The organism is Chthonomonas sp. (assembly GCA_016788425.1).
Taxonomy (GTDB): Bacteria; Armatimonadota; Fimbriimonadia; order Fimbriimonadales; family Fimbriimonadaceae; genus JAEURQ01.
Window position 1 is genome coordinate 173015 of record JAEURQ010000003.1, and the last position, 55658, is coordinate 228672.

At 60.9% G+C, this 55658-nt stretch carries 60 protein-coding genes (2 of these 60 running past the window's edge); 32 read left to right on the plus strand and 28 right to left on the minus strand.

Translation table 11 applies throughout. The features are described from left to right. Both JNJ45_08080 and JNJ45_08085 read left to right on the plus strand, forming a co-directional pair. Positions 1-263: the 3' portion of a DUF58 domain-containing protein gene (locus tag JNJ45_08080; protein ID MBL8048624.1), read on the plus strand. The gene continues 1051 nt to the left of window position 1, outside the view; 263 of the gene's 1314 nt are visible here — the last part of the coding sequence; its start codon lies off the left edge, out of view; its stop codon occupies positions 261-263. Between the two features lie 50 nt (positions 264-313). Further along, a complete protein-coding gene (locus JNJ45_08085) occupies positions 314-3364 on the plus strand; it encodes a PD40 domain-containing protein (GenBank protein MBL8048625.1) in 3051 nt (1016 codons plus the stop codon). A 9-nt stretch (positions 3365-3373) separates the two neighbouring features. Here the strand turns inward: JNJ45_08085 and JNJ45_08090 are convergent, their stop codons facing one another. Continuing rightward, the gene (locus JNJ45_08090; GenBank protein MBL8048626.1) at positions 3374-3790 is read right to left on the minus strand and encodes a DUF1801 domain-containing protein; all 417 of its coding nucleotides are present in this window, start codon (positions 3788-3790) and stop codon (positions 3374-3376) included. A gap of 225 nt (positions 3791-4015) precedes the next feature. Here JNJ45_08090 and JNJ45_08095 point away from each other — a divergent pair, with 225 nt between their 5' ends. Next, complete coding sequence (locus JNJ45_08095) at positions 4016-4168, plus strand: hypothetical protein (protein MBL8048627.1); 153 nt, start codon at positions 4016-4018, stop codon at positions 4166-4168. Then, positions 4158-4481 carry a type II toxin-antitoxin system RelE/ParE family toxin gene (locus tag JNJ45_08100; GenBank protein ID MBL8048628.1) on the plus strand — a complete coding sequence of 108 codons (324 nt, stop codon included), beginning with the start codon at positions 4158-4160 and terminating at the stop codon, positions 4479-4481. Before JNJ45_08095 ends, JNJ45_08100 begins: the two co-directional genes overlap by 11 nt. Before the next feature lie 33 nt (positions 4482-4514). Here the strand turns inward: JNJ45_08100 and JNJ45_08105 are convergent, their stop codons facing one another. From JNJ45_08105 to JNJ45_08115, 3 genes are read right to left on the minus strand one after another with little or no spacing between them, the layout of a single operon-like run. Continuing rightward, entirely contained in the window at positions 4515-5285 is a 771-nt protein-coding gene (locus JNJ45_08105) for a GNAT family N-acetyltransferase (GenBank protein MBL8048629.1), read from the minus strand. Beyond that, positions 5285-6199 carry a hypothetical protein gene (locus JNJ45_08110; protein ID MBL8048630.1) on the minus strand — a complete coding sequence of 305 codons (915 nt, stop codon included), beginning with the start codon at positions 6197-6199 and terminating at the stop codon, positions 5285-5287. The genes JNJ45_08105 and JNJ45_08110 overlap by 1 nt, the downstream gene beginning before the upstream one ends. After that, a complete protein-coding gene (locus JNJ45_08115) occupies positions 6196-7044 on the minus strand; it encodes a TIGR00159 family protein (GenBank protein ID MBL8048631.1) in 849 nt (282 codons plus the stop codon). The genes JNJ45_08110 and JNJ45_08115 overlap by 4 nt, the downstream gene beginning before the upstream one ends. 50 nt (positions 7045-7094) lie before the next feature. Between JNJ45_08115 and JNJ45_08120 the strand changes: the two genes are divergently transcribed. Continuing rightward, entirely contained in the window at positions 7095-7508 is a 414-nt protein-coding gene (locus JNJ45_08120) for a hypothetical protein (protein MBL8048632.1), read from the plus strand. A gap of 45 nt (positions 7509-7553) precedes the next feature. On the opposite strand, the gene pheA is transcribed toward JNJ45_08120, so the two are convergent. Beyond that, positions 7554-8627 (minus strand): prephenate dehydratase, encoded by a 1074-nt coding sequence (pheA, locus tag JNJ45_08125; protein ID MBL8048633.1) that lies wholly within the window; start codon positions 8625-8627, stop codon positions 7554-7556. A 234-nt stretch (positions 8628-8861) separates the two neighbouring features. Here pheA and JNJ45_08130 point away from each other — a divergent pair, with 234 nt between their 5' ends. The 7 genes from JNJ45_08130 (at position 8862) to JNJ45_08160 (ending at position 16819) form a co-directional block, all read left to right on the plus strand. After that, positions 8862-10274 carry a hypothetical protein gene (locus JNJ45_08130; GenBank protein MBL8048634.1) on the plus strand — a complete coding sequence of 471 codons (1413 nt, stop codon included), beginning with the start codon at positions 8862-8864 and terminating at the stop codon, positions 10272-10274. 75 nt (positions 10275-10349) lie between these two features. Next, a complete protein-coding gene (locus tag JNJ45_08135) occupies positions 10350-11603 on the plus strand; it encodes a lipopolysaccharide biosynthesis protein (GenBank protein ID MBL8048635.1) in 1254 nt (417 codons plus the stop codon). 9 nt (positions 11604-11612) lie between these two features. Continuing rightward, positions 11613-12947 carry a hypothetical protein gene (locus tag JNJ45_08140; protein MBL8048636.1) on the plus strand — a complete coding sequence of 445 codons (1335 nt, stop codon included), beginning with the start codon at positions 11613-11615 and terminating at the stop codon, positions 12945-12947. Continuing rightward, positions 12940-14070, plus strand: a complete 1131-nt coding sequence (locus JNJ45_08145) for a glycosyltransferase (GenBank protein ID MBL8048637.1) — start codon at positions 12940-12942, stop codon at positions 14068-14070. The genes JNJ45_08140 and JNJ45_08145 overlap by 8 nt, the downstream gene beginning before the upstream one ends. Continuing rightward, positions 14067-15311, plus strand: a complete 1245-nt coding sequence (locus JNJ45_08150; GenBank protein MBL8048638.1) for a glycosyltransferase — start codon at positions 14067-14069, stop codon at positions 15309-15311. The genes JNJ45_08145 and JNJ45_08150 overlap by 4 nt, the downstream gene beginning before the upstream one ends. A gap of 24 nt (positions 15312-15335) precedes the next feature. Next, positions 15336-16025, plus strand: a complete 690-nt coding sequence (locus JNJ45_08155) for a sugar transferase (protein ID MBL8048639.1) — start codon at positions 15336-15338, stop codon at positions 16023-16025. Continuing rightward, positions 16022-16819: a class I SAM-dependent methyltransferase gene (locus tag JNJ45_08160; protein ID MBL8048640.1), complete on the plus strand. Its 798-nt coding sequence runs from the start codon at positions 16022-16024 to the stop codon at positions 16817-16819. The genes JNJ45_08155 and JNJ45_08160 overlap by 4 nt, the downstream gene beginning before the upstream one ends. Here JNJ45_08160 and JNJ45_08165 read toward each other — a convergent pair. Genes JNJ45_08165 through JNJ45_08180 form a run of 4 tightly spaced genes read right to left on the minus strand, consistent with a single transcriptional unit; the run spans position 16811 to position 22559 of the window. Then, a complete protein-coding gene (locus JNJ45_08165; protein ID MBL8048641.1) occupies positions 16811-17749 on the minus strand; it encodes a phytase in 939 nt (312 codons plus the stop codon). The two genes, JNJ45_08160 and JNJ45_08165, sit on opposite strands and share 9 nt — an antisense overlap. Before the next feature lie 35 nt (positions 17750-17784). Continuing rightward, positions 17785-18639 (minus strand): hypothetical protein, encoded by an 855-nt coding sequence (locus JNJ45_08170; protein MBL8048642.1) that lies wholly within the window; start codon positions 18637-18639, stop codon positions 17785-17787. A 2-nt stretch (positions 18640-18641) separates the two neighbouring features. After that, positions 18642-20552 (minus strand): hypothetical protein, encoded by a 1911-nt coding sequence (locus tag JNJ45_08175; GenBank protein ID MBL8048643.1) that lies wholly within the window; start codon positions 20550-20552, stop codon positions 18642-18644. A gap of 3 nt (positions 20553-20555) precedes the next feature. Next, positions 20556-22559 carry a S9 family peptidase gene (locus tag JNJ45_08180; protein MBL8048644.1) on the minus strand — a complete coding sequence of 668 codons (2004 nt, stop codon included), beginning with the start codon at positions 22557-22559 and terminating at the stop codon, positions 20556-20558. Positions 22560-22650: 91 nt separating this feature from the next. Here JNJ45_08180 and mscL point away from each other — a divergent pair, with 91 nt between their 5' ends. Continuing rightward, the gene (gene mscL, locus JNJ45_08185; GenBank protein MBL8048645.1) at positions 22651-23007 is read left to right on the plus strand and encodes a large conductance mechanosensitive channel protein MscL; all 357 of its coding nucleotides are present in this window, start codon (positions 22651-22653) and stop codon (positions 23005-23007) included. On the opposite strand, the gene JNJ45_08190 is transcribed toward mscL, so the two are convergent. The 4 genes from JNJ45_08190 to JNJ45_08205 form a co-directional block, all read right to left on the minus strand. Continuing rightward, positions 23004-24200 (minus strand): HAD-IIIA family hydrolase, encoded by a 1197-nt coding sequence (locus tag JNJ45_08190; protein ID MBL8048646.1) that lies wholly within the window; start codon positions 24198-24200, stop codon positions 23004-23006. The genes mscL and JNJ45_08190 overlap by 4 nt on opposite strands. Positions 24201-24203: 3 nt before the next feature. Beyond that, positions 24204-24944, minus strand: coding sequence for a methyltransferase domain-containing protein (locus JNJ45_08195; protein MBL8048647.1), 741 nt, complete (start codon positions 24942-24944; stop codon positions 24204-24206). 189 nt (positions 24945-25133) lie between these two features. Further along, positions 25134-25754: a hypothetical protein gene (locus JNJ45_08200; protein ID MBL8048648.1), complete on the minus strand. Its 621-nt coding sequence runs from the start codon at positions 25752-25754 to the stop codon at positions 25134-25136. A 6-nt stretch (positions 25755-25760) separates the two neighbouring features. Next, entirely contained in the window at positions 25761-26114 is a 354-nt protein-coding gene (locus tag JNJ45_08205; GenBank protein MBL8048649.1) for a hypothetical protein, read from the minus strand. Here JNJ45_08205 and mtnA point away from each other — a divergent pair. The 6 genes from mtnA to JNJ45_08235 are packed head-to-tail and all read left to right on the plus strand — an operon-like array spanning position 26040 to position 30545. Further along, positions 26040-27131, plus strand: a complete 1092-nt coding sequence (gene mtnA, locus JNJ45_08210) for an S-methyl-5-thioribose-1-phosphate isomerase (protein MBL8048650.1) — start codon at positions 26040-26042, stop codon at positions 27129-27131. The genes JNJ45_08205 and mtnA overlap by 75 nt on opposite strands. Beyond that, entirely contained in the window at positions 27118-27912 is a 795-nt protein-coding gene (gene prmC / locus JNJ45_08215; GenBank protein ID MBL8048651.1) for a peptide chain release factor N(5)-glutamine methyltransferase, read from the plus strand. The genes mtnA and prmC overlap by 14 nt, the downstream gene beginning before the upstream one ends. Positions 27913-27921: 9 nt before the next feature. Next, complete coding sequence (gene def / locus JNJ45_08220) at positions 27922-28452, plus strand: peptide deformylase (GenBank protein ID MBL8048652.1); 531 nt, start codon at positions 27922-27924, stop codon at positions 28450-28452. After that, positions 28449-29363: a methionyl-tRNA formyltransferase gene (locus JNJ45_08225; protein ID MBL8048653.1), complete on the plus strand. Its 915-nt coding sequence runs from the start codon at positions 28449-28451 to the stop codon at positions 29361-29363. Before def ends, JNJ45_08225 begins: the two co-directional genes overlap by 4 nt. 36 nt (positions 29364-29399) lie before the next feature. Then, complete coding sequence (locus JNJ45_08230; GenBank protein ID MBL8048654.1) at positions 29400-30311, plus strand: prepilin-type N-terminal cleavage/methylation domain-containing protein; 912 nt, start codon at positions 29400-29402, stop codon at positions 30309-30311. Next, positions 30312-30545, plus strand: coding sequence for a hypothetical protein (locus JNJ45_08235; protein ID MBL8048655.1), 234 nt, complete (start codon positions 30312-30314; stop codon positions 30543-30545). A 63-nt stretch (positions 30546-30608) separates the two neighbouring features. Here JNJ45_08235 and lpdA read toward each other — a convergent pair whose 3' ends face one another. Beyond that, positions 30609-32141 (minus strand): dihydrolipoyl dehydrogenase, encoded by a 1533-nt coding sequence (gene lpdA, locus JNJ45_08240; GenBank protein MBL8048656.1) that lies wholly within the window; start codon positions 32139-32141, stop codon positions 30609-30611. Positions 32142-32240: 99 nt separating this feature from the next. Next, complete coding sequence (locus JNJ45_08245; GenBank protein MBL8048657.1) at positions 32241-32834, minus strand: nitroreductase family protein; 594 nt, start codon at positions 32832-32834, stop codon at positions 32241-32243. Between the two features lie 94 nt (positions 32835-32928). Between JNJ45_08245 and JNJ45_08250 the strand changes: the two genes are divergently transcribed. Continuing rightward, entirely contained in the window at positions 32929-33390 is a 462-nt protein-coding gene (locus JNJ45_08250) for an SRPBCC family protein (protein ID MBL8048658.1), read from the plus strand. Here JNJ45_08250 and JNJ45_08255 read toward each other — a convergent pair. After that, a complete protein-coding gene (locus JNJ45_08255) occupies positions 33387-33983 on the minus strand; it encodes a hypothetical protein (protein MBL8048659.1) in 597 nt (198 codons plus the stop codon). The two genes, JNJ45_08250 and JNJ45_08255, sit on opposite strands and share 4 nt — an antisense overlap. A 164-nt stretch (positions 33984-34147) precedes the next feature. On the opposite strand from JNJ45_08255, the gene JNJ45_08260 reads away from it, so the two are divergent. Next, on the plus strand, positions 34148-34513 hold the full coding sequence (locus tag JNJ45_08260; GenBank protein ID MBL8048660.1) for a helix-turn-helix domain-containing protein: 366 nt from the start codon (positions 34148-34150) through the stop codon (positions 34511-34513). A 73-nt stretch (positions 34514-34586) separates the two neighbouring features. On the opposite strand, the gene JNJ45_08265 is transcribed toward JNJ45_08260, so the two are convergent. The 8 genes from JNJ45_08265 to cdd all read right to left on the minus strand — a co-directional run bounded on the left by JNJ45_08265 (position 34587) and on the right by cdd (position 40782). Next, entirely contained in the window at positions 34587-35510 is a 924-nt protein-coding gene (locus JNJ45_08265; protein MBL8048661.1) for an OmpA family protein, read from the minus strand. 4 nt (positions 35511-35514) lie between these two features. Beyond that, positions 35515-36366, minus strand: a complete 852-nt coding sequence (gene motA, locus JNJ45_08270) for a flagellar motor stator protein MotA (protein ID MBL8048662.1) — start codon at positions 36364-36366, stop codon at positions 35515-35517. A gap of 71 nt (positions 36367-36437) precedes the next feature. Then, the gene (gene msrA / locus JNJ45_08275) at positions 36438-37127 is read right to left on the minus strand and encodes a peptide-methionine (S)-S-oxide reductase MsrA (protein ID MBL8048663.1); all 690 of its coding nucleotides are present in this window, start codon (positions 37125-37127) and stop codon (positions 36438-36440) included. A gap of 35 nt (positions 37128-37162) precedes the next feature. Then, the gene (gene pfkA / locus JNJ45_08280) at positions 37163-38125 is read right to left on the minus strand and encodes a 6-phosphofructokinase (GenBank protein ID MBL8048664.1); all 963 of its coding nucleotides are present in this window, start codon (positions 38123-38125) and stop codon (positions 37163-37165) included. Positions 38126-38198: 73 nt separating this feature from the next. Further along, on the minus strand, positions 38199-38495 hold the full coding sequence (locus tag JNJ45_08285) for a TfoX/Sxy family protein (GenBank protein MBL8048665.1): 297 nt from the start codon (positions 38493-38495) through the stop codon (positions 38199-38201). A 130-nt stretch (positions 38496-38625) separates the two neighbouring features. Continuing rightward, complete coding sequence (locus tag JNJ45_08290) at positions 38626-39858, minus strand: hypothetical protein (protein ID MBL8048666.1); 1233 nt, start codon at positions 39856-39858, stop codon at positions 38626-38628. Between the two features lie 55 nt (positions 39859-39913). Further along, a complete protein-coding gene (locus JNJ45_08295; GenBank protein ID MBL8048667.1) occupies positions 39914-40384 on the minus strand; it encodes a hypothetical protein in 471 nt (156 codons plus the stop codon). Between the two features lie 5 nt (positions 40385-40389). Next, positions 40390-40782 carry a cytidine deaminase gene (cdd, locus tag JNJ45_08300; protein ID MBL8048668.1) on the minus strand — a complete coding sequence of 131 codons (393 nt, stop codon included), beginning with the start codon at positions 40780-40782 and terminating at the stop codon, positions 40390-40392. A gap of 62 nt (positions 40783-40844) precedes the next feature. Here cdd and JNJ45_08305 point away from each other — a divergent pair, with 62 nt between their 5' ends. Next, positions 40845-41753: a hypothetical protein gene (locus JNJ45_08305; GenBank protein MBL8048669.1), complete on the plus strand. Its 909-nt coding sequence runs from the start codon at positions 40845-40847 to the stop codon at positions 41751-41753. Here JNJ45_08305 and JNJ45_08310 read toward each other — a convergent pair. Beyond that, entirely contained in the window at positions 41742-42374 is a 633-nt protein-coding gene (locus JNJ45_08310) for a phosphatidate cytidylyltransferase (GenBank protein ID MBL8048670.1), read from the minus strand. The genes JNJ45_08305 and JNJ45_08310 overlap by 12 nt on opposite strands. A gap of 9 nt (positions 42375-42383) precedes the next feature. Here JNJ45_08310 and JNJ45_08315 point away from each other — a divergent pair, with 9 nt between their 5' ends. After that, complete coding sequence (locus tag JNJ45_08315) at positions 42384-42866, plus strand: SRPBCC family protein (GenBank protein ID MBL8048671.1); 483 nt, start codon at positions 42384-42386, stop codon at positions 42864-42866. Here the strand turns inward: JNJ45_08315 and JNJ45_08320 are convergent. Continuing rightward, entirely contained in the window at positions 42863-43528 is a 666-nt protein-coding gene (locus JNJ45_08320) for a VTT domain-containing protein (protein MBL8048672.1), read from the minus strand. The genes JNJ45_08315 and JNJ45_08320 overlap by 4 nt on opposite strands. Beyond that, positions 43525-44130 (minus strand): dTMP kinase, encoded by a 606-nt coding sequence (locus JNJ45_08325; GenBank protein MBL8048673.1) that lies wholly within the window; start codon positions 44128-44130, stop codon positions 43525-43527. The genes JNJ45_08320 and JNJ45_08325 overlap by 4 nt, the downstream gene beginning before the upstream one ends. A 28-nt stretch (positions 44131-44158) precedes the next feature. Between JNJ45_08325 and JNJ45_08330 the strand changes: the two genes are divergently transcribed. The 9 genes from JNJ45_08330 (at position 44159) to JNJ45_08370 (ending at position 55007) form a co-directional block, all read left to right on the plus strand. Next, positions 44159-45577: an FAD-binding protein gene (locus JNJ45_08330; protein ID MBL8048674.1), complete on the plus strand. Its 1419-nt coding sequence runs from the start codon at positions 44159-44161 to the stop codon at positions 45575-45577. Beyond that, positions 45535-46362: an FAD-binding oxidoreductase gene (locus tag JNJ45_08335; GenBank protein ID MBL8048675.1), complete on the plus strand. Its 828-nt coding sequence runs from the start codon at positions 45535-45537 to the stop codon at positions 46360-46362. The genes JNJ45_08330 and JNJ45_08335 overlap by 43 nt, the downstream gene beginning before the upstream one ends. Further along, positions 46359-47495 (plus strand): (Fe-S)-binding protein, encoded by a 1137-nt coding sequence (locus JNJ45_08340; protein MBL8048676.1) that lies wholly within the window; start codon positions 46359-46361, stop codon positions 47493-47495. Before JNJ45_08335 ends, JNJ45_08340 begins: the two co-directional genes overlap by 4 nt. Before the next feature lie 367 nt (positions 47496-47862). Further along, positions 47863-48429 carry an adenosylmethionine decarboxylase gene (gene speD, locus JNJ45_08345; GenBank protein ID MBL8048677.1) on the plus strand — a complete coding sequence of 189 codons (567 nt, stop codon included), beginning with the start codon at positions 47863-47865 and terminating at the stop codon, positions 48427-48429. Between the two features lie 93 nt (positions 48430-48522). Further along, a complete protein-coding gene (locus JNJ45_08350) occupies positions 48523-49587 on the plus strand; it encodes a hypothetical protein (GenBank protein MBL8048678.1) in 1065 nt (354 codons plus the stop codon). Positions 49588-49593: 6 nt separating this feature from the next. Then, positions 49594-50655, plus strand: coding sequence for a hypothetical protein (locus JNJ45_08355; protein ID MBL8048679.1), 1062 nt, complete (start codon positions 49594-49596; stop codon positions 50653-50655). A 9-nt stretch (positions 50656-50664) separates the two neighbouring features. Beyond that, entirely contained in the window at positions 50665-53109 is a 2445-nt protein-coding gene (locus tag JNJ45_08360) for a prolyl oligopeptidase family serine peptidase (GenBank protein MBL8048680.1), read from the plus strand. Positions 53110-53113: 4 nt separating this feature from the next. Beyond that, positions 53114-54055 (plus strand): 1-phosphofructokinase, encoded by a 942-nt coding sequence (gene pfkB / locus JNJ45_08365; protein ID MBL8048681.1) that lies wholly within the window; start codon positions 53114-53116, stop codon positions 54053-54055. 10 nt (positions 54056-54065) lie between these two features. Beyond that, entirely contained in the window at positions 54066-55007 is a 942-nt protein-coding gene (locus tag JNJ45_08370) for a Gfo/Idh/MocA family oxidoreductase (protein MBL8048682.1), read from the plus strand. Here JNJ45_08370 and JNJ45_08375 read toward each other — a convergent pair. Beyond that, positions 55004-55658 carry the 3' portion of a GAF domain-containing protein gene (locus JNJ45_08375; GenBank protein MBL8048683.1) on the minus strand. The gene runs 1265 nt beyond the window's last position, so 655 of the gene's 1920 nt are visible here — the last part of the coding sequence; the start codon falls outside the window, past its right edge; its stop codon occupies positions 55004-55006. The two genes, JNJ45_08370 and JNJ45_08375, sit on opposite strands and share 4 nt — an antisense overlap.

Consider the following 55658-nt stretch of genomic DNA (forward strand, 5'->3'; position numbering starts at 1 on the left):
CGATTGCCCCGCTGAGCAAGCGGCACTTGGTATTTGTGGCGCGGGTGATTGACCCGGGAATCGCCGCCTTGCAAGCGAAACCCTTGGAGCGACGCCAAGACGTGTACGATCGCGCCGCCGCTCTTTGGTACGACTCCGAGCGACGATCGGCCTCAGCTGGATTGAACGCCGCGAACGTGCAGAGCATTGAAGCCGAACCCCAAGACCTGGCACAGGCGTTAGTGAGTGCATATTTGCACGCAAAAGAGCGAGTAGCAATTTAGGCTGCGGGCACCTCCCCACGATCTTTGCGGGTAAATAGCCTCAGTAACCTATGAAGCTCTCAAACTTAGCTCTCGTCAGCCTCTCGCTCGCTTTGGCGGGCACCAGTAGCGCCGCTCTGCGTCGGGTCTCCGGCCCGGCCCCCTCGCCCGATGGATCGCAGATTGTCTTTTCGTGGCAAGGCGACATCTGGATCGGTAGCGCGAAAGGCGGCGACGCCAAGCGTCTGACCGTCCACCCGGGCAACGAAATCACGCCCAAGTTCACGCCCGACGGCAAGCGAATCGTGTTTGTTTCGGACCGTACGGGTGGCGCGGATTTCTACTCGATGAGCGTGGATGGCGGCGACCTAACACGACTGAGTTTCGACGGCGCGGCCAAGGCGTTCACAGCGATCTCGGCCGACGGCAAGAAGATTTTGGGCAGCACGAGCATGTGGGGCCGCGGGTCGGCATTCATGCTCCCGATGACCGGCGGCGACATTGTGCAGATGACGCGCCACCCGCTGGAAGTGCAGCACGCGCCGAGCCTTTCTCCGGATGGCAGCAAGATGGTGTTTGTCAACGGCGCGAGCCTGGGCGCGTGGCGCAAAACCGAGCTCAAGGGTGCGAACACGGGCGAAATCTACGTAGCCTCGTCCACTCCGCTTGCTTCGGACGCCAAGCGACTCACGACCAACGAGTTCCACGACTCTTTCCCCCTCTTTGCGCCGGACGGCGACATCGTGTTCATCAGCAATCGCAGCGGCTGGCCGAACGTATGGCGCATGAACGGCGACGGCTCGGGTGCCAAAAAGTTGACCAACCATAGCCGGGGTGCGGTGCGATATCCCTCGCTCTCGGCCAATGGCGCGCTGTTGACTTACGAGTTTGACGGCGACATTTACGCGCTCAACATGACGAGCGGCGATTCGCGCAAGGTCGAGTTCGAAGCGCCCGCGGACTCGCGCACCAGCCCGATGATCGAAGAGGTCGCGACCTCCGCCAACGAAATCGCGACGAGCCCCGACGGCAAGCGCGCGGCAATTTTGGTGCGCGGCGACATCTATGTGATGCCGGCCCGCGGCGGCACTACGCGCAAGCTCACCAAGAGCCTTGCGATGGACGAAAACATCGTTTGGCTCGATAACAAGACCCTGCTGTTTGTGAGTGGCCGTAACGGCAAACGCGAGCTGTGGACGGTGGATACCGATGGCAACGAGAAGCTGTTCTACGCCGACAAGACCGACGTGATGGGCGTGACCATTAGCCCCGACCGCACCATGCTCGCGGCGAGTCTCGGCGACAAGGCGATTGTAACGATGCCGGCCAAGGGCGGCGCGCCCAAGACCCTGCTCAGCGGCCAGTTTATTGACGCCTACGACGAGGTGCCGCAAGTGGATTGGAGCCCGGACAGCAAATGGGTGGCGGTGCAGATGCTCAACGTACGCGGCGCGACAATCGAAGCGGTCGAAGTTGCCTCAGGCAAGCGAATCGTGGTCGGCACCACCGCGCGGGGCGGTTCGCTTCCGCGTTGGATGCCGAATGGCAAGGGCATTTTCTACACCGCAAGTGGCGCGGAGGGCGACGACCTCTACTACGTGGAGCTCTCGCCACCCGAGACCCGCTTTACGGAAGATGATCTCGACAAGATTGATGACACTCCGGCCAAGCCCGACGCGAAGGTCGACGTGAAAATCGACGAGCGAGGCTTGGTGGAGCGCACCAGGATCCTGGCGCGCGACGTCACCGGCGCTTCGGTGTTCGGCAACTCCATTTACGCGAACGTGGCGGGCGTCTTCAGTGCCATCAGCACGACCGGCGCGGTAACCGCCGTCCCGGGTGTGACCGGCCCCGGCTTTGTCCTCCCGGGCGATCCGCGGCAAATCATCTCGAATGGTGGCCGTTTCTCGTTGCTCAGTCCGGCGGGTTTGGTGCCGATCACGTTCTCGGTTCAGCTGAGCATCAACAGCCGCGATGAGGAAAAGGCGCTCTTCCAAGAGATCTGCTGGTCGCTGGAAAAGAAGTTCTACGACCCGAACATGCACGGCAAGGATTGGACGGGAATCAAGGCCAAGTTCGCGGCGATGATGCCGCACACGGTGGATCGAGCCGACTTCTACGCGATGATCGGCGAGATGCTCGAAGAACTCGAATCGAGTCACCAGGGCGCAACCGCGCCGCGATCGGCGACCGCCGCCCGCGGCGAATCGTCGGGTTGGCTCGGCTTCGATTGGGACTCGAAACTGCTGGCCAACGGCAAGTACGTGGTGGGCCAAGTGCTCCCCGGCACTCCCGCCGACAACGCCGATTCGCGCTTGATGACCGGCGATGAGATCCTCAGCATCAACGGAACGAGCCTCGCTACGACGCCCGCGGCCAAGCTGATGATTGGCACCGCGGGCACCAAGATGCGGCTGGAAGTGCGGCGCGGCGGCAAGAACATGATCGTGCTGATCAAGCCGACCTCGACCGCCCTGGCAACATCGGTCCGTTACAACGACTGGGTGAAATGGAATCGCGAGCAGGTGGAGCGCATCAGCGGCGGACAGCTCACGTATCACCACATTCAGGGCATGGATGAGCCGAGCTACCAAAAGTTCCTTTGGGAAATGCGGACGCTCACGACCGGCAAAAAGGGCGTGGTGTTGGACGTTCGCTACAACGGAGGCGGAAGCACGAGCCACAAAATTCTCGGCATTTTGGTGAAGCGGCCCTGGCTGTACCGCACCTTCCGCGCAGCTCCCGAGACCATGATCAGCGAGGACATTTATCGCGGCGACGCGTTGCAAATGCCGAGCGCCCTGATGACGAATCAGTACTCGTTCAGCAACGCGGAGATCATGTCGGAGGGCTTCCAGCGCCTCAAGGTCGGGCCGGTCATCGGCGAACGCACGGCCGGCGGCGTGATTGGCACGAGCGCGGTCGGCTTCTGGGACGGCGGCTCGATACGCATGCCAGCGATTGGCTGCTACACGCTCGACGGCGAAAACCTGGAGCGCAATGGCCGCAAGCCAAACTTCAGCGTGCCGTTCGATCTGAACCGCTGGCACGCGGGCCAAGACACGCAGCTCGAAATGGCGATCAAGCAGCTGCTTAAGGTGGTCGAAACCAAGAAGATGTAGCCTCGCGGGCTACTTGGATTCGACGTGGCGGCGCATCACTTCGGTGTTGCGCCGCACCATTTGTCGGAGCACGTCGAGGTCGATATCGGCCAGCTTGTTCACGTAGAGACACGCCACCGAGACCTTGAACTTCCCGAGCTTGGCCATGAGGTCTTTCTGCTCGTCATAGCCTCCGGAAAGGTAGATGGTGAAGCTGCCCTTGCGTGGCGAAAACCCGGCCACAAACCATGTGACTTCTTCGCGGCGGCCCTTCTTGTATTTGTATTCGCCGCACCCCACGATGCTATCGCCAAACATGGCGGCCACGCCCACCTCCTCTTGCAAGATGGCAAGCATCTGCTCGCAGTCGGCTCGTCGCGTGGGGTCGGCGTTGGCGATAAAGTCGGCGACGCTGGCGTCGTTGCGTTGAGTCTTCATTTCGGCCATGTGTGGATTTTAGCCGTATGGGTCGGAACTCGAGTAGCGTTTCAAGCGTCTGCAAGAAAAAGCAGATTATTCTATGCTTTTACGCTGCGTGATGCCATGATACGAACAAGCCAGATCCACCCACTCACTGACTTCCTACGCAATTCAAAGTCGTTTACAGATCGCATTGATGAGGAGAAGGAGCCGGTTGGTCTGACCGTCAACGGTAAGGTCAAACTCGTCTTAATGGACACTGACACCTTCGAAGAACTCTCGGCGATTCAAGAGCAGCAACGATTTCTTGCGGCGATCGAAGAAGGCGAGAAGGCGTTTGAGGAAGGCAAGGTGTACCCAGTAAAGGAGGTGATCGCGGAGCTGAAGGCAAAGTATGGGATATAGCGTTGTCATCACAGAGCGTGCGAAACACGATATTGACGAGGCGATCCGGCATATTGCCACTGATTCACTACCCGCGGCCACTCGGTGGAACGACAAGTTCATCGCGACCACCGAAATCTTGGCGGACACTCCATTTCAGTTCTCCCTGATCTCGGAGGTGCACAAGCTCAAACGAGAGTATCGATCGGCGAATCTGCACTCGCATCGAGTTATTTTTCGCGTGCTTGAGGAGAATCAAACTGTTCTGATCTTGCGCGTCTATCACGGGTCGCGAAGGCCTCTTACGTCAATCGATTTGGAGCCTGAATATTAGCCACAAGCTTGTGTCGAAGTGAGCTTCGCTCCCTCAAAACTGATCCGTCATGAACATCTGCGGCTGATCCGGGAGGTCCAGTGCCATGACGTACATCTCCGGAACCGGGTCGAGGACCGGAATGCGAAGGTTGTCCGTGAGGCTCGCCAACCCGTACCACGTCGACTCCGCCGGGACGGGCAAAAACGAGCACGGCTCCCGCAAAATCGCTTCCCGAAACATCCCCGACTCGTTGCAAATGTAGCCGCCACCAAAGGCTTCCGTGGTGCGCAGAGACCAGCGCCAAAACTCCCAGCGCGCTTCTTCGCGCCGAAGCCGAGCCGGGTGCTCATCCGCCCACGCCGAATACAGCGCTACGACTTCTTCGTTGCTCACCGGCACAATCGGGTCGAGAGTCTCGCCGGCTACCAAGGGCGCGCGCCACACGCGATCCACAGGCCGAAACCCATGGTTGGCGTACAGCTCCAACTGATGCGCAAATAGCATGAACCCGAGGGCGCCTTCGGCGCGCGCGCTTTCCATGGCCCGCGAGAGCAGTTCACCCGCCAGCCCGGTGCGTCGGGCATCGGGCAAGGTCGCCACGCCCGAGATGCCGTAGCTCAGCCCCCACCCAAAATGAAGCGGGGTCAGGGTCAAAATCGAAGAGATGATGCCGTCCTGAAACACGGCCCAATTCTGCCGCGCATCGTGGAGGGGCTCCTTAAAGAATATGCCTCGCGCCCGCGAATGGTCGAGGTCGAACACGGTGCAAAGCACGCGCAGAAACTCCGGCTCCTCGCGCTCCAAAACACGCCGAATCTCCATTAACGACCCGCCGCCTTGGGGTCGGGCAAAACGATGACGGTCACGGTGATGGTCGTTGGCGAAGTCAAGCGGCTCCCTTCCGGTAGCTCCAACTCTACTTGCTCGGTAAAGGTTTGCGTTCGGCCTTTCAAGCTGATCGGCTTCGTAAAAATCGTGGCGGGCTCAATGTTTCCGGCCAGGCGAACCTGCTGTGGCGAAACCGTCACGTCGCCCACGACAAATCCGAACGGCAGCGCGCCCTGCCACTGCGGATTCACGAAAACCGTTCGTGCCTCGCCCTCCTTGCCCAGCAAGGGCCGAATGCGCACGCGCGCCGGCTCCACGCTGGCCGCCGGAATCGGCTCGTTCTTGCTGTTCACCACCACCAGTTCCGCCTCGATGTAGCCGAGTCCCGAGGAGAGACGATTCAGGTCGAGCACGGCGCGCACGTCCTTGACGTTGCCTCGCTCCGTGCTCGGAATCGTCAGCGTCACGCTGCTCGGCTCGGCCTCCGCGCCGCTGTATTCCATGCCCTCGGGCGGCGTGCCCAAGGTCTCGATGACGACCGGCCGCGTGAGAACCACGGTTTGCGCGAGGTTCAAACGAAGCGTCGGCCACCGCGTGTCCAGCTTAATGCGCAGTCCGCCGGGCGTCGCCACGGTCAAGGGGAATGTGCCGCCGCCGGTTCGGGCCCGCGACAGGTCCACCGTGGCCAGCACGGCATCGGTCGCCAGCCGGTCCAGCTGATTGCGCGGACCTTCGGCAATCACGCTCACCCTTCCGGGTAGGTCAATGGGCACCAAGCCCGGCGGCAGGTTCCGCGTCTCTAGCGGCACCCGCAACTCGCGCTGAATCGTCGGCTCCTTCTGGCCGAAGTCTAACCACAGCAGCAGCGAAAGGCAAAGCGATGCAAAGCCCAGCCAAAAGCGATTCACGCGCTGTTCCTCCCGGCGGGTTCCGACTTCCGGCGTCGCGGCGAGGGGCTCTCGGGGAACAGCGTCTTTTTCAGGCGATCGCGCAGGCTGTTGGAGTCGGCAAACGTCTCCATCACGCCGCTCTGCGCCAGGCCGATCGTGCCGCGCTCTTCGCTCACGACGATGACAAACGCGTCAATCTGCTCGCTCAAGCCAATGCCCGCGCGGTGACGCATATGCAGGTGCGAGGCGATGTGCGGGCTTTCGCTGAGCGGTAATCGGCAAGCCGCGGCCGCGATCTCGTTACGGCGAATCACCGCCGCGCCATCATGCAGCGGGCCCTGGTCAAAGAAAATCGAGCCCAACAGCGAAGCCGTCACTTGCGCACGGAGCGGCACGCCGGTTTGACAAATGTCGTCGAGGTCGCCGCCGCGCTCCAGCACAATCAGCGCCCCGGTCTTGGTAGAGCTGAGCTCGGCCACCGCCGCGACAATCTCCTCTAGCGTGGCGTAGCTCATCACGCCGTCCTTGGGCGTTTGGCCGCGTTCGGTGAATTCGCCCAGCTTGCCGAAGCCTTCCAAGGTTTTTCGTAGCTCGGGCAGAAAGAGAATCACCAGAGCGACTGGAGCGAGCAGCGTCGCCTTATCCAAAATCCAGTGCAAAGTGCGCAGCTGCAGCATGTCGCTGATAATCAGCGCCGCCACAAAGACGATGATGCCGATGAGCAAACGCCATGCTCGCGACGAACGCACCATCGAAATGAGCTTATAGAGGATAAGCGCGACCAACAGAATGTCAACCACCTGGAGAAGTGACTCTCCGGTGAGCGGCCATAGGCTGGTTAGTCGTTGGCTAATCTCGTTCAAGGAATGTCGAAATTGTATCAGGTTCGGCCCTCGCCGGTACACTGCAACGCATGTTGCTGCGCGAGTTTGCGGCCCAAACCAAACGCCAGATTTTCGACGACCTTTTCGGGGGCGGCTCGCCGCGAGTGGGCGAGTTCGATGCGAGTTTACTGGCCCAGGCGCGTGATCTCGGCGAGCCCAAAATGGGCACCACGCATTTTTCGCCGCACGCCGTGACCCACGAATTCACCTATGGCGCGGGTCAAGAGCTCCAGATTCTGCGCGTCACCCTCACTCCGCCGGAGCGCATTGTTTACATGCCGGTCCCCGGGTGGGTGGTCGAGAATATTTGGCAAGGCAGCATTGATGGCACCTACCACTTCGCGAGCGATGCCGAGCGGTTGCTCGCCGAGTTCGCGGCGAGCCTCGGCGAGGGCGCGAATGAAGTCGGTTTCGGCGTGCGTCCGACGATCGGAAAAGACTAGCAACGCCGACCAACCTACCTGGGCCCTTTTGTTGTCGCCGTGTGTTTACGCCGGGTAGCTGCCAAGAATCTGCAGATCCAGGGCCATCGCGCGGACCTCGTCCAGCGCCGCCAGGAGCGGCGCGTCCGAGTGGTGCCCGGCGCAGTCCGTGTAAAAGATGTACTCAAACGTGCTCCGCTGGGCGGGGCGTGACTCGATCATCATCAGGTTCACCTCGGCCCGCTCGAACGCACCCAGCGCGCGATACAACTCGCCGGGTTTGTTCTTGAGCGTAAACATAAGACTCGTCTTGTCGCGACCCGTGCGGCGCGGTTCGTTGTATCCCAACACCAAAAACCGCGTGCGGTTGTGCGCGTTGTCTTCAATGTGGTCTACCAAAATAGGAATGTCCACCAACTCGGCGGCCAGAGAATTGGCGATCGCGGCGGAGTTCGGCTCCGACTTCGCCTTTTCGGCGGCCTTGGCGGTGGGCGCCATGTCAATAATCTCCGCCCACGGCAAATTACCCTTGAGCCACTTGCGGCATTGCGCGGCGGGCTGCGGACCGGCATACACGCGTTGCACTTGCTCCAGGCTGGTCGCGGTCGAAATCAGATGGTGATGAATCTCGACGTGCGTCTCGGCGCAGATTTTGACGTTCGAGAGCGGAAACATGTCGAGCGTTTCCGGCACAACACCCGCCGTGGAATTCTCCACCGGCACCACGCCGTAGTCGGCGCGCGAGTTTTGGACCGCCTCAAACACGTCGCCAATCGTGTCCACCGGGAAGTATTCGGCGCTCGCCCCGAACGTTTGCAAGGACGCGCGGTGAGTGAATGTGCCCGGCGGGCCCCAGAAGGCAATGCGCAGCGTGCGCTCGGCGGCCCGGGCCGCACTCATGATCTCGCGGAAAATCGCCGCCACCTGCTTAGCGCTCAGCGGCCCTTCGTTCAAATCGCGGAGCCGCTCCAGCACGTCGCGCTCGCGCTCGGGGTTAAAGTAGGGCTGGTCGCTGCGTCCCTTCAGGTCGCCAATTTCCTGAGCCAGGCGGGTCCGCTCGGAAAGAAGCGCGAGCACCTGCGCGTCCACTTCGTTGATGCCCAGCCTCAATTCCTCAAGCGATTTGCCAGCTTCGTCCATTCGCTCTAACCTACCCCAACTTCAAAACGCGGCCCACCTAAGTAAAAGTACGGGGTTCAGAGAATCCCGGTAAAAGTATGCGAAAAGGCGGCTCCCCGTATCTTTACCAGCTAGCGAATCAACCCGGAAGTGGATTGTTACCACCGTGCCACTTGGTCAGGACGACCGAACCGTGGCGATCATGGAGGAAATGAAAGGACTATGTCATTCCGCGTAAACACTAACTTGGGCGCTATGGGCGCTCTTCGCCAACTCAGCAACACGAGTATGAACATGCAATCTTCGATGAGCAAGTTGTCCTCGGGTCTGCGAATCAACTCGGGCGCTGACGATCCTGCAGGTCTCCAAATTTCGGAAGGCTTCCGCAGTCAAATCTCGTCCATGGATCAAGCTCTGCGCAATAACGCAGATGCAACCAACTACGCAAAGACTGCCGAAGGCGCTCTGAGCGAAGTCAACAAGCTGCTTAACGACGCTCGTTCGCTGGCTATTGCCAACTCCAACGACGCCACGCTCTCGACGGAGCAAAAGCAAGCTAACCAAAATCAGCTGAACTCGATTCTCAGCTCGGTCGACCGTATTGCTACGACGACCAGCTACGGAACGAAGAAGCTTCTCGACGGTAGCTCTGGGGTCAGCGTCGCCGTGACCGACCAATCGAAGATCGCTTCGGTCTCGATCGGTGGTCAAGTGGGTACGGCGGCTGGTTCGGCCTCGATCTCGGCGAACGGTACGCTGAGCGTCGCCGTGACAACCGCGGCGGTTAAGGCAAGCCTGACCGGTAAGACCCTGACGGGTGCTGCTACGGTGGCCGCCGCCGAAGCCATGACCGTGACCTCGGCCGGTACGCTGAGCATCAACGGTGTCTCGATCAACGTGTCCTCGGGGATGACTCAAGGTCAACTTCGCGACTCGGTGAACGCAGTGTCGGGTCAAACCGGCGTCGTTATGAAGCTGAGTTCGAACGGTACGAACGGTACGGTTTCGTTCGAAGCTGCCAAGTTCGGTGCAAGCGGTAACTCGGTGAACGTCAGCGACAATGCGGGCAACGTTCTGGCCGCAGCTGGAACTTCGGCTCTCACCGGTGGCGTGAACGCCATTGCTACCGTGACGGTCTCGGGTACTGCAGCGAACTTCCAAGTTCGCGGTTCGGACGACGGCCTGACCCTCAGCGACACGGCGGGTAACAAGCTGGTGCTCAACGCTTCGGCAACCTATGCCGCGGCAACGGTGGGCCAAGTGACGGCGGGTGCCGCTCAGTTCCAAATCGGGGCTAATGCGGGTCAAACGGCAACGCTTGCTCTCAGCAGCATGAGCTCGGCTTCGCTGAGTCTCTCGGGTATCGACATTCTTTCGACCAGCACGGCCAGCTCGGCTCTGTCGGCGATCGATACGGCGATCAACAACGTGTCCAAGCAACGCGGTGCGATTGGTAACTTTATGCGAAACACCATCGACTCGAACACCCGTGCTCTCCAAGTGGCCAAGGAAAATCTGGAAGCCTCGGACAGCGCAATTCGAGATACCGACATGGCGGCCGAAATGACGACCTACACGAAGATGCAGGTTCTGCAACAAGCAGGTCTTTCGATGCTCAGCCAAGCAAACTCCTCGTCGCAGAGCGTGTTGGCGCTCCTTCGAGGCTAAAACGACTCGTCGCCAACGAGGGCCCCGTCCGCGCAAGCGGCGGGGCCAATTTTTTTCGGCGGGTATCTTTGCGGGGTGCGTCGCTGGCTTCCGAAATCCCAATTTGGTCGCGACGTTCTTACCCTGATGACGGGCACGGCGGCGGCCAGCGTCATCCCGCTTTTGGCCCAGCCCATCCTCTCGCGCCTTTACCGCCCGGAACACTGGGGCCCCATGGGGGTGTTCGAGGCGACGTTCTCCATCCTCGGCATTCTCGCCACGGGCCGCTACGAGCAAGGCATTGTCTTGCCCGAGGACGACCAATCGGCGGCCGCTTTGGTACGGCTCAGCGTGCGGGTGAATGTCATCCTCACCGCCTGCGTGGCGTTGCTGGCGACCCTCGTGTGGCTGGCGCGCGATGGCCAACTGCGCACCTGGGTGCTGTGGGTGCCGCTCGCCGTGTTCAGCACCGGCCTCTACCAAACTCTCACCTTTTGGGCGATCCGTCGCCGCGCGTTTCCCCAGCTCGCGGCCAGCCGTTTTGTGAGGCAACTCATGGTCGTCGCGCTCTGGATGGCGTTCGGGCTGCTGAGCTTCGGGGCGCTCGGCTTGATCCTGGGATTGGTCGTCGGGCAACTGCTCGGCACCCTGGCCCTGGCATGGCAGATTTGGCGCACCGATCGTCCCATTTTCGTGCTCGCCTCGCGAGCCGACGAGCGCGCGGTGGCGCAGCGGTATGCGGATTTTCCGAAGTACTCGCTGGCCAGCGGGCTGCTCAACGCGCTGGCGCAGGGATTGCCTCGCTTCTTTCTTTACGGCACGTTTGGCGAGCGCGGGGCGGGCAACTTTACGTTCGCGCAAAAGGTCGCCATCGCGCCGCTCGGTGCGCTCGGTGCCACCTTCGCCGACGTGTTTAAGCAACAAGCCGCCGAGCAGATGCAGCGCCACGGCAACTGCTTGCCGATCTGGCGTGCGACCTTTCGACGCCTCGTCAAATTTGCGATCATCCCCACGTTGGTGCTCACGATCGCCGCGCCGTGGATATTTTCCGTGGTCTTCGGGCCGGAGTATCGCGAAGCGGGCGTGCTCACGCAGATCATGGGGCCGTACGCGTGCCTCATGCTGCTCGCGAGCCCGCTCAGCCGCACGCTGATCGTCACCGAAAACCAGCGCCTCGATATGTTTTGGCAGATTGCATTGGTGTTAGTGACCGGCACCGCGCTGGCGATTGGCACGGCGCGTCACGATCTGCGACTGGCGGTGATCCTGTTCTCAGCGGGCTACGCGGCGCTCTACGTGGTGTACCTGCGGCTCAGCTATAAACTGGCGGGTAACCCCTCAGCCAGGTAACCTTAACAGATGGCGGCTTTGGAGGCGGGGAGCGATCGCGCCAGTTGGTGGGACCGCCCTCTAGCTGGATTCGGTTGGCCGCGAGTCCTGGTTTGCCTCGCCGCGGCGATCGTCATCGCCGCGTTTCTTTGGTCGTACGAGACCAGCGTCGCGCCACTGCACAGCTACATTGGGTACTTCTGGAACCCGCCCCCCGCCGAGTACACCATGCTCGCCGCGGTATTGGCGTGGCTGCCGAGCCTGGTGATTCCGCTCGAGTTCCGCAAGCCGTCCGACCTCGCGGTGAGTCTGCTGTATCCGACCTTCGTCATTCCCTCTGCGTTTCTGCCGTTTCACGTGCTCAAGTCGCCTGCGCCCGAGATGCTGCCCATCGTGCTCGTGGCGCATCTAGGCTATTGGTCGCTGCTGCTCATGTGGCGCACGCCTGGCTTCCGACTCCAGCCACCCGTGGTTTCGCGGCAGTTTCTGATGACCGCTCTGGTCATGGGCACGATTCTTTGCGCGCTGGCCGTCGCCGGGGCAAACGGGTTCCGCGTCAATCTCAGCTTTGTTGATCTCTACGAGCGTCGGCTTGCCGCCCGCGAATCGGCGAGCGCCGGGGTCGGTTACGCGATGGCGTTCCTGGCGAGTTCGTTCGCGCCGCTTTGTGTGGCGATCGGCATCGAAAAGAAGCGACCCTTGCTCATCGGCGCGGGCGCATTCGGCATCATCGCGATCTTCTCCTTCACGGGCACCAAAAGCTCGATCTTCACGCCGCTGCTCATGATGATCATCCTCGTGATCATCGGCCGCCCCAAAAATCAGCAATTCAAGCTGCTCGCGTGGCTGGCCGCGTTGATGGCTTTGGGCACCTTACTGTGGACGCAAGCACAGATCATGAGCCTCAACAACTTGCTGAACTACCGAATGGTCGCCAGCCGCGGGGTGGGTATGACGCACTACTACAAGGTGTTCGATGGCAACCAGATCAACATGGGCGATTCGGCGTTCGCCCCGGCCTTCGGCATTCAACCCGCCCCGCCAAAGTCGTTTACGGTGGGCAGCCAGTATGGATATTCCGAGCAAGACAACTACAATGCTGGAATTTGGGCGGCTGGTTTTGCGAACTTTGGTGTGCTTGGCGTCGTCCTTGCCAGCGTTTTTGCGGGGCTCACGCTTAAGCTTTTTGATGCATTTGCCGCAAGGGGGTACCGTTTAACGTGCTTCCTGATGGCAGGATTGGTGTCGGTGTTCTGGTTGGATATTGGGTTTGAGAATAGTTTGATTACACAGGGATTAGTGTTGACGCTACCGTTCCTCTTCTTCTTGGTCGCGTCCAAGGATCGGGCGGAGGCGCATGCCTAAGCGCGTCGTGCACATTTCCAGCGCGCACCCGGCGGGTGACCCGCGCATCTTCCGCAAGGAGTGCCTTACGCTCGCACGCGCGGGCTACGAAGTGATCTTGGTGGTGCCCCACGCCGCGGGCGACGAAGTGATCGAGGGCGTGCAGATTAGGGCCGTGCCGATGCCGAGCGGTCGCCGGGAGCGCATGCTCAAGACCGCCGGGCTCTGCTGGCAAAAGGCGCTTTCGCTTAATGCTGCCCTGTATCACTTTCACGATCCCGAGCTGATGCGCGGCGCGATGAGCGCGGCCAAGCGCGGCCACCAGGTGATCTACGACGTGCACGAGCACCTCGGCGAAGACCTGCTCGTCGCGACTAACAAGCCTTACGTGCCGGACATCGCGCGCAAGCCGTTGAGCAAGTTCATTCAGTGGTACGAGCGGCGCGTCGGCGATCGCATGGCGGCCACGATTCCGGTGGTCGAAAGCCACGTGGACCGCTTCGCGCCGGGCAAATCGGTGGTGCTGCAAAACTATCCGATCCAGGGCGAGCTGCCGGTGGTTGAGGCGATCCCCTATGAGCAGCGCCCGAACTTGGCGGTGTTTTCCGGCGGACTCACCCGCGACCGATGCGCGCGCGAAATGGTCGAGGCAATCGGCCTCGTCGAGCCGCGATTCGACGCCAGCTTTTGGGTGGCCGGTACGTTCGATGACCAAGCTCTGCTCGACGAACTCGCGCAGATTCCGGGCTGGAAACGGACGGAGTTCGCGGGCTACATCAAGCACGGCGACCTCTACCGCAAGGTCGTCAACGCCAAAGTCGGGCTGGCGACGATGGCGCCCGAAAAGTACGAGCAAGACTTCTCGGCGAACAAGATTTACGACTACATGATGGCGGGATTGCCGATCATCGCCTCGCCCAACCGAACCTGGATTAAGACGCTGGAGGAGCACAAGTGCGGCATCATCCTGCGCGATGGGTCGGCGCAGGCGCTCGCCGACGCGATGAACGCCATGTTTAGCGACCCCGCCGGATCGCAGCAAATGGGCGAAAATGGTCGTCGCGCCGCGCTGGAAAAATACACATGGGAGGCCGAGGAGCGCAAACTGTTGGCGCTATACGAGCGCCTCATCGGCCCGCCATGAGAGTCGGTCTCGTTACCATCGGCGAGCCTCTGCCCACCGAAGGCGAGAACGTGCGCCTCTACCGAACCGGCATGCTCGCGCAAGAGCTCGACCGCGCCGGTCACGAGGTGGTGTGGTGGACAAGCGGCTTCGACCACTTTAAGCGCAGATTCTTCGACGGCCCACCCGTGGAATCAGTGTGGGAACGGACCCAGATTCGCAAGCTGAAGAGCCGCGGCTACTCGCGAAACATCAGTTGGCGACGCTACCGCGACCACCTCGATCTAGCCAAAAGCCTCACTGAGGACCTGCCGCAAGCGCCACGCCCCGACGTGTTCCTCTGCAGCATTCCGGTGGCCGAGCACGCCGAACAGGTGCTCAAGTTCGCGCAGCCCCACCAGATTCCGGTGGTGCTGGATGCGCGCGATATGTGGCCGGATCTGTTCCTGGAATATGTCGGCGTGCCCTGGTTGCCGCTGGCTAAGCTCGCCCTCAACCGAGCCTTTCGCTCCACGGAAAACGCGTTCAAGCGCGCCACGGGACTGATGGCGCACACCGACCATTTTTTGGAGTGGGCACTGGAATATGCGGGCCGCCCCATGCAGTTCCACGACCGCGTGTTTCCGTTTGGTTACCACGAGGTGCCGCCCGCCGACGAGGAGTTGGCGCGGGCTCGAGCGAACTGGGACCAGCAAGGGATTTTGGCCGGGCCGACCCGCGTGCTTTACTCGGGCCAGCTGATCGACCAGGTGAATATGCTCCCGGTTTGGGCGGCGGCCCGGGCAAATCCGCAGGTGGAGTTCCTCATTTGCGGCGACGGGCAGTCGCGGCGCAAGTTCGAACAACAAGCGCTGGGAATTCCGAATGTCCGGTTCACCGGGTGGATCGGCTTGCCCGATCTGCGCGTGCTCATGGAGCGCTCGCACGCCGGCCTCATGCCCTACGTGCCGCGCTACTCGTTTATGTGTAGCGTGCCCAACAAGGCGAACGAATACATGGCCAACCGCTTGCCGCTCATTTGGAGCATGCCGGCGGGTGAACTGACCGACCTCATCGCTGAGCGCAACATCGGCGTGACTTACAGCGCCAAGGAGCCAAACGCCCTGGCCGCCTATATCGGCGACCTTCACGCCGCTCCCGATGCGTGGCGGCAACGCGGCGAAAACGGCTTTGCCCTGTTCCGCGAACGGTTCCGCGCCGAAGACATCTACCCCGCGATTGTTCGATATTTGGAGGAGTTGGCCTCAAAAAGGTATCCTTAACGCTTAGCGCCTCTGGCGCATGTTATGGCGAAGCGACTTTTTGACATTGTGGTGAGCGCGTTGGGCCTCATCATTTTCAGCCCCATCCTCCTGGCCGTTGCCCTTTGGGTCAAGCTCGATTCCTCCGGGCCGGTGTTCTACCGCGGCGAGCGAACCGGCAAGGACGACAAGCCATTCCGCATTTTCAAATTCCGCAGCATGGTGGTGAACGCCGACAAGATCGGCGCGAGCTCCACCAGCGGCGACGACCGTCGGGTCACTCGCAGCGGCAAGTTCATCCGCAAGTTTAAAATCGACGAGCTGAGCCAGTTCATCAATGTGCTGATCGGCGACATGAGCATGGTCGGCCCGCGCCCCGAGGTGAAGAAGTTCACCGACATGTACACCGCCGAGGAAAAGCGCATCCTCGATCTGCGCCCCGGCATCACCGACTGGGCTTCGATTTGGAACTCCGACGAAGGACGCATCTTGGAAGGTCTCGAGGACGCCGACGCGGGTTACGAAAAGTACATTCGCCCGGGCAAGATTCAGCTTCAATTGCGATACCGCGACAACCACAGCGTGGGCACCGATATCAAGATCCTGATGTACACCGCGATCCGCATTATCAAGGGCGATTTCTATCCCAAGGAGCTGGCTGACTTCCCGCGCCTCGTGCCCGTCCGCGAGCAACTCGCCGTGGTGAGCATGCCCAGCGAGGCCGTGAAATCGTGAGCGCCGTTTTGGAACGTCAAGAATCGTTTTCGACCGTGACCGAACTGCCGGGCAAGGGCGCATCGCCCGACGCCTTGCTGATGCTCGCGACCCGCTACGCGGTTGCCGGCGAGCTCGCGCCCGGCGGGGACGTGCTCGAAGTCGCGTGCGGTGGTGGCATGGGCCTGGGACATTTGCTCCGAGTCTCGAACACGGTGACTGCCGGCGACTTCGACCCCGCCATGGTGGAAGTGGTCAACAAGTACTACGAAAAGCGCCTGGTGGCGCAGCGGCTCGACGCCATGAACCTGGACTTTGCCGACGCCAGCTTCGACTGCGTGCTCCTGCTGGAGGCGATTTACTTTGTGCCCGACGCGGCCCGCGCCGTCAGCGAGGCATTTCGCGTGCTGCGGCCCGGCGGCAAGTTCATGATCGCAGCCCCAAACCCGCTGTTTGTCAGCTTCAACGCCGCGCCGTACAGCACTAAATATTTCTCGCCGCTTGAGTTCAAAAAGCTCCTGGAAGACCATGGCTTCTCGGCCGAGACGCTGTGCGGTTTCCCCGAGGAAGGCGGCGGCCTCAAGACCAAGGTGCTCAATGTTGTGCGCAAGCTCGCGGTGACCTTCCGCCTGATTCCCGACACGATGGAAGGCAAGGAGCGGATCAAAAAGCTGATCTACGGAGAGTTGCCGCCCTTCCCGAACGAAGTGGTGGTCGACCCGGCGAAAGTGGAAACGCCAGTGCCGACCGATAGCGTGGGCGATATCAGCAAATATCGCGTGCTCTATGCGATCGGCACCAAGCCGTTAGCGTAGCGGGAACGCGCGCCGCACCTCGCGGAAATCCGCGATCAGGAAGTTGCGGTCCTTGCTATTCATCGCGACGAAGATCCCTTCCGGGAATCTCGGGCCGAGGTTTTCCTGGGTTGCGTCGATGCCGTCAGTGGAATCCGCACCAATGCTCAGCGTGCCGACCATGCGCCCGGTCTGCCAGCGATCGAACACGCGGTACTGAGCGTTGCCCTCGCGCTGATCGGTGGTGAACACGAAGTCCTTCGTCACCGCGATGCCCTCGTGGTCGCCGCCCATGCCGCGCGTGTTGAATCCGGTCACAAACGGGTCGCCGGCGAGGGCGGGGTCCGCCTGATAGACGCGGTTGGCCACGCCTTCGTCGCTGTAGTAAACCAAGCCGCGGTCGTGGTCTACGGCGATACTTTCGATTTCATCCACACCGCTGAACTTGCCGAGTTTGCGCACGAGCTTGGTGCCATAGCGGCCATCGCTGCCTTGGACCAAACGGTACTGGGCCAGGTAGCCATCGCGATCGCCCGCCTTCGGGCTGACAAACACAAACACCGCGCCATCGCGCTCGCGGCGGTAGAACGCCACGCCCATCGGTTTGGTCACCACGCCCGAGTCGCCCGTGACATCCGTGAGAGCGCCGGTCTTGGCATTGATCGAGTAGAAAATCACGCGGTTGCGATCGCGCTCGGAGACCACCAGCAGGTTGCCCCACACGTCGCAGTTGTTGGGATACTTCAGGTTCTCGATGCGCTGAACCACCTTGCCTTCAAGGTTAAACGCGAACAACCCGCCTTTATCCACCGCCTTATCGGTGCCGAAAATCAGCGACTGACTGCGGTTGTGGCGATTCACCCAAATGGCGGGATCGTCGGCGTCGGTGCCTACCGGCTCGGTGGCGAAGACCGGTTGAATCGCGATGACAGAAATAAGGCCCAGCAGCATGCCCCTTAGTGTTTCAGGGCATTGCTAAGGCAGGGTTAAAGGTGGTGATGAAGCGTGGAATCTTGGTCCAATTCCTCTTGCGCCACACGGGTGGCCTTGAGCGAATTGAGCACCGCATCCATGCCGCCGAGCGTGGTGGAGCCCACCGCGCCGGACTGCAATCGCTGACGCTCGTTTTCGACAGTGGTGGTCGCGACTTCGCTGGCGAGGAGCTTGAGTCGCTCGGCGATTTCGCGCGCCGCCGGGAACACCGACCCGATGTGCGGGCTGCGGAATTTGTACTTTTCCGGGTTGGCGGTAAACGCCTCGGCGAACCCGGAGAGGGCTTCCTTGATGTCGCCGTCGGCGAGATCATCGAAGGCGCGCTTGAAATCTTTGCCTCGCGAATCCGCGCCGGTGCCCATGCACATGGCGGCGAGTCCGGCGAGCTCGTCCATCGCTTGATCGGCCACGGCGCCAATGTCGGTGCGCAAGCCTTGAAAGTGGGGTGACGAAGTCCAGGTGTCCGATTCGAGCAGAGTGTGAATCTGCACCCAATAGTACGCGCCGACTTCGAGCAGTTGCAAGGCGGTGCCATCAATCTTTTTGTGTAGCTTGCTCTGGTCTTCTTCGCCAAATTTCTCGAGCGTCAGAATCGTGTCGGGCGGCAGTTGCTTCTTAACGCGGTTATGGATGAACGCAACCACGTTCCAAAGCACCAAGGTAACCGCCGAGCAAATCGGCACCGCTTCTAAGATGGTCAGGGGCGACAGGATTCCGAGCGCGATGCCGATCCCGATGCCAGGGAGCGCCGCGGACAACCCAAAGTACGTAGGCAACTGTTGCCGCCGCGACTCCAAGTAGGTTTTGAAGTACGGCAGGTTCGAGGAGTTGTTGAGTTCTAGCTTCATCGTTACGGCGCGACCTTGGCCGGGGTCACGCGAATCTCGGCTATTTCTACGGATGCACCCTCAAAATAGATGCGAATGGTGCGCGCTTTGAGCGGTGCCCCGAGCAATCTGAGCACGGCGACGTCGCCCTCCTTGGGGCACCAGCTCGCCGCGTGCCAGCCCGGTTGCAGCATCTTGGCGAAGGGCTCGCTATCGGCAAACGCTTGCGCGGTTTCGCGCGCTCCGACCTCGATTTTGGTGAGTTGCCCAGGGTTGGCGGTGAGAATATCCACGCTACCAAACACGCGGTCGCGGCCCAAGTTGAGCTCAATCCACTTGACTTCGGGCGTCCACATAAAGCGCGTCGCCGGGTCGCCATCCACCAGCGCGTTGAGCTTGGCGGGGTCGGTATTGGCCGAGTCGCCGACGATTTTGGCGAGCGCAAGGTTAGTGCCTTCTTCGAGCTTCGCCATCGGAATCGGCACTCCGATCTTGACGACCGGTAGCCGAGTTCCGGCGCGCAAGGCGGCGACGAAGAACTCCTCCCTTGCGACCGAGATTGTCGTTTCGCCGTTCGGCGTGACCACCGAAAGCCTCAGGCTCGGGCCGGTCAGGCTCGTCGTGATCTCGCTAAGGTTGATGAGTTGCAGGCTGCCGTTGAGCGTGACGACTTTGTGCTTGGCGCCATCCTCGAGCTTGGCGATGCCGGCCAGCGGCAGGCCGTCTGGCCCCACCACCTTGAGCGCGATGTTCTTGGGGAGCGTCTTGGTGGGCTGGTTGAGCTGGCCGACCGCCGCCGCGGAGAGCAACCCGACCGGCGCGAACGCCACCTGATCGGCGAGTTCATCGGGCCACGGCGCGGAGCTCAGCGGCAATTGCCGCGCAAACTCGACATCATCCACGCTCATACCGCCGGCGAGCAAGCCGAGTCGTTCGTTGATACTGGCGATTTGCTGCTCCAATGTTTGCCCCGGCAAGAGGTCGGCGCTCGTCCAGTGGTTCAGGCGAACCGTGGCCCCGGCGCGCGCAAAAGAGTAGCGGCTAAACGGCGCACAGACCTCGTTCCAGGCGCGGATAGCGGCGCGATTTTTCTCTGCGGCCGCGAAGTCCTTGCCAAGCGGATACAACGTCCACGAATTGTCCTGCGCGACGGCGTCGGCTCCCGGAAGCGCGATGCTTACCGGTCCGCCCGTCAACGGTAACGCAAATTGGAACTGAGTGGCTCCTAATTTAGCGGCCGAAATTTCCAAGCCGCCCTGCCAAACTCGGGGAGTGATGGGTCCCGCCTTGCCCCAGTCCACCGAGAACTCCACATTCGCGCCGTTGCGACGGACCTCGGTGATGCGGCGGTTATCGGCGCGTCCGTGCTTGCGTACGGTGAACTTCAATTGCGGCCCTTGCTCGCGAGCCTCGCTACTGGGGAAATCCACAACCTCGCCGAAAGTGAGCGCGAGGCCGAAACTCGGCGCTTCGCCCGTGCGCCACTGGTTCACGAGCTTGCCTAAGCCGTCAACCGTGAGCACGCCATTTTCGACCTTAGCCTTCGCCTCGGCGATGGGTGTAAGGTCGCCGGTGGTGTTTTGCCGCCACGTGAGGCCGGTCACCGGCTGATCCGAGGGGAAGCCGAGCTTGGCGTTGATCTCGCCGCGCAGATCGTTGCCCTCTTCCCAATCCTGCCGAACCCGGTAGATGCCCGTGACATTGATTGTCCGGCCCAGCGCTTGTCGCATTTGGAGCTGAACGGAATCAAATTCCTCGTCATCGGCGAGCACTTGGTTTAAGTTGCCGAAACGCAGAAACACGACCTTGCCCGGCCCACCGCTCAGCAAGCGGTCGCGACCGTAGTTGCTTTCCGGCTCTTTTTGATCGATGAAGGTGTCCATCACGGTGACGTGATGGACCGGCGGCAAGACAAACGCAGGCAGCAGAATCATCGCTTAGCCTTGCAAGTGGCGCTTCCACCATGCGAGAATTTCGCCGAGTCGGTGCAGGCGCAGGTCGGGCGGGCCAGATCGCGAGAGTCCATGACTTGTACTTGACGGATACCGCGCGAATCGCGTTTCGATTCCGCGCTGCCAAAGCGCAGAAAACACCTGCTCCCCTTGCTCCACGTTGCAACGCAGGTCGCCTTCGCTATGGATGACAAGCGTCGGCGTCACCGCTTTATCGAAGTAAGCGATGGGCGATTGTCGCCAGCGCGATTCCAGATCGCCGATCGGGCCGTACCAATTGCCCGGCCCAAAGTAGCCATCTTTCTCGTCGATGAAGTCGCTGTTGCCGCCCATTGAAAGTAGGTTGCTCACGCAGCGATCGGTGATGGCGGCGCGGAAATCGGTGGTGTGGCCGATAGCCCAGTTGGTCATGTAGCCGCCGTACGATCCGCCCATGATGCCGATGAGGCCGCTGTGAATCGTGGGCTGATGCTGCATCCAATGGAGCACGGTTTGGATATCCACCCAATCCTTGTTGCCCCAATCGCCGGAAATCGCGTGGCAATGCTCTTCGCCGTAGCCCTTGGAGCCGCGCGGGTTGCTCATCACGACCACGTAGCCTTGCGCAGCCAGTAACTGCATCTCGTGGAAGAACAACTCGCCGTACTGAGCGTGCGGGCCGCCGTGAACTTGCAGCACCGCCGGACCGCGTTGCTTGCGACCCTCGGGAGTAAGCACCCAAATCTGCACCTTCGTGCCGTCGGGAGTCTCCAAGTACTCGGTAGTGACCGGCGCGAGCTTGATCTTCTCGTGCCACGCCTTGTTCTCACTCGTGAGGAACTTGATGTCCTTGGGATTAGAAACCGGTTGGATACAAACCTCGTTCATGGTTTGGGTATCACCCGAAACGCCCGCGAACAGGGTTTCGTCCGCGCTTATGGCGTTGATGCTGGTCCAGGTGCGGCCGCTGGTGAGGGCTTCCGACCCGCCCTTCGCTACATCAATGCGCGCCGGGTGGCTTTGGCCGTGCCAGCCGATGTTTGTGTAGAGGCTCTTGCCTTCTTTCGACCACAGCAGAAGGCCGCTGGCGGCAAACTCCTTTGTGTCGCTGAGCGTAGCGACCTCGTAGCAAATGTCGTCGCCTTCGGTCAGGCAGCGGTTGTCCTTGCCGTCCACGCTGACCACCCAAACGCGCTGATTGAACGCGCCCCAGTGACTTTCGGCTTGGGTTTGGGCAATGTACGCAATCCATTTTCCATCGGGCGAGGCACTGACGTTGCTCTTGTGAGCGCCGCCGCACGCGAGCTTTTTCGCCTTGCCCTTCATGTCCACGAAAAAGATTTCGCTCGGTTCCTTTTTGTGGGCCGGGTTCTTGCCGGTCTCGTGCGACACCACCAGATGCTTGCCATCCGGCATCCAGTCGAAGCTGTAGAACCCATAGGGGCCAGATTCATACAACTTGGTGTGCTCGCCGGTCGCCGCGTCTACTAAGTACAAACCGTAGCGCATTTCGCCAAAGTAGCCGTCGCCATCGAGGCGGTAGTAGGGCGTCGTCAACACCCAGGGCGGCGTACTTAGGTTGTCGGTCTCGCGCTTTTTAGCCGCCTCTTTTGTGCGGTCCGGATGCGATTCGCGAAACAGCACGGCGAATTTGGAACCGTCTGGTGAATATTTAAACTCCGCCACCGAGCCTTCGGGGAAATGCGTGAGTTGGCGGGCCTCGCCACCGCTGGTCGGCAGCAGGAAGATTTGGCCATTTTCGCCTCGATCGGTGAGAAACGCAACATGCTTACCGTCCGGCGACCAACGACCGTGGCCCGCGCTTTTGTCGCCGCTCGTTAGTTGGCGCGCCTCCTCACCTTGGCGCACCGCGTACAACTGAGTTACATATTTGTTCTTCGCGATATGCTTGCGGGCGAAGAGCACTTCGTGGCTCTGCGGATGGAACTGGGGATCGCTGACAAAGACGAGATCGAGCAGGTCTTCGGCGAGAAGGGCGCGCTTGGGCATGATTTCAGCTTACCGGACCGCGACTTTTCCGGCCGTAGGGCCGTACCTTGTTGCAACTGGCGCAAGTTTGCGCCGTTGGTGGGTACGCATTATGGGAATGATTCAAGAGTTTAAGGACTTTATCAATAAGGGCAACGTGATGGATCTCGCGGTCGGGGTGATTATCGGCGGTGCATTTGGCAAGATCGTCGAGTCGCTGGTGGCGGATATCGTCATGCCGTTGATCGCCAAGGCGGGCGGTCAGCCCGATTTCAGCGCATGGGAGGTTAGCGGAGTTAAGGTGGGCAACTTCCTCAACGCGCTCATCGCCTTCCTGATCATCGCGTTTGTGGTGTTCCTGATTGTAAAGGCGCTCAACAAGCTCAAGAAGCCAGCCGTGGCTGAAGCGGCCGCCACGCCGGAAGACATCGTCCTGCTGCGCGAAATCCGCGATTCGCTGAAGCGCTAGCCAACCGGCGGGGGAAACATCGCTCGCACTGTTTCAATCGCCTGGTCTAGGCTTGCGACGACTTGGGGTGGAGGATTCGATCCCCCACCCTCGCCCTTTCGGTCCACCCAGATGGTGGACACTCCGGCGGCTTGCCCGGCGGCAACATCGGAGAGCTTGTCGCCAATGAACACGCACTGGGCCGGATCGAGGCCCAATTCATCCATTGCCAGCCAAAGGAGACCAGGGCCGGGTTTGCTCATTAGCCTTGCGAGGAAGCTCGTCGCCTCCTTGTACTCATGGTGCGGACTAAAGTAGATGGCATCCACACGGCTGCCCAGGGAAGTGATACGTTGGATCAGCTTGGCGTTGAAAGCACGCATTTGCTCTCGCGAATAGATGTTCTTGGCGATTCCCGACTGGTTGCTGAGGATCACGATGTGGCAAGGCAAGTCATTGACCGCTCGCAAAAAGTCAACCGAATCGCGAAAAAGTTGAAGATCGGCAACCTTGTGCGTGAAGCCACCATCCACGTTCAGCGTTCCATCTCTATCCAAAAAGATGGCGCCGGGATACTTTGCCATGGGCGCCCGAGACGGGTAGTCACGATGTTCAGCCGCAATGAGGTCAAGGACTGTCGAGCGGGCCTTCTGGCTGGCGCGCTTGGGTTCGTGATCTGACCAATAGATGACTCCCCCGCACAGAATGAAATAGAGCCCGCAAAGAGTGAGAATCAGCTTTCCGGACGGAGTTGAGATGTCCTCGTTAACCCACATTACGGCCGCTACGGCGAAGGTGATTGTGAGCATCGTCACTCGGAAAAACCACTTGCGAATTCCGGGAGCCCGGTGATTCAGATAAAAGGTCTCCAACTCGTATTCGGGCCGTTGGTGAGATATCTCCGTGAGTGCCGGCTCAATCTCTTCTCGCAACAGTCGCGCGAGAATCTGGTGGATGGCATACGAATACTGGATCAGGACTGAGTAGTAGATCGAAAGTAGTGGGGCGGCCAAGAGCGCGCGATAGAGATGCGGGGTTTCGGTTGGCTTGCCGGAGGCGCTAATGGCTATGATCGCAGCCAGCGCCACCGTCAACTGGATACTGTATTGGTCGCGCTGAGTGATTCGCTGCCGAATCTCGGTGCGCACCTCGCTGTACAACGCTTGGAGCCTTTCAAACTCTCGATCCTTACGCGAATCAGAACCTGGGGGCATCCTTTAGGACCTCTTTTTGGCGATGTAGAGCGCCTCGATCTCGTCCAGCCGAAGCGCGCGCTCGCCCCACTCGCCGGCCGTGCCGCCATAAACTGCGCTGACATTCAGCCCGCTATGAAACGCCATGGCGACGAGCTCGCTGGGGAAGAAGAGACGCTCGCGGATGAACACCGTCTGCATTCCGGCGGGCGTGTTCATGTCGTTCATATACTCGGCCAGCATCGTCACCGGGTCAAAAGCGCCCGCGTCCACGTCCTCCTGGCGCATCGCGCGCACCTGGGCAAAGGCGTTCAGCGCGGTGAAAATCGCGGTGCCGCCTGGGGCCAAATTGTCGGCCATGCTGCGCAGGCAGGCCATGGCGTGGGCCACCGGATCCTCGTCGTGCCCGGTCAGGTTCAGCGGACTTTCGCAGAGCAAGAGCACCAAGTCGAACGGTTTTTCGCTTCGCCACGGGCGAATATCGGCTTCGATCCAGGTGGCGTCGGGTGCTTTTCGCCGCGCCTCGGCGAGCATGCCCGGGCTGAAATCCACGCCGGTCACGGCAAAGCCTTGTTCGGCGAAGATCGCGGCATGCCGTCCGGTTCCGCAGCCCAAGTCCAGCACGCGTCCGCCGGCCGGGGTTTGGGCCTGTTCCAGCAGAAACTGCACCTCGACGCGCGAGTTCTTGGTGAAGTCGTTTTGGTCGTAGGTCGGCGCTTGCAGGTCGAAAAATTCGCGCCAATTGCTCGGCACCGGGGAACTCATGCCGTAAAGGTACCCGCGGACAACAAAAGACCCGGCCTACCCGCCGGGTCCAACGATAATTTCAAGAGGTCACCGCCCCGAATTTCCAGGCGGACGTCGCCCCTTTCATCATCAGTGTAACGCTGATCGATCCAGAATGGATAGAAATCTGCGGCTGATCTTGCACTTCTGGCAAAAGTGCTAGGCCAGCTAATGCAGCGAGATGCCGGCGCGGGCGAGCACCGCGTCCAGCACCAACTCGGCGTTGCGTGCGGAGTTCGGCGGGCCATCCAGAAGCAGCGTGGCGTTTTCGCGGCTGGGGTGCATAAACTTGTCGAACATCGGCAACACGTGGTGGTGGAACCGCCAGCGCACCTCCTCCTCGTCGCGACCGCGCTGTTGGCCGTCGCGGAGTATGCGCCGCCGCAGGCACTCCAGCGGCGAGATATCAATGAACGCGCGTGTGCGCGTCAGCTGATTGATCTCCGGCCAAAACATCGCGTACTGGCCTTCGAGCACTACGAACTCGCTGGGCTGGACTTTCTCGGTTTCGGGAGCTCGGGTGAACTCGATAAAATCATACTTGGGCTTATCAATCGCGCGGTCGTTGATGAGTTCCCACAGGTGGTCGCGCAACAAGGGCATGTCGAACATTTCGGGGGCGTCGAAGTTGCACGCGTGGCGCTCGTCCATGCTGAGATTGGTCAGCGGCAAATAGTAGTCGTCAAGGCACAGCAGCGGCGCATCGAGTTCCGCCGCCAACAAGCGCGCGGTGGTTGACTTTCCTGAACAGGAAAGACCCGCAATCGCCACGACGTGAACGGCACTCACGGAGAGTTAGTTTAGCCGAGCGGGCGGCGAAAAGTCACTCGGAATCTTTGCTAGGATGTCCGCGAGTTTAAAGGTCAACGAGCTGTTGCTCACAACTTGATCAACGCCGTTCGCCGTGCCCTCGTTCAGCAGGTCCTTTTCCTTGTGGCCGGCGTGGCCGATCAGGTACGTCCCGCGGCCCCTTAGTTCACCAATCACCTGAGGCGACGAAAACTCGGGACGCCCTAGGTTCAAAATCGCGACGTCAAACCGCGCAGCGGGGAGCGTTTTGGCGACCGTCGGCGAATGCCCGAGCGCCTGCGCCGATCGCGTGAGGCGGCTGGTCCACAGCAGGTTGTCGTCCAAAATCAAAATGGTCATCGGGCAACCCAAGTGTACTTGCGCAGGTACCCTTTGGGCATGAGTTTGCGTCCGATGCGCTGGGAAAATGGCGTCCTGATGATGCTGGATCAGCGCATTTTGCCCACCCGAACTGAGTGGCTGGCGCTCAGCCGGTGGGAGCGGGTTGCCGAAGCAATCGTCACCATGGCGGTGCGTGGCGCTCCCGCCATCGGAGTGGCCGCCGGCTACGGCATGGTGCTCGCCAAGCAGTCCGGCGCGGACATGGATCACGCCAGCGCGCAACTGGCGGCGACTCGTCCCACCGCCGTCAACCTGTTTTGGGCATTGGACCGCATGCGGCCTCTTCACGGCGAGCCCGCCGAGCGATTGCTCGCCGAAGCCATCGCCATTGAGCAAGAAGACATCGCCGCGAACATGGCGATGGGCGAGCTTGGGGCGAGCCTGTTGCCGCCGGGCGCGCAGATTCTCACCGTCTGCAACACGGGCAGCCTCGCCACCGGCGGACACGGCACCGCGCTCGGGATTATTCGCACCGCCTTCGCTCGCGACCCGAGCATTTTTGTCTATAGCTGCGAAACACGGCCCCGCCAACAGGGGCTGCGCCTGACTGCGTATGAACTCACCGTTGAGAAGATTCCGTTTCGCAGCATCGTGGATGGTGCGGCCGCCAGCTTGATGCGCGCCGGGAAGGTGGATTGCGTCATCGCCGGGGCGGATCGCATCGCCGCCAACGGCGACACCGCCAACAAGATCGGTACCTACAGCCTGGCCGTACTGGCCAAGCACCACGGCATTCCTTTCTACATTGCCGCGCCGAGCAGCACGTTCGACCCAACCTTGGCCAGCGGCGACCTCATCCCGATCGAGGAGCGATCCGGCGAGGAGATCACGCATATCGAGGGCGTGCAGATTGCGCCCGATGGCTGCCCCACCTGGAATCCTGGCTTCGACGTGACGCCCGGCGAGCTGATCGCCGCCATTATCTCAGAGCGCGGAATCTACCGCCCGCCCTACGCCTTCGATGCGAGTTCGTGATTGGCTGACGCTCGCCGAGCAGCAGATTGACCGGGCCGACGCGCGGATTCTGTTTTGCTTCGCGGTGAATTGGGATCGCGCGCAGGTGATGGCGCGGCTGGATCACCCGGTGCCGCCCGACTACTTGGAGACCCTGAGTGGGCTCCTCGCCGAACGCGCGCTTGGCGTGCCGCTCGCGTACCTTGTCGGCTCGCAAGAGTTCTTTGGTCGCCCGTTTTTGGTGAACGAGGCGGTGCTCATTCCGCGCCCCGACACCGAGACGCTCATCGAGGTGGCGCTCGGGTTGGGCCTGCCCGAGGGTGCGCGGGTGCTGGATGTCGGCACCGGCAGCGGCTGCATTGCGCTGACGCTGGCCGCCGAGCGCCCGAGTTGGGATGTCACCGGCGTTGACATTTCAGCCGACGCATTGGCCATGGCCCGGGCCAACGCTCACCAACTGAAGATTCGCGCCACGCTGGAGATGTCCGATCTTTTTCAGCACACGCCGGGGCCGTGGGACCTCGTGGTAAGCAACCCGCCGTACATCGGCCGCGACGAAACCTTGCCGCGTGAGGTCCGCGAATTTGAACCCGACCAGGCGCTGTTCGCCGAGGAAAGCGGCCTTGCGATCTACCGCCGTCTTGCTGACGAGGGTCGCGCCCACACCCCGCTGATGCTCGTCGAGATCGGCTACTTGCTGGCCGAAACTGTGCCCGCCGTGTTCGCCGAATACGGGTGGTCACTGGTGAGCAGCACCCGCGACCTCGCCGGAATCGAACGGGCGCAACTGTTCCGCCAGTAAACTAGGGGCATGGATATCGTCGTGCCCGATGACATGCAGTATTTGTATGTCCGAAACAAGGAGCGTCCGGTCTGGAAAATCCCCGACCCGGTGCTGCGCGAGATCGCTCGCCCCATCGAAAAGATTGATAAAAAAGTCATCGAGTTCACCGAAACCATGGTGAGCGCGATGAAACTGGCGAACGGTATCGGGCTGGCCGCGCCGCAAATGGGCAAGGCGCTTCGCATCATCGCCATCGCGCCCGGCGACATGAAGCCGTTGGTGATTATTAATCCCGAGATCATGGAATCGAGCGAGGAAACCGACATCGCGCAAGAGGGCTGCTTGAGCATCCCCGGCCTGTACGGCGACGTTGTGCGATCAACGCGCGTGGTGGTGGAAGGCTACGACAAAAAGGGCAAACCCGTCGGCTACGAAGTTGATGGACTCGCGGCGCGTGTGATTCAGCACGAGGTGGATCACCTCAATGGCGTGCTGTTCATTGACAAGGCGATCCCCGAGACCCTTCACTGGGAGCATCCCGGACCGGTTGACGAGTGAGAATCGCCTACTTCGGGACCGCTGAGTTTGCCGTTCCGCCGCTGCGGGCGATTGCCGAGCACGTGGTTGCGGTAGTAAGTCAACCCGACCGCCCGAGCGGGCGCGGCATGCGCCTGACACCGTCGCCGGTTTCGGCCCTCGCGCAGGAACTCGGCATCGATTTGCTTCGCCCGGAAAAGGCTCGCGATCCGGAATTTATTGAGCACATGCGCTCGCTGAATTGCGACGTGTTTGTGGTCGCCGCTTATGGCCAGATTCTGCGGGAAAGCTTGCTGGAGGGTGCTCGCCACGGAAGCGTGAACCTGCACGGCTCGATCTTGCCACAGTATCGCGGCGCGGCCCCGATTCAGCGCGCGATCATGGATGGCGAAGCGGAAACTGGCGTGACCCTGATGCAGATGGCCAAGGGCATGGACACGGGCGACATGATTGACATTGTGCGCACGCCAATCGGCCCCGACGAAACGTACGGCGAACTCGCGGCGCGGCTTTCCGAACTCGCCGCCGCGCAGCTGAGCACGTGGTTGCCCCGGCTCGCCGCTGGCGACTACCCCCGTGTGGAGCAAGACCACGCCGCCGCGACTCACGCGGCCAAGATCGAACGGGGTGAAAGCATTCTCGATCCGACCCGACCCGCGGAGGAGGAGTATCGTCGTTTCCGCGCGGTGACTCCGTCGCCCGGCGCGTTGCTGCCCAGTCAGTGGGGCGATCTCAAGGTGTTGCGCGCGCGCCTCAGCCATGCCCAAGTGACCCCGGCAACGATCAGCACTGAAGACGGCTTCGTAGTCGGTTTTCATGGCGGTGCATTGCGCATCGAAGAACTCAAAGTGCCCGGTCGTAGCGCCATTAGCGGGCCCGAGTTTTTGCGAGGTTTTCGCATTCAAAACGGTACGCCACTTCTGGCAACTTGAATGACGCCGGTGTCGTAATATACTAGCGGTGCGCTTATGAAAAAGGCATTTACTCTGATCGAACTCTTGGTGGTCATTGCGATCATCGCCATTCTCGCGGCGATCCTGTTCCCAGTGTTTACCCAGGCCAAGATCCAGGCCAAGAAAACACAGTGTCTCTCGCAGATTAAGCAAACCGGAACCGCGATTATCATGTACGCGGACGACAACGACGACACGTTCCCGACGGGAACGGTGCCGAACCTCACTACCGGAGGCTGGCGACCGAACGACTTTACGGCGCAGAGTCCGGCGGGCTGGTTCAACTGGCCCGGCGCGCAAGAAGAATATGCCTTGGTTTGGCACAACACGATATCGACTTACACCAAGAGTTACGACGTGATGAGCACGCCCGCCGCGCGCGTTTTCAACATCAACGATCCGACGTGGAACGCCGGTTTGGCCGCCAAGCTTAAGCAGCCGAAGCCGGTGAATTTCACCTACAACGGCCTGCTGCAGCACCTCCCCAGTTCGGAGTGCGCGGTACCGAGCCAAAACCCGATGATCTGGCTAGGTCAAGGCAACTTCGCTCGCAACGGGGCGGCCATGGCCAACCCGCGACTGCTTTGCACCGTCGTCGGTCCTTGCCGATTCAATTCGGCTGGCATGCCCGACGGCACGGCTGGGACTCGCGGTGACGTGTTTACCATGAGCTCGGTCGCGCAAGGCGGCCCCTCGTACACGCCTTACAACAACACGAACATTTATGTGTTTAGCGACACCTCGGCCAAGGCGGTGAAGTACGCCAAGGGCAACCAGGCTCCGTTCCCGGCTTCGACGAACTCGCTGGTGCCGATCCAGTTCCTGGAGGAAAATGGCCAAGCCACTTCCAACTTTATCCGCGGTCGCTATGCCGGTTCCACGCTCTACGTCGCCGCGTTTATGCCCGACAACCAATTCAATAACTAGATGAAGACACTTAAACTGTTCATGGCCCTGATGGTCCTCGCCGTCGTCGCCGTCGGTTGCGGTAGCAAGGAAGAAGCTCCGGCCGCCACGGCCGCGCCGACCGAAACTCAAGCTCCGGTGGCTAACACTCCGACCGGAACCGACGCGAACGCTGCGGCTCCTGCCGCCGTGCCGAACGAGGCCACCAACACCGGCGTGCAAGACGTCCGCCCGGACGCCGCCGGTCAGCGATAGCTTGAGCTAAAAAGGGGGCTTGGCCGAAACGGCCAAGCCCCTTTTTTGTGCCTTGGTGAAGGCTTACTTGTGGATCGCGTGGCCCATCGCATCTTCCCACGCTTCGAGCATGGCTTCGGCCATGGTCGGGTGAGCGTGGATGGTGTCCGCCATCGATTCCAGAGTTGCTTCGTGAGCAATCGCGGTGGCGGCGGCGGCGATCATGTCGGTCACGTGCGCGCCGATCATGTGAACCCCAAGCACCTCGCCGTACTTCTTGTCGGCCACAACCTTGACAAACCCGTCTTGCTCGGCCATCGCCATGGCCTTGCCCAGCGGGCGGAAGGCAAACTTCCCGATCACGACGTCGTAGCCCTTTTCCTTCGCCTCAGCCTCAGTGAGACCAACGCTCGAGACTTCCGGCACGGTGTAGACGCAGTTCGGAACGACCTTGTAATCCATGGGGCGCGTTTGGCCCTTGACGATATTGGTCACCGCTCGGATGCCTTCGGCGCTCGCCACGTGAGCCAGCTGAATGCGGCCCGTCACGTCGCCGATCGCGTAGATGTTGGGCACGTCTGTCACCAGGGTGTCGTCCTTCACCTGCACGCCGCGCTTGTGGAGCTTCACGCCGACTTCTTCCAGGCCCATGCCATCGGTGTTGGCCTTGCGACCCACGCCGAGTAGCACAACTTGAACCGTGATTTCCTCAGTCTTGTCGCCCTTCTTGACGAAGCACTTCCAGCCGTCCTTCACCTTCTCGACCTTCTCCAGGCCCGAACCAGAATGAATCTTCACGCCTTGGCGGCCCATGACCTTGCCGAGCTCGACGCCAAGGTCGGCGTCCATCATCGGAATCAGGGTGCTCATCATTTCGACGAGGTGAACCTCTGCGCCGAGCGCGTTGAATACGTAGCTGAACTCGCAGCCAACGGCTCCGCCGCCCAGCACGAGCATGCTCTTAGGAATGAACGGCGCGGTCACCGCGTCGTCGCTGGTCCACACGCCTTCTTCGCGGCCGCCTTCGAGGCCAGGGATGTTGAGCTTGATCACGCTCGAACCCATGGCAAGCACAAAGTTCTTGGCCTTAATGCTCTTCTTGACGCCATCCTTTTCGACCTCAATCGTGGTCGGGCTTGTGAACTTGGCGAAGCCATCCACGTGGGTGATCCCGTTCTTTTTGAACAGCATGCCGACGCCGCCTCGCAGGGTGGTGACGATCTTTTCCTTGCGGGCGATGAACTTCGCAAAGTCCATGGTCGCCTCGCCGCTCACCGTGACCCCGAGGTCGCCGGCGTGCTTGACGTGTTGCAGGCGTTCGGCACTGGCGATCATCGCCTTACTGGGGATACAACCCCAGTTCAAACAGGTTCCGCCGAGGTACTCCTTTTCCACGCAGATGACCTTGGCGCCAAGCTGGGCTGCGCGGATGGCGGCGACGTAGCCACCAGGGCCCGCGCCGATAACGACGAGATCTGTTTCCATTTGCTCTTGTGCCATGGGTTGTGTGAGTTCCTCAACTTGGAGCAGGCCACCTGTGGCCGCCACCAAATGTTCTACGCCCAGCCGCTGACCGATGGACATGGCGGGCGATGCCGGGGCTTTTGAAGCTGGCATGCTTGAACTTTCAGTGTACCAGGCAGGCGGTTGGCCCTCTGAAATTGAGACCGAGCGAGCCGGTGCGGCTCGCTCGGTTAGCTTGGGGGAAGGCGAAAATCAGCGCCAGTCGACGAAGCGATCCAGCGGATGGCGATGGTGCGGGAACCCTTCTTCGGCCTTTTTGCCAATGGCGACGATGGCCGGCATGCGAACATGCTCCGGCAAGTCGAGGACATCCTTCATCTTGGCCGGGTCGAAGCCGAGCATCGGCGATGAGCCGTAGCCCGCTTCCTCGATGGCGAGCAGGAGGAAGCCCAGGAAGATGTAGCTGATCGCGTTGCCCCAGGTTTCGGAGGCTTCGTCGCCCATGTTGCCGAAGGTCTTGCGCATGTTCGCAGCCTCGGCTTCCTTGCGGTCGCCCATGCCCGGATGAACCGTGTCCTCGACCTTATCGAGCACGTCCTTCATGTCGCTGTGGATGACCAGAACGGCTTGCGCGCCGGAGACCTGCGGCTGGTTGTAGGCGGCTTCGGCGACCTTGGCTTTGAGGTCGGGGTCGGTGACCACGGTGACCCGCCACGGTTGGAGGTTCCACGGCGACGGGGCGAGCCCGGCGACCCGCAAGATTTCCTCAATCTTGGCCTGGGGGATGGCTTCGTCCGTGTACTTGCGGACCGATTTGCGACTTTCTGCAGCTTGAGTAACAGTCATAACTCCTCTAGTTTACTTGCGCGAGCAAGCAATTAGTGCGTTCTACGCGTGTTGCATTTGAACTGTTCGGCGTTGTACCTGGTAAAACTTGCGTATGCCTACGGTGGAAACCAGCGTGATCGTCCATGCCCCTCTCGATGTGGTGTATGCCGTCGCCAAGGACAATCGCTCATTTCCGCTTTTTATGCCCGACGTGAAGTCACTCTCCGTGGTGGAAGAAGACGGCCCGCGGGTGGTGAGTGACTGGATCGGCGTGATCAGCGCGTTCAATGTGAAGGTTCGCTGGAAGCAGGAAGATGTGTGGGATGACGCCGCGCACGTCTGCGCGTTTCGGCAGCTTGAAGGCGACTACGACATGATGGACGGGACGTGGACGTTCACCGAGGTGGGCGACGGCGTGACGAAGTTCGACAGCATTTTGAATTACGAGTACGAGGTGCCCGCCCTGGGTCCGCTCGTGCGCCGCGTGGTGCACTCGCTCGTGATCAAGAACATGGATTCGGTGCTGGCCGCGCTGAAAAAGCGCTCAGAAGAAAAGGTCGAGTCGACGTTTTAGCTCGGCTCTAGCCAAGAGACAACCTTGAAGTAGCTCGCTGGCGGATCAATCAACCATTGGCGTTCCCGAACTTCGATGCAGCAGTCCGCGCTCAGTGGGTTGACCGCTTTCACGATTACCGAGTGTGCCATGGGGATGTGCGGATCGAGGCTTGTCGTTTCAACTAAGACCTGGTCCTCCTTGCAATCTGGGTCGAGGACTCCTCGGCGCTGCATTTGACCAATCGCGTGGTGCAATCCCAGTTCGAGACCCCAAAATGACAAGCCAGTTTGGCGACTGGCTTCCGTGAGAAATGACTGAAGTAACGTGCCAGGGTCGCTGTGATCGAGACCCGACCCGAACTCGTTGTAGAACAGGAGCACCGCCTTTCCGAGATCAAGGCGGACATACTTGAATGCTTGGATGAGGAATACGTTGTTCTCTTCGGAGTCCCCGTCCCTGAAGTTGCGCAGTGCCCCGGGAAACTCGGTGAGGCAACGTCGCCATGCCGCTCGAACGATGCCGGCGTCCTCGGCGCCCTTGCCGTAATGAGTTTCTTGAATCTCACCCGAGGAAGCGGCAAGCTTCAGCAAAAGTCCGAGGTCACTTGACATAGTTCACCAGTCTAGCACCGCCCCGCAATTTCGCCTAATTTTGTCGAAAATGGTGGGGTGGTGGTACTTTTCTCCCATTTTTATCCCATAATTTACGGAACGCAAGAACTAAGTACCGCAAGTTACGTTCCCTGAGATATCCCATGAAAAATACGCTTAGTGTTATGGTCGGTGAATTGGTGGAGGTGTTCGGGTCTCAAGCCCAACTCGCACGCATTCTGGACGTCCCGCCGCAAACGATTTCAAACTGGTTGAAAGGCGTGAGTCAAACTCCTCAAAGAGCCCGAATGCAAGCCTTGGAGGCCCTGTATCACCTCTCGCCCGAGGATCGCCTGATGGTTCTGAAAGCTCAGCGCGGATTTGAGGCCGAAGAAGAAGAGCTGTACAGTCGGCCGTTCTTCCGGCCGTCCATCCGCAAGTTACTGAGCACCCTTCGCGACCTACAGCTGGCGGCCAAGAACGGTTCGATGTCCGATGAAGAAGCGGATGCGATCACCCAGTTTGTGTCCGACCGCATAGCCAGCGGCTAGATATCCGGTGTCGTCGGCGATTCGCCGACGATCGTCCGCAAAATGCCGACAACATGATCCTGGTCAAGGCACCTTAGTGCCCTGACCAGTAGCTTTTCTTCGCCGGCGGATGGCCCTTACCCGGGCGGAGCCGCACCGGCGGGATGAAGTTCTTCGGCGTCTTAAATGCCGCCTCAGTCTGCCCGTCCAGAATCTCCTGCGGCAAGTCAGCGTCGGCATCGCGACCCGTGGACCACGGCAGCAGCACGCTCACGCGGCGGTTGCTAAAGTGGAACGGATCGTCCTTCTTTTTCAAGTCCGTAGCCGCGCGACCCGTCACTTCCAGGAACCGCGAAATCGGCACGCCAGAGGCCGTCAGCGCCCGACGAACCGCCTGCGCGCGATCAGTCGAAAGGTCCCAGTTGTCGTATCCCGAGCCCGGGAAGGGCTTCGCATCGGTGTGTCCGTACACCGACATCTTGCGCTTGGTCGAGGCCAGCAGAGGCGCGACCCGCGCAATCAGCGTCCGCGCCGAAGGGCGCACGACCGCGCTACCGCTTTCAAAAAACACCGCGCCTGACTTCTCACTGAACTCCATCAGCAGGCCCTCGCCAGTGATCTGGTAATCCAGTTGTCCGCCCAGCGAGCGCACCTCGGCATCGGTTGAGGCGTTGATGGTCGACTTCACTTGGCGAATCAGGCGTTCGGCCGCGGTCTTCTCCGAAGGAGTCTCTTCGCTGTACCTCACCGCCTTCGACTTCGGCTTCGCCATCGGACCCATGTCCGGGTTCACCGAAATCTTCATGCGCGGATTGTTCTGCACAAAGCCCATGGGGTCATTAAAGTAACCCTGAATCGACTCCTTGTCGGTGTCGCTCAGGCCCATGATCCACATAACCATGAAGAAGGCCATCATAGCGGTCACGAAGTCGGCATAGGCAACCTTCCACGAACCGCCGTGGTGGCCAGCGTGGCCACCCTTCTTCTTCTTAATGATAATTGGCGCTTCTTTTGCCATGTGCTTAGCCCGCCTTTACCGATTCTTCGAGTTCGCTGAAGCCCGGACGAGTTTCCGGATCAATGTTGCGGCGAGCAAACTCAACGCAAGTGATCGGCGATTCGCCGCGTGCGAAACTGAACAGCGCCGAGCGAAGGCACAGCATGTACTGGTGCTCGCTGTTGACGCGCTTTTCCATAAACTTCGCCATCGGCGCAAACACGCCGTAGGCCAAGAGAATCCCAAGGAACGTACCGACCAGAGCGGCGGCAACCGAGTGGCCGATTTCGGAGGCCGCGCCCCCGATCTTGCCCATCGTGATGATAACGCCAAGAACGGCGGCGACGATCCCGAAACCAGGCATTGCGTCGCCCACGGTCTGAATCGAGTCGGGGATCGCCTTCGCCTCGTGGTGCGCCACCTCAAGGTCCACTTCCATCATCTCGGCCAAGTCATGCGGACTCACGGCGCCGGTCAGAATCACCTTCATCGTGTCGCAGAAAAAGTCGCTGGCGTGGTGATTGCCCAAGAACGAGGGGTACTTGCTGATAATGTCCGACTCGGCCGGGGTCTCGATGTGCTTTTCCAGCCCGAGCAGACCTTCCTTACGAGCCACGTTAAACAGTTCGTACATCATCTTCAGCACTTCCAGATACGCCTGCTTGCTCACGGGGTCGGGCTTAAGCAACCCGAGCACGCCCTTGATGGACGCGGTGAATCCACCCATTCCGTTGGCTGAAATCAGCGAACCGATGGCGCAACCGCCGAGGATGATGAACTCGTTGATCTGAATGAGGATCCCGATGTTCCCGCCGTGCATGATGTAGCCGCCGATAACGGCCCCCATACAAATAAATATCCCGATAAAAACGAACATGGTGATCTCCAGAGAGGAGATTCCATGTTCAGCCCCGTATTTTCACATGCAAGTAAGCATGCAACGAAGGGTTAGCCTTTCTTCTTGAGCTTTGCCGCGTACTCTTTGCGGAACTTCACCACCTTGGGCTCGACAATCGCCGAGCAGTAACCCGCGTTCATCGTGGCGCGTTCGGCGTCACTCGCCTTGGCGAACTTTTCGTAATAGTCCTGGTGATACTCCTCGGCGCGGACGTAGTTCTTCAGCGGCTCGAGCGTGGTCACGATTGGGTTCTTCCAAATCTTCTTGGCCGTAATGTCCTCAAACACGCTTCTGGCAAGGTCGCGCGTGGCATCGTCCGAGTAGAACACGACCGACCGGTACTGCGGGCCGACATCGCCGCCTTGGCGATCCTTGGTCGTGGGGTCGTGCAACACCATAAACATCGTCAGCAGCTCGCGAGCCGTAATCACGGCCGGGTCGAACTTAATCTTCAGCGCTTCGGCGTGACCCGTCGTGCCGGAGCAAACATCGCGGTACGTAACCTTGGTGGATTCGCCCCCGGCGTACGCGACTTCGACATCCTCGACGCCGATCAGGTCTTCAAAGAGGGGCTCAAGGCACCAAAAACAACCGCCACCAATAACAAGTTCTTGCATTTTTCCTTTTGCTTTGGCGGGCTTCGCCGCCTTGGTCTGAGCGGCCACCTCGGGCACCGCCATGGCACAGCTCGCGCTCACGAGCAGCGCGATGGGAAGGAAACCGAGGGATAAACGCTTCATCTTTCGGTTCTACTCAAGTTTCCCCTGCGGTGTTGCTATTGCGCCATCGTATCGACGAGCAACAGTTTTTCGGGGTCCACCGTGCGCGGCGTGCTCAGCACGTAGCCCAACGGATGGGAGACCAGCTTGTTGCCGTCTACGCCCACCATTTCGCCCCGGAACCCGCTGAGCAGACGGTTGGCGGCAAAGGCGCCGAGTCGCAGCGCCAACACGCGATCAAAGGACGTCGGCGAGCCACCGCGCTGCATGTGCCCCAGAACCAGGTAACGGGCCTCCAGACCCGTGTGTTTCGCGATAAAGTCGCGCACGTCCATGGCGCGCGCCGCGCCCTCGGCGACCACAATAATCGAGCTCTTTTTGCCACGCTCTCGTTGCGCCTTCATGCTCTCGCAAATGTCCGTGAGGCTATACGGGACTTCGGGGATGATGACTGCTTCAGCGCCGCCGGAGAGACCGACTTCCAAGGCGATAAAGCCGTTGTGCCGGCCCATCACTTCGATCACGAAAATCCGCTCGTGCGAGTACGCCGTATCGCGAACGCGGTCAATCGCGCCGAGCGCAGTGTTGATCGCGGTGTCAAAACCAATCGAATAGTCCGTACCCGAGATGTCGTTGTCAATCGAGCCGGGAATGCCCATCACCGGGAAGTCGTATTCCTCATGCAAGCAGCGCGCGCCGGTAAGCGACCCGTCACCCCCGACGACAATGAGCCCCTCAATGCCGTGCGTTTTCAGGTTCTCGACGGCTTTGTCGCGACCCGCTTTCTGGCGAAACTCCATGCTCCGCGCCGTGCGCAGAATCGTGCCGCCTTGGGTGATGATGCCGCCGACCGTGATCGAATCCAGATCAATGATCTCGTTGTTGAGGATGCCTTCGTAGCCGTGCAGAAAGCCGACTACGTCCGCTTGCCGAGCAATCGCCGCCCGGACCGCACCGCGGACCGCCGCGTTCATGCCGGGAGCGTCGCCGCCACTGGTGATGATTCCGATTCGTTTCATAAAGAGCGATCGTTCCCTCTCCAGCGACGTTGCAGGTGACGGATTAAGCTCCTAGAATACCGGAGGTTGGGAGTTAAAGGGACTTGTTTTGCACGTAGTGCGCGCTTCGGCCCACCCAATCGGTGAATACCTTGTAGTTGTCCAGAACATCCTTGGGCAGCCGCACATATTCCTTCATGGGTTCGGCGGCGGGGTCGGTGCGAAGAGGCTCCGCGCCGGGCATTTCCATGGCTTGGGCAAAGTCGGTGGGGCTCAGTTTCAGGCCAATGTCTTCGCCGACGAGGAACGCAAACATGCGCTCGCCGGTGTAGATGCCCATGCCGTTGAACATCCGGCGGGCTCGGACATCGTAGTCTTCCGCCGCCTTCATGATTTGTTCGTAGCGTACGGGCCGATAAACCATGGTCTCTCCAACTTCGGCGACAAAGCACAATTGCCGAAAATTATTCTGACAATTATACTCGAAAAGTGGCCGGCATTGAACTTAACGCCCTAACGCATTACCGCGTTTCGGTCGGGTTAGTGTCGAGAAGATTGCTCGGATCAACCTGGCTTACGGGGCGGAAGATGCGTGCCTCCAGATTGTCAACCGTGATGACTTCATCCGAGTAAGCAGCGGGGTCAGGCACCAGCCGAGCGGCTTCCGTGCTGATGGCAATGCCGCCGATCGGGCACGCCTTTTGCAGGTGCGCGGCAAAGTCAATCACGCTCGAAAAGTTGATGTTCTCAATCGAGCCATCCATCGAGTTCACATGCCCGTGGTGGATGCCGGCGCGCAACCGAATCGGCTTACTCAGCTTGTTGCGGTGGAAGTTGAGCTCGAACAGGCCCGCCTGAATCTGGCGCGCCGCCGCAAAGGCGTTGCCCGGATTATCGAAGGCGCACGTCACGCCGTCGCCGGCCGTGCTGTGAACCCGCCCGCCATGACGACCCACAATCTGCGCCACGTAATTGTGATACTCCGTAAACACAAACTCGACCGTGAGCGGATCCACGCCGAGTTTCATGTCGGTGGAGCCCACCATATCCAGGCTCAAGAACGAAATCTCCTGCTCGTGACTCTTGAGCTGCGCCTGCAACTCCAGCATCTGGGCGAGCAACGCTTGTCGCTCGTCAGTGCTTTTCGCGATGCCCAGCTTCTTGGAATTCTTGGCGACAAACTCGTAAAGGAACGCGCCGATGCCGGCCCCCGCGAACGGGCCAAAGATAAAGGCAAATGCCTCAATCGGGCCTCCCGTCGAAATGAAGAAGCCGAGGATCGCCTTGAACACGGCCGCCGCGAAAAAAAGCGCCGTGCCGAAAGTCGCGCCGGAGATGACGGCGAGCTTGCGCGTGACCGAAGTGCCGGTAGTGTAGAGGCCCAACGCGACGCTGGCCACAAGGAAGAACCCCCACAGACCGCTCGGGTCGCGACCGATGGTCCGCAAGACGAACGCGAGCCCGCCGATGGAAGCCACCGACGAGGCGATGACCACCTTGCGCAGGATCGGGTCGAACGAAAAATAGAGATCGCGGATCGTCGTCCGCTTGCGCTCGGCCGCCGTGCCAGTGCCGCGCAGAATCGCGATCCGCACATATTCCGGCGAAGCTCCCGTGGCCTCGCTGAGCGCGGTCACCGTCTCGTCGTCGATCTCCTGACCGAGCGAGCGCACGCGATTGATCAGCGCTTCCAGATTCTGCAGTTGCGAATCCGAAGGCGTCCCGCTTTCCAGTTCGGGAGTATTTGCGCTCATCCGCGACAGTTTACAGCAAGGCCTGTCGCAAGGTTGCGAAATCTAGGTCCTTAGGCTAGTTGCAGCCGTTGGGCGGGGGAGGCGGCGGATCGCTCCGCAGCGGCAAGTCCACGCGGGCATTGCCGGAACTTACCCCGGCGGTCAGCGCGGGGAGCGCAGGCTTGCAGGCGGGCAAGCTGTATTGGTAGGTGAGGCTGCCAATGTAAAAGCTTCGATAGTAGATCGAGCTGTTGACGGTGGATCCGTCCACAAAGAAGGCCGTCGCCGAGGGGCTCACCACCACGCGATACGCGCCGTTGGCGTCGGTGGTGCCTTGCGCCTGCAGAATGCCGACGCTATCGAAGAACAGAACTCGCACGCCGGGGATGCCGCTCGCCGTGCCATCAATGACCACTTGGCCGGTGACCTCCGCGTTGCCCGTAAGGCCACTCGAACCGCCGCCGGTGACGCTGGAGCCGCCGCCTCCGCCACAACCGGCGATGATCACGATCATCGCAAAAAACGCCCAAAGGCCCGCAAACTTCATCCTCGTTACTCTACACGTTTGACGCGTGAACTCGCGAATGCATTCGGCAAGAATTCCGCGAGCGTGTGCTGACTTTCTTTCCCGTCTCCGTTCACCAACGTGATGGGCAGATCGGAGGTCGCAAACTCGCTGAGCACTTGCAAGCACAGCCCGCAAGGCGGCCCGGCGTCTTCCGTCGCCACAACCAGCTCGGCGATCTTGGTTTCGCCGGAAGTGATCATCGCGCCCACGGCATTTCGCTCGGCGCAAATGGTCGCACCAAACGAAAGGTTTTCAAAATTCGCGCCGGTAAACACCTGTCCCGAGGCGCTACGCAGGGCCGCACCCACCCGATAGCCGCTGTACGGAGCGTAGGCGTGAGCTTGCACCGATTGCGCCAGCCGCGCCAGTTCATTCACGCTCCCATATTACGGGATTGGCCCGAAGGTTGCTTGAGATATACTCGCCTCACAGCCCGCCTATGCGAAATCCCGACGATGATCGCCTGATATGGACCTTTGCCACGGGACCCAAAAAGTACCAAACCATGGCCAAGGCGCTAGCGATTTCGCTGGACCTGCAGCAATGCAACATCCCGCGCGGCCTCATTACCGATAGCGACGACCCCGAGCTGCACAGCTACTTCGACGTGGTGAGCAAGCCGGTGCCGGGCTACGAGCACTGGTTTATCAAGTTAGCCGCGCTTGACGCCTTCCCCGAAAAGTACAAGCGACTCATTTTCGTGGATGGCGATAGTCTCGCGATTCAAAAGCTTGATGGCATTTTCGACTGCTTCGAGGGTCACGCTTTCGCGGTGAGTTGCCACTGGAAAACGCCCGAAGATAACCCCGACTTCGATTGGTACGGCGACTGTATGCGCGTGGTGAAGCAACTCGGCTTCCCCCGCATCCCCACGTTCAACGCCGGCTTCATGTATTACGAGCGCTCCGACCGCACCCGCGAACTGTTCAAGCGCACGCTGGAGTTTCGCGACCAGTTCGACGGCTTTGGGCTGGTGCGTAACCAGGGGCAGATCGGCGACGACATCTGCATTAGCTTTGCCATGATGGACACCGGCATCGGCACCGGATTTCGGCACGACCTGGACTTCGCGATGACGCCTTACTCGCTTCAGGGGAGCGTCCATCTCGACGTGCTCAAAGGCGAATGCTCGTTCATCAAAGGGCTCGGCGATCCGAAGCTGATCAAGCCGCTGATTTATCACACTGCCCACGCCCGCTGGGACCTCAAGTACTGGCGCGAGGTGAATCGCCTTCTGGCGCTCGATCGCCGTTCGAAGGGCGGCCCGCCGGACGCGCTGCTAAGGTTCCGCAAGCCGATGATCGTTTTGACCAACTGGTATCAGAAACTAACCGGCTTAAACAAATAGCCTCGCCGCAAGCCACACGAGGGGTGCCGCGAACAGGATCGAATCAATGCGATCCAAAATGCCGCCGTGACCCGGCAACAAGGAGCCGCTATCTTTGAGGTCGCGCTTGCGCTTGAGCCAACTTTCGAAGAGGTCGCCGGCCTGCCCAAAAATGCCCGTAGCAAAGGCCGCGCAAACCCAAACTGGCGTCGCCACGCCGTAGCTCGTTCCGAGCCACGCACAAACCCCCACGCACGCCAAAAAATTGGCGATCGCGCCCTCCCACGTTTTCTTCGGGCTGATCACCGGCGCGAGCTTGTGCTTGCCGATTGCGCGGCCCACAAAGTAACCCGCCGAGTCACCCGCCCATAGCGGCAACAAAACCAGCAGCGCCAGGTTCCACGACCAAGCCGGGTTTTGGCCGTGGCCCAGTTGCTGAAGATGCGCCATCGCGGCGAGCGGCCCCACTACATACGGAACCAAAAGCAGCGCTTGCGCGCCGGGGAACAGCTTAAGCCCCTCCGGCAAGGCAAGGCACCCGACCACGGCCAGCAGCGCAACCCATGGCCACATGCTGGTGCTCAACACGCACGCCAGCACGATCGGAATTCCCACGGCCGCCGTGAGAAGTCGCGTTTTCATGCAATCACTATGGCAGACCTCGTAGAAGCCAACGTGGGCAAAACACACGTTCTGGAGTGCGAGACGTTCCTCCCCCTTCCGCTTGAAACCGTCTTCGAATTCTTCTCCAACGCGGAGAACCTGGAGACGATCACGCCGAAGGATCTGCAGTTCAGCATCCTCACGCCGTGCCCTATTGAAATGCGCCAAGGCGCGCTGATTGACTACCGGCTCAAGCTCAACGGCATCCCCATGACCTGGAAGACCGAGATCGAAGTCTGGGAGCCGGGCGTGCGCTTTGTGGACAACCAGCTCAAGGGCCCCTACAAGAGGTGGTGGCACGAGCACAAGTTCCGCGAGGTCGAAGGCGGCGTCATCATGAACGACCGCGTGGAGTACGAGCTACCCTTCGGCCCGCTCGGCGAAATCGCTCACGCGTTGTTCGTGCGCAAGAAGGTGCAGGGGATTTTTGGTCACCGAGAGGCTGCGATTCGCCAGGCGCTCGGGCTCTAGCTTGCTTCTTGTTCGGCTTTGCGCTTCGCGCTGGCTTTCTTGGCCGACCGGATCTTGATGATAATCGGGATCAGGCTGGCGAAGAGCACGATGAGCATCGCGATTTCGAAGTTGTCTTGCACCCAAGGAATCTGCCCAAAGAAGTAGCCCGCCAAAACGCAACTCGCCACCCAGAAGAGGCCGCCGAAGAAGCTAAACCGCAAGAACGTTTGGAACGGCATGTTGCCCATGCCCGCCACGAACGGCGCGAACGTGCGCACGATCGGCACCCACCGCGCGAGCACCAAGGTCCAACCGCCGTGCTTGGCGAAGAACTCCTGGGTTTTTTCGATGTGTTCCAGTTTGAAAAACTTGGTGCCGCCGCGCGCGATGATGCGCGCGCCCATGCGCCGCCCGATTTGGTAGTTGAGGTTGTCGCCGATGAACGCCGCCGCCACCAACAGCGGGATGAGAATCCAGATGTTCAGGGCGTGCTTGGTGGGGTTGGCGAACATCCCGAGCGCAAACAGCAACGAGTCGCCGGGCAAAAACGGCATGATCACCAAGCCGGTTTCGGCGAAGATGATCAGGAAAAAGATGAGATAGGCTTGCGCACCGAAGTCGCGAATGATGGCGAAGACCTTTTCGTCCAGGTGAAGAATGAAGTCGAGGAAAGCCTTCACGATGCTAAGGTACCCGCTGCGTCGACTTCGGCGAGAATGAGGCGCGCGACCTCATCTATGTGTTGTGCGGCGTCAATCACGCGGTATCGCTCGGGCGCGCGCGCCGCCTCGGCCAAGAATCCCGCTCGGACACGCTGATGAAACTCCAGCGGCTCGCGATCCAAACGGTCTTGGCTTTGTTGCCGCGCCGAGCCAACCACGGGGTCGAGATCGAGCAGGAGTGTGAGGTGCGGCTGTAAGCCCTTGGTGGCCCGCGCGTTCAGCTCACGCAGCCACTCAACATCGCCGCCCCGCGCATAGCCCTGATACACCACCGTCGAGTCGGCGTACCGATCGCAGAGCACCACCATGCCGCTTTGTAGGGCGGGGCGGATCACGTCGCTCACATGCGCCGCGCGATCGGCCAAAAACAGAAACAACTCGGTGAGCGGATTCACGGATTCCGAATCGAGAAGTAACTGCCGAACGGTGGGTCCGATCGCGCTCCCACCTGGCTCGCGGGTCACCAGCACCTCGCGACCGCGTGCGCGCAGCTCGCTGGCGAGTCGCTGAATTTGTGTGGATTTGCCGCCGCCCTCGGGGCCTTCAAACGTGATGAACACTCCTCGCGATTATAGCTAGAATAAGCCTATGACTTGGCAGCAGGAGGTGGCTCAGTTGCTTGGCGGTGACGCGGTTCTGGCCGGGCCCATCGCCGAGCGCGCCTACGACGCCGATGCCTACACCGTCGATCGGAGTCAGCCGACGTTGGTGGTGCTGCCGTCCTCAACTGACCAAGTGGTGGAACTCATTCGCATCTGCGCCCGGCATGGTGTTCCGTTTACGACTCGTGGCGCGGGCACCGGCTTAAGCGGCGGCGCAACGCCCGCCCTCGGCGGATTGGTGATTTCCACCAAAAGGTTAAATAAGATTTCCGAGATAGAAGTTGGCGAGCGGATGTTGCGCGCGGGTGCTGGGGTGGTGAATGTCGCCATTACGCAAGCGGTTGCGCAGGCGGGTTTGCACTTTGCGCCCGACCCCAGTAGCCAGAGCGTCGCCACGTTGGGCGGCAACATCGGCGAGAATTCCGGCGGCCCCCACACGCTAAAGTACGGCGTGACCGCAGCTCACATTCTGGGTCTGACTCTGGTGGATGATCACGGCGACGTGCACGAATTCGCGCCCCATCGCAATCCGCCTTGGCCGGACTTTGCGCAAGCGGTGATTGGCAGCGAAGGTACTGTCGGCGTCGTGACCGAAGCGTGGTGCAACCTTGAGCCTTCGGCTCCGTACGTGCAAACGGGGCTGATTTCATTTGCCAGCGTTCGCCAGGCGACTGACTTTATCAGCGCGGTGATTGCCGATGGCGTGGTGCCTGCCGCGCTGGAAATGATGGATCGCAACATCCTTTTCGCGTTGCGCGAGGCCTTTGGATTGAGCTATCCCGCCGGCACCGAAGCCCTGCTACTGGTCGAATTTGATGGCGACGATGCGCAAGCCGTGCAAAGCACTATGCAAGCGGTTGCGCAACTCGCGTCTAGGTTCGAAGCGATCGCCGTTGAGATGGCCACCAACGAGGATGAACGCAAGAAATTGTGGACCGCCCGCAAGAAAGGCGTGGGCGCCATGGGGCGTCTCGCGCCGAGCATCGTCACTCACGACGGCGTGATTCCGCGCAGCCGCCTGCCCGAGATGCTGGAGCTGGTGTACCAGGTCGCCGAGGAACGCGGGATCGGCGTGGCGAACATCTTCCACGCCGGCGACGGCAACCTGCACCCGTGCTTCTACTTCGACGACCGCGACCCCGAGCAGGTGCGGGCGGTGGTGGAGGCGGGCGAGATTATCCTGCGCAAATGCGTGGAACTCGGCGGCAGCCTCACCGGCGAGCACGGCATCGGATTCGAGAAAAGCGACCTGCTGGGGTTGCAGTTTTCCGATGACGACCTGGCTTTGCAGCGCGACATACAGGCGATTTTTTGCGGATCGAGCAATAGCAACCCGTGCAAGGTGCTGCCCTTGGGCAAGGGTTGCTCCGAGCACCGATCGCGGTGGCGAGGCTCCGCGTGGTAACCGCAATCCGCGACCGCGTTTTGGCCGGCCCAAGCGGCTTTGCGCAGCTGGCACGGTGGTCGTTGCCGAGTGAGGCGCTGGTCTTGCAGCAAACCGCCGAGCCGATGCCGCTAGGCCGCGACATCATTGAGCTTTCCGCCGCCGATTTGGTGGTCACGGTCGGCACCGGCATGTCCTTGCGACAACTCAACGACGAGCTCCGGAGCCACCGCCTCTGCTTGCCCTATTGGCCCGTCGAAGACGCTCTGCGCGACGAGCCCCTGGCTGCACTATTGGGCTTCAACCTGCCCCACCTCGGCGAGCGCACCTACCGCAGTTGGCGCGAGTGGAGTCTGGGCGCGACGTTGGTCACAGGTACCGGCCGCATCGGCAAGTTTGGTTCACGCGTGGTCAAGAGCGTGGCGGGCTACGACGGGCACCAGCTGTTCGTCGGCGCGCGCGGGACGCTGGCGGTGGTCGCCGAAATCAACCTGCGCCTGTATCCGTTGGCCGACCCCCCAGAGCAAAACCTGAGCCCAAACCTCATTCACAGGGTCCGGGCCGCCGATTGCGCAAGCGCTTGCGCAGGCTTGCATGGCTTTTTGCATGAGCCCACCCACACGATCTACGCCGAAGCCGACGCGCTGGCCGAGATCACCCGCTACCAAGGTGACTTCCTGCTTCGAGCCGGGTGCGGCAAGGCGAATTTTGCATTCGAGGACCCGTCGCAAGCCCACTATTGGCGACGAGCCCGCGACATCTGGGATCCAGAAAATCGCCTGAATCCGGGGGCGCTCGGCCTATGAAAGAGCTCGACGAACTCACGACCAAGTGCATCCGTTGCGGATTCTGCTTGGAGGCGTGTCCGACCTTCCGCGAAACCGGCGATGAAACCCAATCGCCGCGCGGCCGTATCTACCTGGCGCGCAGCGCCGACGAAGGGCGCTTGAGCTTCGACGAGATCGCGCCCGCGCTCGACTCGTGTTTGGGGTGTCGCGCCTGCGAAACCGCTTGCCCAAGCGGCGTGGAGTACGGCGCGATTCTCGAACTCGCGCGGAGTCGCCAAACCCAACCGCTCGCCCGTCGCGCGTTGCTCGGCATGGTGAGCAACGGCTGGTTCTTGCGCGCCCAGCTACTCGCCGGTCGCGTATGGCGGCCGAAGCGCATCCCCAAACTCTTCAGCCCGCAACCGCCCGTCGTGCGGCCACCACGTTCTCAACCAAATAGTTGGCAAGCTCCCATCGAGCCCACCACCATCAAGGGCGAGGTCGCCGTGTTGCGCGGCTGCGCGATGGATGTGCTCTTCCCGCGAGTCCACCAGGCCACCGAGCGTCTGCTCAACCGGGTCGGCTACCGAGTCAATTGGGTGAGCGGCTGTTGCGGCGCGCTCCACGCGCACCAGGGCCAAGCCGCAAAAGGCGAAAGCATGGCCGAGCAAATCCTTCACCACCACCCCAAGCTCGTGATGAACTCGGCCGGGTGCGGAGCACACTTGCGCGGCATGGCCGAAACTAAGCTAGTGGTAGACATCTCCGAGTTCCTACTAACCGAGGGCCTGCTCGACCTTCTCAAAGCGAGCCCGGGCCTCAAGAAAAACATCACCTATCACGACGCGTGTCACCTGGCCCACGGTCAAGGCGTGCGGACGGCCCCGCGCGAGCTGCTCGGCGCAATTCCCCAGGCAACACTCATCGAGCTACCCAACGCTGACCATTGTTGCGGGAGTGCAGGCGTTTACAACGTCCTGCAACCGCGGATGGCAGGTCAACTCGGCGAAAAGAAACTCGCCGAGATCGGTAAAATAAGATGCGACATCGTGGCCATGGGCAACCCCGGCTGCCAAGCCTGGATTGACCAATTGGTGGAGGAGTCGAATACGCCGATTCGCGTCCTCCATACCGCTGAATTGCTGGAATCTTCGTTCAGCGGCCTCCCTTAACATGAAAAATTTTGACGAATCGTTTCGCAAGCCTCATTCGTATGGGTACAATTCCCCTGCTTAGGAACCGTCCGGCGAGACACGCGTCTTAATGGGTGGCCTTAGGCCGGGAATCAAGTGTTGGAACTGGGATTGAACGTCCACTCGCAACGGCATGAAAATTGCAAACCATTTGGTTTGGAATCCAGTGTCGCTGGGGCGGCCACAGCCTCCAACAGCCGCTTGATTCTCAACATCGACAACACTGGTCGGGTTTCTCCGTCGAGGTCAGTCTCGGCGTCCGGCAGTAACGAAATTCGTGAGGGAAACTTGATTGGAATTAACCATTCTTATAGCTAGCTCGATCGTCGCTGGTGCCATTGCACCCATGACTGCAGTGGCAACGCGCCGTTCGCTCCGCGACCGGTTCAAAGCGCTGTTCAATAAGCCCACCCCCATGGTCGCATCGGCCCCAACGCCGATCCGGACCCCGGAAGGTTGGCAACTCATTCAGTGCGAAGACACCGAATCCTTTGTCAAGTGGCTCGGCCACGACGAAAAGGGCCTCCCGTTTAAGGAAGGCGAACTCCCCTCGCTCGGCAGCCATCTGCTCATCGAAATGTTCGATTGCGAACCGGAATCGATCAAATTCGAAAGCGGCGTCGCCGATGCGATGCTCACCGCCGCCCGCGCGTCGGAAGCGACCATCGTCGCCGACTCGTTCCACGAGTTCAAACCGTGGGGTGTTTCGGGTGCGGTCGTCATTCAAGAGTCGCACTACACCATTCATACGTGGCCGGAATTCGGTTACGCCGCCGTGGACCTGTTCTACTGCGGAGGGACGATCAGCGTGCACAACGCGGTGGAACTTTTGGAGAAGCGGTTTAAGCCCGGTCGAATGAAGTTCCTCGTCGTGCGACGCGGAATGCAAGACGAAGTTCAAGAGCGCGGCTAATCGGCATCGAACTTGAATAGAATGGCCTTGGGAGTAAATTCCCAGGGCCTTTCGAATTTTATCGGACCGTCAAACCGTTTTAACTGAAGAGAAATGAAAAAGAATCACCGCTCCCGGGCCGCGGAAGATACCGTCCAGGCTTTCCTCGATAGTGCCGGGCGCACCGTGTTTGTGCTGGGGGCGCTGGGCACACTCATCTCGGTGGCGATGTTGGTGTACTACTACTTCCACTTCGCGGGAGCAAACGACGCCACGGCCGCGCAGATGCAAAACGTCGCGCTCTTCCAAAAGATTCTCACACCCGCTTCCATTTGTCTCGCGCTGGGTTCGGCTTATCAATTCTGGGGCGAAGAAATTCTTGGCGTCGTGATGCTCATCGTTGCCGGAGCCTTGTACGCCGCCCCTAGCCTGCTGGCCATGGCCGGAGGCGCGACGCAGAATAAGGTGGCGCTCGCCTCGGCAAACGCGTTGCCCATTGCGGGGGTCGCGATCGGGGCGGTTGCGGTCGTGGCGGTGGTCATCGAGATCATGCAGCGCGTGCAAATGCGCAGCACGCTCGGAGCCAAGGGCGACACGCTCAAATATGGCAAGGGCATCAAAGAGGAGAAGGAGACCCAAAACGTGCTCCTTGGCAAGTGCTGGCAGCTACCCTACTGCCGTAAGTTCGTCCGCGATCTCTGCCCGATTTTCCACGCGAAAACCACGTGCTGGAAGGAACGAGTCGGCTGCATGTGCGAAGAAAGCGTCATCGCCAACGCCATGAAGGGCGGCGCGATTCCGCGCGACGTGGTCGCCGCGCAGAAGTACATTCCCGTCAACAGCAAGCTCACGCCCAACCAAAAGGCCGAGCGCTGCCGCAACTGCGTGATCTACAACGAGCGCCAACGACATAAGTACAAGATCGCGCTTCCCGCGACCCTGGTCGGAATGGGGGCCATCTACGCTGTGTTCCGCGAGCCGCTAAAGTCGGGCATCTACAACCTGATTCAAGGCACCCAGAGCGTGGCCGACCGCGTGCTGCTGAAGGATAAACCGGGCGGGGACAACATCCTCATGGCCGAAGGGTTTAAGGAAGTCCTGCTCGTGGTCATCTTCGTCGTGGCGATTGCCTATCTGCTCAAGGTCATTGAGTGGCTGTTCTTCACGCTCAAGGTCTAGTTCGCCATGGCCACCGCACCCACCCCCACCATCCTCAACGGATCCTACGGCGAGGGCGCGGGGGCCCTCCTGCGCACGGCGTTGCTTATGTCGGCGATGACCCGCCAAAGCGTGCGGGTGCACAACATTCGCGGCGCCACCCGCCGGCCGGGACTGAGCAGCGAGGACCTCACCTTTACCGAGCTTCTGGCCAAAACCTGCGACGCCGAACTGAGCGGGGCCGAGCTCCGAAGCAACGACCTCACCTTCGCGCCGCGCCGCGACATCCACCCGGTTCACCTGCGCGCGAGCGTGGGCGACCACGAAAAGGGTTCGGTGCCGGGCAACGCGCTGATTATCCTGCAAGGGCTCTTGCCGGCCCTGGCGCGCGGCGGCGGCATGAGCAAGGTCATCCTCGAAGGCGAGACGTACAACCCCTCCACGCTCACCTACGACGCCTTTGAGCATGTGACGCTGCATCTGCATCGCCAGCAAGGCGTGGTCGCGTTCCCGCAGCTCGAAATGGCAGGCTTCGGCTACGCCAACTATGGCGAGGTCGGGCTGGAAGTGGAACCCAGCGCCTTTCGCGGCATCCGGTGGGATTCGCGCGGGCCGCTAGTGGGGGCCGGGGCGATCATCGCGCACAGCGAGATTCAGGCGTCCAGCATCGATCGCGGATTGGAGGCGCTCCACGGGCATTTTCAGTCGCTCGGCATTCGGGCCGAAATCTCCGCACAAAAGGTCAACTCGCGAAGCCCCGGCGTGCACGTCACCACATGGGTGGAGTTTGAACGCGGCCTCGGTACTGGCCAAGCCACCGGCCAGCGCGGAGTCAAGATGGAAACCGTCTGCCAATCGGCGATTTCTGCGTTAACCAATTGGTTAGATACCGACGCCACGCTTGACCCCTACCTGGCCGATCAGGCGCTGCTTATCGCCGCGCTCTGCGAGGAGCCGACCACCTATTCGACCAGCGCCGTAACCAAACGGTTAACAACCATGGCCTGGGTGATCAAGGAGTTTCTGCCGATCCACATCACGATCATGGGGCAGGAAGGGTACGGCGGCGTCGTGACGGTTAAGCGGTAAAGTTGGCGCATGCGCGCCGCCATTTTCGTTTGCCTGGCCCTGCTGGTTTCATCGACTTTCGCCTCCGAGCGCGGCGAGGCTCTTAAGCGCGCCGACAGTTACGGCGCGCGGGTCGCCAACAAGGTTCTCAACGAAAACCTGACCTACGGCTGGACGCCCGGCGACCAAGAATTCTGGTTCCGGGAAGACATCCTGGGCGGCACCAAGCAGTTCTGGGTGATCAATGATAAGGGCGATCGCAAACCCGCTTTCGACCACGCCAAAGTGAGCAAGGAACTGGGCGGCAGCCTCCCGTTCGCCCGGCTCAAGCTCTCAACCGACGGCAAATCTTGGCTGGTGGACAGCAATCCGCCGCGCCGAATTGATCGCACGTCAAGCCAGGTCTCCAACGCCGCCGACACGGACTTCACCGGCTTGCGCGCCTTCTCGCCAGCCGATGTCATGACCAGCGAGGGTGCCGGTCCCCGCGTGGAAATCGTCTTCGTCAACAACTCGCAAGAGCCTCTCACCTGCAATTGGCTGGACGAGGGCGGCGAGAAGCGTCAGTACAAGGTGTTGGCCCCGGGGGAGCGTTGGAGTTGCGGCACTTACGAAGGCCACTTCTGGGTGATCACCAACAAGGAGGGCCGAGCCCTCGCGGTCTACAAGCCCGAGCCCGGTGGCATCGCCTACCTCGATGGCAAGGTGGTTCCTCCGGCGCCAAAACCGCGTCCGCGCGACCCTGCGCTTTCGCCAGATGGTCGGCGTCGCATCGTGTTCCGCGGCGAAAAGGCGTTCCTCATTGAGGTGGAAACCAAGCAAGAAACCGAGCTCACGCACCCCCACGCGGCGGACACCCGCTACCGCGGTCCGGTGCATTGGTCGCTCGATTCGCAATCCGCCGCCTTTGAATGCTCCGATCAAGATGCGCAGCGACCGCTCAACATCGTGCGCACAAGCCCGCCCGGCGAGATTCATCCCAAGCTCGAATCGCGGCAATATCTCAAGCCAGGCGACAAGCTGGCCAACCCCGAGGTGGTGGTGTGGCGCAACGGCGAGGGCCTGAGAGCCGTGCCGAAAACGCTCTATCCCAATGCGTGGGACCTCGACAATCACCAGTGGCTCGACGCGAATCGTCTGGTTTTCCGCTACAACCAGCGCGGCCACCAGGTGATGCGTCTGGTGGAATACGACGCGCGCACGAACCAAGCGCGAACGCTGTTCGAAGACACCAGTCCGACATTCATCGACTGGACCAACAAGACCTTCTTCCGAGTCCTCAACAACCGGAGTGAAGCCATTTGGATGAGCGAGCGCACCGGCTGGGCGCACCTGTATTTGGTGGACCTCGCGACCGGCAAGGTCAAGCGGCCCCTCACCCAAGGTTCGTGGGTCGTGCGCAGCGTGGAACGCGTGGATGAAGATGAGCGGGAACTCTGGTTTCAGGCTTCGGGCAACGTCCCCGGTGACGATCCGACGAATCTGCAGTCGTACCGCGTAAACCTCGATACGGCGGTGGTCACTCCGCTGACCGAGGGACCGGGCAATCAGCGCATTTGGCCCTCGCCCGAAGGAAAATTTGCGCTCGCCCGCATCACCTCGCCCGGCCAGCTTCCTCGCTACGAGCTCCGCAATCTGCGCACCGGTCGGCTGTTAAGCAAGGTGGTTCAAGCCACGGGTGTGGACCTCATGCGGTCGGGCTTCCGCCTGCCGGAGGTGTTTTCCGCCAAGGGTCGCGATGGCAAAACCGACATCTGGGGGCTGATCTACCGACCCACAAATTTCGACCCCAACAAGAAGTACCCAGTCGTGGAAGACATCTACGCCGGACCCCACGGCAACCACGTCCCCAAGGATTTTCACGTGAATTCGGGCGGCCAGCAAATCGCCGAAATGGGGTTCATTGTGGTGCGCATCGATGCCATGGGCACCAACAACCGCGGCAAGGCGTTCCACGATGTCTGCTATAAAAACATCGCCGACGCGGGCTTCCCGGACCGCATCGCGTGGATGCGCGACGTAGCTAAGCGGGTGCCCCAAATGGACCTGACTCGGGTGGGAATCTACGGCACCTCGGCGGGCGGCCAAAACGCTCTGCACGCGCTGCTGCTGCACGGCGACTTCTACAAAGTCGCGATCGCCGACTGCGGTTGCTACGACAACCGCGTGGACAAGATGTGGTGGAACGAGCAGTGGATGGGCTACCCCGTTGGGCCGCACTACGCGGCGCAATCGTGCGCGACCCTCGCGCCGAAACTGCAGGGCAAGCTGATGTTGCTTCTCGGCGAAAACGATACGAACGTTGACCCGGCCAGCACCTGGCAAGTGGTGGACGCGCTGGTGCGAGCGAACAAAGACTTTGACCTGATTGTGCTGCCGAATGTGGGGCACGGCGCGATCGGCCACCCCTACGCTCGGCGGCGAGCGCGCGAGTTCCTGTGGGACAACCTCATCGCGCCGGTCGCATCAAAATAGGGTTATGGTTCTGACAATCACGCTCAACCCGAGCCTGGATTACACGCTGTTCGTGCGGTCGCTACTGGTCGGGGACACCAATCGCGTGGTGCGGCAAGAGGTGGACGCCGGCGGCAAGGGCATCAATCTCTCGCGGATCACCGCCGAACTCGGCGTCGAGTCCGTGGCGACCGGATTTCTTGGCGGATCGCCCGGCGACTTCGTGCGCCGCGTGCTCACCGAGCAGGGCGTCCGTGATGAATGCGTGCCGATTGCCGGCGAAACCCGGCGCAATTTCAACGTCGAGAGCATCGATATCGAAACCCCGCCCACGACTCTGAACTCGCAGGGCGAAGCAATTTCCGGCGACGACTGGCGTACCCTGTGCGGCAAGGTTTGTGAACTCGCCAAGGGCGCGGGGTGGGTTGCCATGGGTGGGTCGCTGCCGCCCATGGTCGCGGTGGATGCGTACGAAGAGCTTCTGGAATGCGCGCGCGGCGCGGGCGCCAAGGTGCTCGTGGACGCCGACGGTGAACCGATGCGTCACGCGCTTCGGGTTCGGCCCGACCTCCTCAAGCCAAACGCCAAGGAAGCCGCCCGCTTGGTTGGCTACGAAATCAACACCGACGCGGACGCAATCCGCGCCGCGAAGGACCTGCTCGAAAATGTGAATACCGGCGGCATGGTGGTTGTCTCGCGGGGGCATCAGGGGGCGGTGCTGGCCACCGCGCACGGCGTTTGGTTGGGCCGTTCGCCCGAGGTAGATGCCAAGAGCACGATTGGAGCGGGCGATTCATTCCTTGGCGGGTTTTTGGCCCAGCTGGTTAAGGGCGCGGCCCCAGAAGAAGCGCTCCGCTGGGGGTTGGCGGCCGGAGCCGCCACCGCCACTACCGACGGCACGCAAATCGGTCGCCGAGCGGTAATTGAAGAGCTGCTCGCCCGGGCGCAGGTCGAAGCCGCCGGGTAGCCTTACAGCCATGAGAATTGCGGCGATTGGGGCCGGAGCCTGGGGCAAAAACATCGTCCGCACATTGGCGGAACTCGGCCATTTGGCCTGCGTGGTGGAGGTCAGTCCGAGCCTGCGCGAGCAAATCGCCCAAACCTATCCAAACCTGCCCGTCTTCAGCGATCCCGCCGAAGCCTACGACGAAGTTGAACTCGACGCGGTGGCCGTGGCAACACCCGCTCAGTTCCACTTTGATGTCGCCGCCGAAGCCCTGGAGCGCGGCAAACACTGCTTCGTTGAAAAGCCGATCACGCTCGCCAGCCGCGAAGCCGAGGGCCTCTGCGACTTGGCCGAACGCCAAAATCGCACCCTCATGGTCGGGCACTTGCTACTTTTCCAACCGGCGGTTCAGTTTCTGCGCGACCAGATTCAGAGTGGCGCCATCGGCGACCTCGTGAGCATCCACCAGGAACGGCTGAACCTCGGTCGTGCCCGCAAGGTCGAAAACGTGCTGTGGAGTCTCGGCGTGCACGATGTCGCGGTCGCCCAGTACCTCGTGGGCGAGCGCCCGCTGGGCGTTACGGCCAGCGGATTGGCGTACCTCACGCCCGATATCGAAGACGACTTTTACCTGCACGTTGACTTCCCCAGCGGCGTGCAAACCCACCTTCACTGCAGTTGGCTATGGCCGACTTTACGCCGCCGCACAGTGGTGATCGGCAGCAAGGGCATGCTCGTGTACCAGGAGCAAGATCAAACCGTGACGCTGCACCGGAAGAGCATTGGCGACGACCTCCAAAACGTGAACGACGGCGAGGAAGTCGTGTTCTCGGGCAGCAGCGAGCCGCTCAAGCTCGAGATGCAGCACTTTGTCGAGTGCTGTCAAACGGGCGCAACTCCGCGCGCGGACGGGCGGAGTGCGGTTGAGGTTGTGCGCGTGCTCGAAATGGCCAGCGCCACCGACTTCGACTAAGCGGCCAAACCGGTTTCAGCGAATCGGCTCGCCGAGCTCACCTTTGCGCGCATGGCGACGGGAATCTTGCGGCGCCCATCGGGCGTCGTCAGACCCATCATCGAAGCGTGTGTGATCGCGTCGTTGGCCCAGCTACGGCAGAATTCTTCCGAGACGCCGCTGACGAACACGATGAAGTCGCCTTCGGCGCGACGACACATTTGCGCGTTGATCGGCAGACGTTGACGGATGCGGCGCGTGAGGTTGCGCATCATCATTTCGATGGCGGGGCGACCGAATTCTTGCTCCAGTTCCTCGCGCTTCAACGGCTCGATCAGCACAAAACTGCCCTGCAAGCCTTCCACCGAGCGCATAAATTCGGCCGGCGTCATGATGCCGTTGGGACCCGGCTCGACTTCTTCCAGGCGCGCCATGGCTTGCGTCATTTCGGCGGTCACGGTGCGCAGGTAGTCAATCTCGGTGGTGTCGAGGCCGCCTGCTTGGTGAGTCGCGGCGATCACGCAGCCGTAAGGCTTCATGCCGAAGAGCATGGGCATCATCAAGAAGCTGCCGATCCGTCGGCGCAACGCTTCGGTGCGGTCCACCCGCACATCCTCGCCGGTGTCAAAAATCACCACTTCGGGTGCGCCCGAGGCGAGCCAACCGGCGATG

Coding starts and splice junctions, on each gene's coding strand:
- JNJ45_08360 (MBL8048680.1), top strand. CDS start 50,665: ATGCGCGCCGCCATTTTCGTTTGCCTGGCCCTGCTGGTTTCATCGACT.
- pfkB (MBL8048681.1), top strand. CDS start 53,114: ATGGTTCTGACAATCACGCTCAACCCGAGCCTGGATTACACGCTGTTC.
- JNJ45_08235 (MBL8048655.1), top strand. CDS start 30,312: ATGAAGACACTTAAACTGTTCATGGCCCTGATGGTCCTCGCCGTCGTC.
- JNJ45_08230 (MBL8048654.1), top strand. CDS start 29,400: ATGAAAAAGGCATTTACTCTGATCGAACTCTTGGTGGTCATTGCGATC.
- JNJ45_08140 (MBL8048636.1), top strand. CDS start 11,613: ATGGCGGCTTTGGAGGCGGGGAGCGATCGCGCCAGTTGGTGGGACCGC.
- JNJ45_08190 (MBL8048646.1), bottom strand. CDS start 24,200: ATGCCCCCAGGTTCTGATTCGCGTAAGGATCGAGAGTTTGAAAGGCTC.
- JNJ45_08180 (MBL8048644.1), bottom strand. CDS start 22,559: ATGCCCAAGCGCGCCCTTCTCGCCGAAGACCTGCTCGATCTCGTCTTT.
- JNJ45_08145 (MBL8048637.1), top strand. CDS start 12,940: ATGCCTAAGCGCGTCGTGCACATTTCCAGCGCGCACCCGGCGGGTGAC.
- JNJ45_08250 (MBL8048658.1), top strand. CDS start 32,929: ATGCCTACGGTGGAAACCAGCGTGATCGTCCATGCCCCTCTCGATGTG.
- speD (MBL8048677.1), top strand. CDS start 47,863: ATGACTGCAGTGGCAACGCGCCGTTCGCTCCGCGACCGGTTCAAAGCG.
- JNJ45_08310 (MBL8048670.1), bottom strand. CDS start 42,374: ATGAAAACGCGACTTCTCACGGCGGCCGTGGGAATTCCGATCGTGCTG.
- JNJ45_08305 (MBL8048669.1), top strand. CDS start 40,845: ATGCGAAATCCCGACGATGATCGCCTGATATGGACCTTTGCCACGGGA.
- JNJ45_08105 (MBL8048629.1), bottom strand. CDS start 5,285: ATGGAGATTCGGCGTGTTTTGGAGCGCGAGGAGCCGGAGTTTCTGCGC.
- JNJ45_08165 (MBL8048641.1), bottom strand. CDS start 17,749: ATGCTGCTGGGCCTTATTTCTGTCATCGCGATTCAACCGGTCTTCGCC.
- JNJ45_08295 (MBL8048667.1), bottom strand. CDS start 40,384: ATGAAGTTTGCGGGCCTTTGGGCGTTTTTTGCGATGATCGTGATCATC.
- JNJ45_08175 (MBL8048643.1), bottom strand. CDS start 20,552: ATGATTCTGCTGCCTGCGTTTGTCTTGCCGCCGGTCCATCACGTCACC.
- JNJ45_08090 (MBL8048626.1), bottom strand. CDS start 3,790: ATGGCCGAAATGAAGACTCAACGCAACGACGCCAGCGTCGCCGACTTT.
- prmC (MBL8048651.1), top strand. CDS start 27,118: ATGCGAGTTCGTGATTGGCTGACGCTCGCCGAGCAGCAGATTGACCGG.
- JNJ45_08330 (MBL8048674.1), top strand. CDS start 44,159: ATGACTTGGCAGCAGGAGGTGGCTCAGTTGCTTGGCGGTGACGCGGTT.
- pheA (MBL8048633.1), bottom strand. CDS start 8,627: ATGGACGAAGCTGGCAAATCGCTTGAGGAATTGAGGCTGGGCATCAAC.
- pfkA (MBL8048664.1), bottom strand. CDS start 38,125: ATGAAACGAATCGGAATCATCACCAGTGGCGGCGACGCTCCCGGCATG.
- JNJ45_08350 (MBL8048678.1), top strand. CDS start 48,523: ATGAAAAAGAATCACCGCTCCCGGGCCGCGGAAGATACCGTCCAGGCT.
- JNJ45_08120 (MBL8048632.1), top strand. CDS start 7,095: ATGTTGCTGCGCGAGTTTGCGGCCCAAACCAAACGCCAGATTTTCGAC.
- JNJ45_08245 (MBL8048657.1), bottom strand. CDS start 32,834: ATGACTGTTACTCAAGCTGCAGAAAGTCGCAAATCGGTCCGCAAGTAC.
- JNJ45_08205 (MBL8048649.1), bottom strand. CDS start 26,114: ATGACCATTTTGATTTTGGACGACAACCTGCTGTGGACCAGCCGCCTC.
- JNJ45_08100 (MBL8048628.1), top strand. CDS start 4,158: ATGGGATATAGCGTTGTCATCACAGAGCGTGCGAAACACGATATTGAC.
- JNJ45_08085 (MBL8048625.1), top strand. CDS start 314: ATGAAGCTCTCAAACTTAGCTCTCGTCAGCCTCTCGCTCGCTTTGGCG.
- JNJ45_08265 (MBL8048661.1), bottom strand. CDS start 35,510: ATGGCAAAAGAAGCGCCAATTATCATTAAGAAGAAGAAGGGTGGCCAC.
- JNJ45_08170 (MBL8048642.1), bottom strand. CDS start 18,639: ATGAAGCTAGAACTCAACAACTCCTCGAACCTGCCGTACTTCAAAACC.
- msrA (MBL8048663.1), bottom strand. CDS start 37,127: ATGAAGCGTTTATCCCTCGGTTTCCTTCCCATCGCGCTGCTCGTGAGC.
- JNJ45_08095 (MBL8048627.1), top strand. CDS start 4,016: ATGGACACTGACACCTTCGAAGAACTCTCGGCGATTCAAGAGCAGCAA.
- JNJ45_08315 (MBL8048671.1), top strand. CDS start 42,384: ATGGCAGACCTCGTAGAAGCCAACGTGGGCAAAACACACGTTCTGGAG.
- JNJ45_08255 (MBL8048659.1), bottom strand. CDS start 33,983: ATGTCAAGTGACCTCGGACTTTTGCTGAAGCTTGCCGCTTCCTCGGGT.
- JNJ45_08285 (MBL8048665.1), bottom strand. CDS start 38,495: ATGAAGGCGGCGGAAGACTACGATGTCCGAGCCCGCCGGATGTTCAAC.
- JNJ45_08150 (MBL8048638.1), top strand. CDS start 14,067: ATGAGAGTCGGTCTCGTTACCATCGGCGAGCCTCTGCCCACCGAAGGC.
- JNJ45_08195 (MBL8048647.1), bottom strand. CDS start 24,944: ATGAGTTCCCCGGTGCCGAGCAATTGGCGCGAATTTTTCGACCTGCAA.
- JNJ45_08290 (MBL8048666.1), bottom strand. CDS start 39,858: ATGAGCGCAAATACTCCCGAACTGGAAAGCGGGACGCCTTCGGATTCG.
- mtnA (MBL8048650.1), top strand. CDS start 26,040: ATGCCCGAGCGCCTGCGCCGATCGCGTGAGGCGGCTGGTCCACAGCAG.
- motA (MBL8048662.1), bottom strand. CDS start 36,366: ATGTTCGTTTTTATCGGGATATTTATTTGTATGGGGGCCGTTATCGGC.
- mscL (MBL8048645.1), top strand. CDS start 22,651: ATGGGAATGATTCAAGAGTTTAAGGACTTTATCAATAAGGGCAACGTG.
- JNJ45_08155 (MBL8048639.1), top strand. CDS start 15,336: ATGGCGAAGCGACTTTTTGACATTGTGGTGAGCGCGTTGGGCCTCATC.
- def (MBL8048652.1), top strand. CDS start 27,922: ATGGATATCGTCGTGCCCGATGACATGCAGTATTTGTATGTCCGAAAC.
- JNJ45_08130 (MBL8048634.1), top strand. CDS start 8,862: ATGGGCGCTCTTCGCCAACTCAGCAACACGAGTATGAACATGCAATCT.
- JNJ45_08260 (MBL8048660.1), top strand. CDS start 34,148: ATGGTCGGTGAATTGGTGGAGGTGTTCGGGTCTCAAGCCCAACTCGCA.
- lpdA (MBL8048656.1), bottom strand. CDS start 32,141: ATGCCAGCTTCAAAAGCCCCGGCATCGCCCGCCATGTCCATCGGTCAG.
- JNJ45_08340 (MBL8048676.1), top strand. CDS start 46,359: ATGAAAGAGCTCGACGAACTCACGACCAAGTGCATCCGTTGCGGATTC.
- JNJ45_08370 (MBL8048682.1), top strand. CDS start 54,066: ATGAGAATTGCGGCGATTGGGGCCGGAGCCTGGGGCAAAAACATCGTC.
- JNJ45_08355 (MBL8048679.1), top strand. CDS start 49,594: ATGGCCACCGCACCCACCCCCACCATCCTCAACGGATCCTACGGCGAG.